The 57,671-nt window shown below is 65.2% G+C and carries 46 protein-coding genes, 2 rRNA genes and 1 pseudogene (1 of these 49 running past the window's edge); 27 read left to right on the forward strand and 22 right to left on the reverse strand.

Going from position 1 to position 57,671, the window contains the following annotated elements; translation table 11 throughout:
• The first annotated feature begins 186 nt into the window (after nucleotides 1–186).
• From rrf (ABD791_RS14445) to cuyB, 6 genes are all read left to right on the forward strand, one after another.
• A 5S ribosomal RNA gene (gene rrf / locus ABD791_RS14445) occupies nucleotides 187–303 on the forward strand.
• 271 nt (nucleotides 304–574) lie between these two features.
• Entirely contained in the window at nucleotides 575–2,158 is a 1,584-nt protein-coding gene (locus ABD791_RS14450; RefSeq protein WP_345067979.1) for an amidohydrolase, read from the forward strand.
• Nucleotides 2,159–2,225: 67 nt separating this feature from the next.
• Nucleotides 2,226–3,188, forward strand: a complete 963-nt coding sequence (locus ABD791_RS14455; protein ID WP_345067981.1) for an ABC transporter substrate-binding protein — start codon at nucleotides 2,226–2,228, stop codon at nucleotides 3,186–3,188.
• A 6-nt stretch (nucleotides 3,189–3,194) separates the two neighbouring features.
• Nucleotides 3,195–4,172 carry an amino acid ABC transporter permease gene (locus ABD791_RS14460; RefSeq protein ID WP_345067983.1) on the forward strand — a complete coding sequence of 326 codons (978 nt, stop codon included), beginning with the start codon at nucleotides 3,195–3,197 and terminating at the stop codon, nucleotides 4,170–4,172.
• Nucleotides 4,169–4,933: an amino acid ABC transporter ATP-binding protein gene (locus tag ABD791_RS14465; RefSeq protein WP_345067985.1), complete on the forward strand. Its 765-nt coding sequence runs from the start codon at nucleotides 4,169–4,171 to the stop codon at nucleotides 4,931–4,933. The genes ABD791_RS14460 and ABD791_RS14465 overlap by 4 nt, the downstream gene beginning before the upstream one ends.
• 5 nt (nucleotides 4,934–4,938) lie before the next feature.
• On the forward strand, nucleotides 4,939–5,724 hold the full coding sequence (cuyB, locus tag ABD791_RS14470) for a cysteate racemase (protein ID WP_345067987.1): 786 nt from the start codon (nucleotides 4,939–4,941) through the stop codon (nucleotides 5,722–5,724).
• A 73-nt stretch (nucleotides 5,725–5,797) separates the two neighbouring features.
• Here cuyB and ABD791_RS14475 read toward each other — a convergent pair whose 3' ends face one another.
• The 4 genes from ABD791_RS14475 to ABD791_RS14490 are packed head-to-tail and all read right to left on the reverse strand — an operon-like array spanning nucleotide 5,798 to nucleotide 9,418.
• Nucleotides 5,798–6,601, reverse strand: coding sequence for an ABC transporter ATP-binding protein (locus tag ABD791_RS14475; protein WP_345067989.1), 804 nt, complete (start codon nucleotides 6,599–6,601; stop codon nucleotides 5,798–5,800).
• Nucleotides 6,601–7,494, reverse strand: a complete 894-nt coding sequence (locus tag ABD791_RS14480) for an ABC transporter ATP-binding protein (protein WP_345067991.1) — start codon at nucleotides 7,492–7,494, stop codon at nucleotides 6,601–6,603. The genes ABD791_RS14475 and ABD791_RS14480 overlap by 1 nt, the downstream gene beginning before the upstream one ends.
• On the reverse strand, nucleotides 7,491–8,444 hold the full coding sequence (locus ABD791_RS14485; RefSeq protein ID WP_345067993.1) for an ABC transporter permease: 954 nt from the start codon (nucleotides 8,442–8,444) through the stop codon (nucleotides 7,491–7,493). The genes ABD791_RS14480 and ABD791_RS14485 overlap by 4 nt, the downstream gene beginning before the upstream one ends.
• Before the next feature lie 2 nt (nucleotides 8,445–8,446).
• Nucleotides 8,447–9,418, reverse strand: coding sequence for an ABC transporter permease (locus tag ABD791_RS14490; protein WP_345067995.1), 972 nt, complete (start codon nucleotides 9,416–9,418; stop codon nucleotides 8,447–8,449).
• Nucleotides 9,419–9,883: 465 nt separating this feature from the next.
• On the opposite strand from ABD791_RS14490, the gene ABD791_RS14495 reads away from it, so the two are divergent.
• Nucleotides 9,884–10,468, forward strand: coding sequence for a flavin reductase family protein (locus ABD791_RS14495; protein ID WP_345067997.1), 585 nt, complete (start codon nucleotides 9,884–9,886; stop codon nucleotides 10,466–10,468).
• Nucleotides 10,469–10,474: 6 nt separating this feature from the next.
• On the opposite strand, the gene ABD791_RS14500 is transcribed toward ABD791_RS14495, so the two are convergent.
• Nucleotides 10,475–10,915: an Lrp/AsnC family transcriptional regulator gene (locus tag ABD791_RS14500; protein WP_345067999.1), complete on the reverse strand. Its 441-nt coding sequence runs from the start codon at nucleotides 10,913–10,915 to the stop codon at nucleotides 10,475–10,477.
• 301 nt (nucleotides 10,916–11,216) lie between these two features.
• Here ABD791_RS14500 and ABD791_RS14505 point away from each other — a divergent pair, with 301 nt between their 5' ends.
• Complete coding sequence (locus ABD791_RS14505; RefSeq protein ID WP_345068000.1) at nucleotides 11,217–12,785, forward strand: ABC transporter substrate-binding protein; 1,569 nt, start codon at nucleotides 11,217–11,219, stop codon at nucleotides 12,783–12,785.
• 61 nt (nucleotides 12,786–12,846) lie between these two features.
• On the forward strand, nucleotides 12,847–14,172 hold the full coding sequence (locus ABD791_RS14510; protein ID WP_345068002.1) for an NtaA/DmoA family FMN-dependent monooxygenase: 1,326 nt from the start codon (nucleotides 12,847–12,849) through the stop codon (nucleotides 14,170–14,172).
• Nucleotides 14,173–14,417: 245 nt separating this feature from the next.
• Here ABD791_RS14510 and ABD791_RS14515 read toward each other — a convergent pair whose 3' ends face one another.
• Nucleotides 14,418–14,999, reverse strand: coding sequence for a hypothetical protein (locus tag ABD791_RS14515; protein WP_345068004.1), 582 nt, complete (start codon nucleotides 14,997–14,999; stop codon nucleotides 14,418–14,420).
• Between the two features lie 271 nt (nucleotides 15,000–15,270).
• On the opposite strand from ABD791_RS14515, the gene ABD791_RS14520 reads away from it, so the two are divergent.
• The 7 genes and pseudogenes from ABD791_RS14520 (at nucleotide 15,271) to ABD791_RS14550 (ending at nucleotide 21,507) form a co-directional block, all read left to right on the forward strand.
• Complete coding sequence (locus tag ABD791_RS14520; RefSeq protein ID WP_345068006.1) at nucleotides 15,271–17,115, forward strand: helix-turn-helix domain-containing protein; 1,845 nt, start codon at nucleotides 15,271–15,273, stop codon at nucleotides 17,113–17,115.
• 39 nt (nucleotides 17,116–17,154) lie between these two features.
• Nucleotides 17,155–17,271, forward strand: a 5S ribosomal RNA gene (rrf, locus tag ABD791_RS14525).
• A 181-nt stretch (nucleotides 17,272–17,452) separates the two neighbouring features.
• Nucleotides 17,453–18,217 carry an alpha/beta fold hydrolase gene (locus ABD791_RS14530; RefSeq protein ID WP_345068008.1) on the forward strand — a complete coding sequence of 255 codons (765 nt, stop codon included), beginning with the start codon at nucleotides 17,453–17,455 and terminating at the stop codon, nucleotides 18,215–18,217.
• Nucleotides 18,218–18,278: 61 nt separating this feature from the next.
• On the forward strand, nucleotides 18,279–18,932 hold the full coding sequence (locus ABD791_RS14535; protein ID WP_345068010.1) for a GNAT family N-acetyltransferase: 654 nt from the start codon (nucleotides 18,279–18,281) through the stop codon (nucleotides 18,930–18,932).
• A gap of 80 nt (nucleotides 18,933–19,012) precedes the next feature.
• A complete protein-coding gene (locus tag ABD791_RS14540) occupies nucleotides 19,013–19,966 on the forward strand; it encodes a DMT family transporter (protein ID WP_345068012.1) in 954 nt (317 codons plus the stop codon).
• 9 nt (nucleotides 19,967–19,975) lie between these two features.
• Nucleotides 19,976–20,269: pseudogene (locus ABD791_RS14545) on the forward strand (chorismate mutase); the annotation flags it as partial.
• Nucleotides 20,270–20,574: 305 nt separating this feature from the next.
• On the forward strand, nucleotides 20,575–21,507 hold the full coding sequence (locus tag ABD791_RS14550; protein WP_345068014.1) for an SDR family NAD(P)-dependent oxidoreductase: 933 nt from the start codon (nucleotides 20,575–20,577) through the stop codon (nucleotides 21,505–21,507).
• 198 nt (nucleotides 21,508–21,705) lie between these two features.
• Here ABD791_RS14550 and ABD791_RS14555 read toward each other — a convergent pair whose 3' ends face one another.
• From ABD791_RS14555 to ABD791_RS14570, 4 genes are all read right to left on the reverse strand, one after another.
• The gene (locus ABD791_RS14555) at nucleotides 21,706–22,692 is read right to left on the reverse strand and encodes a DUF559 domain-containing protein (RefSeq protein WP_345068016.1); all 987 of its coding nucleotides are present in this window, start codon (nucleotides 22,690–22,692) and stop codon (nucleotides 21,706–21,708) included.
• A 332-nt stretch (nucleotides 22,693–23,024) separates the two neighbouring features.
• Nucleotides 23,025–25,346, reverse strand: a complete 2,322-nt coding sequence (gene purL, locus ABD791_RS14560; protein WP_345068018.1) for a phosphoribosylformylglycinamidine synthase subunit PurL — start codon at nucleotides 25,344–25,346, stop codon at nucleotides 23,025–23,027.
• Between the two features lie 190 nt (nucleotides 25,347–25,536).
• Nucleotides 25,537–27,117 carry a deoxyguanosinetriphosphate triphosphohydrolase family protein gene (locus tag ABD791_RS14565; protein ID WP_345068020.1) on the reverse strand — a complete coding sequence of 527 codons (1,581 nt, stop codon included), beginning with the start codon at nucleotides 27,115–27,117 and terminating at the stop codon, nucleotides 25,537–25,539.
• Between the two features lie 286 nt (nucleotides 27,118–27,403).
• Complete coding sequence (locus tag ABD791_RS14570; protein ID WP_345068022.1) at nucleotides 27,404–28,174, reverse strand: enoyl-CoA hydratase/isomerase family protein; 771 nt, start codon at nucleotides 28,172–28,174, stop codon at nucleotides 27,404–27,406.
• A 922-nt stretch (nucleotides 28,175–29,096) separates the two neighbouring features.
• Here ABD791_RS14570 and ABD791_RS14575 point away from each other — a divergent pair.
• The 6 genes from ABD791_RS14575 (at nucleotide 29,097) to ABD791_RS14600 (ending at nucleotide 36,482) form a co-directional block, all read left to right on the forward strand.
• Nucleotides 29,097–30,035: a phosphate/phosphite/phosphonate ABC transporter substrate-binding protein gene (locus tag ABD791_RS14575; protein WP_345068024.1), complete on the forward strand. Its 939-nt coding sequence runs from the start codon at nucleotides 29,097–29,099 to the stop codon at nucleotides 30,033–30,035.
• 66 nt (nucleotides 30,036–30,101) lie between these two features.
• Nucleotides 30,102–31,079, forward strand: a complete 978-nt coding sequence (gene phnC / locus ABD791_RS14580) for a phosphonate ABC transporter ATP-binding protein (RefSeq protein ID WP_345068026.1) — start codon at nucleotides 30,102–30,104, stop codon at nucleotides 31,077–31,079.
• Nucleotides 31,076–32,869: a phosphonate ABC transporter, permease protein PhnE gene (gene phnE / locus ABD791_RS14585; RefSeq protein WP_345068028.1), complete on the forward strand. Its 1,794-nt coding sequence runs from the start codon at nucleotides 31,076–31,078 to the stop codon at nucleotides 32,867–32,869. The genes phnC and phnE overlap by 4 nt, the downstream gene beginning before the upstream one ends.
• Nucleotides 32,845–34,218: an FAD-dependent oxidoreductase gene (locus ABD791_RS14590; protein ID WP_345068030.1), complete on the forward strand. Its 1,374-nt coding sequence runs from the start codon at nucleotides 32,845–32,847 to the stop codon at nucleotides 34,216–34,218. The genes phnE and ABD791_RS14590 overlap by 25 nt, the downstream gene beginning before the upstream one ends.
• Nucleotides 34,219–34,228: 10 nt before the next feature.
• A complete protein-coding gene (locus tag ABD791_RS14595) occupies nucleotides 34,229–35,131 on the forward strand; it encodes a phosphonatase-like hydrolase (RefSeq protein WP_345068032.1) in 903 nt (300 codons plus the stop codon).
• A 169-nt stretch (nucleotides 35,132–35,300) separates the two neighbouring features.
• A complete protein-coding gene (locus tag ABD791_RS14600; protein ID WP_345068034.1) occupies nucleotides 35,301–36,482 on the forward strand; it encodes an alcohol dehydrogenase catalytic domain-containing protein in 1,182 nt (393 codons plus the stop codon).
• A gap of 68 nt (nucleotides 36,483–36,550) precedes the next feature.
• On the opposite strand, the gene ABD791_RS14605 is transcribed toward ABD791_RS14600, so the two are convergent.
• Both ABD791_RS14605 and ABD791_RS14610 read right to left on the reverse strand, forming a co-directional pair.
• A complete protein-coding gene (locus ABD791_RS14605; RefSeq protein ID WP_345068036.1) occupies nucleotides 36,551–37,012 on the reverse strand; it encodes a DUF3817 domain-containing protein in 462 nt (153 codons plus the stop codon).
• Nucleotides 37,013–37,190: 178 nt separating this feature from the next.
• The gene (locus ABD791_RS14610) at nucleotides 37,191–38,774 is read right to left on the reverse strand and encodes an AMP-binding protein (protein WP_345068038.1); all 1,584 of its coding nucleotides are present in this window, start codon (nucleotides 38,772–38,774) and stop codon (nucleotides 37,191–37,193) included.
• A gap of 167 nt (nucleotides 38,775–38,941) precedes the next feature.
• Here ABD791_RS14610 and ABD791_RS14615 point away from each other — a divergent pair, with 167 nt between their 5' ends.
• Both ABD791_RS14615 and ABD791_RS14620 read left to right on the forward strand, forming a co-directional pair.
• Nucleotides 38,942–39,658 carry a TetR/AcrR family transcriptional regulator gene (locus ABD791_RS14615; protein WP_345068040.1) on the forward strand — a complete coding sequence of 239 codons (717 nt, stop codon included), beginning with the start codon at nucleotides 38,942–38,944 and terminating at the stop codon, nucleotides 39,656–39,658.
• The gene (locus ABD791_RS14620; protein WP_345068041.1) at nucleotides 39,655–41,289 is read left to right on the forward strand and encodes an MDR family MFS transporter; all 1,635 of its coding nucleotides are present in this window, start codon (nucleotides 39,655–39,657) and stop codon (nucleotides 41,287–41,289) included. Before ABD791_RS14615 ends, ABD791_RS14620 begins: the two co-directional genes overlap by 4 nt.
• A 251-nt stretch (nucleotides 41,290–41,540) precedes the next feature.
• Here ABD791_RS14620 and ABD791_RS14625 read toward each other — a convergent pair whose 3' ends face one another.
• Nucleotides 41,541–43,844, reverse strand: coding sequence for an InlB B-repeat-containing protein (locus tag ABD791_RS14625; RefSeq protein ID WP_345068042.1), 2,304 nt, complete (start codon nucleotides 43,842–43,844; stop codon nucleotides 41,541–41,543).
• Nucleotides 43,845–44,273: 429 nt separating this feature from the next.
• On the opposite strand from ABD791_RS14625, the gene ABD791_RS14630 reads away from it, so the two are divergent.
• Nucleotides 44,274–45,665, forward strand: a complete 1,392-nt coding sequence (locus tag ABD791_RS14630; protein WP_345068044.1) for an RICIN domain-containing protein — start codon at nucleotides 44,274–44,276, stop codon at nucleotides 45,663–45,665.
• Nucleotides 45,666–45,931: 266 nt separating this feature from the next.
• Here the strand turns inward: ABD791_RS14630 and purQ are convergent, their stop codons facing one another.
• From purQ to kynA, 5 genes are all read right to left on the reverse strand, one after another.
• A complete protein-coding gene (gene purQ, locus ABD791_RS14635; RefSeq protein WP_345068046.1) occupies nucleotides 45,932–46,630 on the reverse strand; it encodes a phosphoribosylformylglycinamidine synthase subunit PurQ in 699 nt (232 codons plus the stop codon).
• Nucleotides 46,630–46,902, reverse strand: a complete 273-nt coding sequence (gene purS / locus ABD791_RS14640) for a phosphoribosylformylglycinamidine synthase subunit PurS (RefSeq protein ID WP_345068048.1) — start codon at nucleotides 46,900–46,902, stop codon at nucleotides 46,630–46,632. Before purS ends, purQ begins: the two co-directional genes overlap by 1 nt.
• A 170-nt stretch (nucleotides 46,903–47,072) precedes the next feature.
• Nucleotides 47,073–48,446: a kynureninase gene (locus ABD791_RS14645; RefSeq protein ID WP_345068050.1), complete on the reverse strand. Its 1,374-nt coding sequence runs from the start codon at nucleotides 48,444–48,446 to the stop codon at nucleotides 47,073–47,075.
• Complete coding sequence (locus tag ABD791_RS14650; protein WP_345068052.1) at nucleotides 48,443–49,495, reverse strand: amidohydrolase family protein; 1,053 nt, start codon at nucleotides 49,493–49,495, stop codon at nucleotides 48,443–48,445. The genes ABD791_RS14645 and ABD791_RS14650 overlap by 4 nt, the downstream gene beginning before the upstream one ends.
• Nucleotides 49,492–50,346 (reverse strand): tryptophan 2,3-dioxygenase, encoded by an 855-nt coding sequence (kynA, locus tag ABD791_RS14655; protein ID WP_345068054.1) that lies wholly within the window; start codon nucleotides 50,344–50,346, stop codon nucleotides 49,492–49,494. The genes ABD791_RS14650 and kynA overlap by 4 nt, the downstream gene beginning before the upstream one ends.
• Nucleotides 50,347–50,522: 176 nt before the next feature.
• Between kynA and ABD791_RS14660 the strand changes: the two genes are divergently transcribed.
• Nucleotides 50,523–51,224, forward strand: coding sequence for a TetR/AcrR family transcriptional regulator (locus tag ABD791_RS14660; protein ID WP_345068056.1), 702 nt, complete (start codon nucleotides 50,523–50,525; stop codon nucleotides 51,222–51,224).
• 477 nt (nucleotides 51,225–51,701) lie between these two features.
• Here the strand turns inward: ABD791_RS14660 and ABD791_RS14665 are convergent, their stop codons facing one another.
• From ABD791_RS14665 to ABD791_RS14675, 3 genes are all read right to left on the reverse strand, one after another.
• The gene (locus ABD791_RS14665; protein ID WP_345068058.1) at nucleotides 51,702–52,571 is read right to left on the reverse strand and encodes a VOC family protein; all 870 of its coding nucleotides are present in this window, start codon (nucleotides 52,569–52,571) and stop codon (nucleotides 51,702–51,704) included.
• A 166-nt stretch (nucleotides 52,572–52,737) separates the two neighbouring features.
• A complete protein-coding gene (locus ABD791_RS14670; RefSeq protein WP_345068060.1) occupies nucleotides 52,738–53,112 on the reverse strand; it encodes a VOC family protein in 375 nt (124 codons plus the stop codon).
• A gap of 177 nt (nucleotides 53,113–53,289) precedes the next feature.
• On the reverse strand, nucleotides 53,290–54,264 hold the full coding sequence (locus ABD791_RS14675) for a phosphoribosylaminoimidazolesuccinocarboxamide synthase (protein ID WP_345068062.1): 975 nt from the start codon (nucleotides 54,262–54,264) through the stop codon (nucleotides 53,290–53,292).
• A gap of 176 nt (nucleotides 54,265–54,440) precedes the next feature.
• Between ABD791_RS14675 and ABD791_RS14680 the strand changes: the two genes are divergently transcribed.
• Entirely contained in the window at nucleotides 54,441–56,000 is a 1,560-nt protein-coding gene (locus ABD791_RS14680; protein WP_345068064.1) for a DHA2 family efflux MFS transporter permease subunit, read from the forward strand.
• Between the two features lie 533 nt (nucleotides 56,001–56,533).
• Here ABD791_RS14680 and purD read toward each other — a convergent pair.
• Nucleotides 56,534–57,671 carry the 3' portion of a phosphoribosylamine--glycine ligase gene (purD, locus tag ABD791_RS14685; protein ID WP_345068066.1) on the reverse strand. 143 nt of this gene lie beyond the right edge of the window, so the window shows 1,138 of its 1,281 coding nt (coding positions 144–1,281); its start codon lies off the right edge, out of view; the stop codon is at nucleotides 56,534–56,536.

Genomic DNA, 57,671 nt, shown 5'->3' on the forward strand with positions numbered 1-57,671 from the left:
ATAACACTCAGTTTGAATAAGCTGTTCTGCGTCCACTATGTGGTTCTCGATGTACGGTCGAGAACAACGCCCTAACACGGCACAAACAACATAATTGAAGAGTTTGTCCAGAACCTTGGACGACGAAGCGATGATTGTTCGAAACGACTTGACAACCCTCCTCACGGAGAGTTGATCGAAAGATGTTTCGGCGGCCATAGCGAGAGGGAAACGCCCGGTCACATTCCGAACCCGGAAGCTAAGACTCTCAGCGCCGATGGTACTGCAGGGGGGACCCTGTGGGAGAGTAGGACACCGCCGGACTTAACTTAGCAACACCAAGAAAGCCACCCCACCGGGGTGGCTTTCTTGCGTTAACCCACCAAACCGCACAACCGCCACACACGCCGCTGGCCACCAGCACGACCACGCCACCCACCCGGGTGGCTTTCTGCGTTAACCCGTCGAATTACCATCAGAGTTGCTTGTGCTCAGCGCGGGAAGGTGTCGAGCCTAGGCTCTGTGTATTGCTCGGAGTTTCCCATAATCTTGCAGGACATTCGTTCACGCGTTCGCGCACACACAAGGAACACTGATGGTCTCCACGCTCTTTCGACATGCCACGATTCACACGATGGCCGGTGCTTCGACGCGCGTCGACGCGCTCCTCGTCGTTGACGGGATCATCGCGGCCATCGGGGAGCAGGCCACCGCCCGGGCCCAATCGGCCTCGAGCGTCGATGTCGTGAACCTCGACGGTGCGGCAGTCGTGCCCGGATTCATCGATGCCCACATTCACACCGGAGCATTCGCCCGTGAGCATGACGCACTGAACTTGCGCGGAACGAAGAGCCTGAGCGAGGCGCTCGAACGTGTGCGGAGCTATGTGGCGACGCGCGAACCCGGCGCCTTCATCATGGGGGGTCGATGGGACTCGAACGCCTGGGATGTTCCAGTGCAACCCGACCGCCACTCACTCGACACGGTGAGCGCCGGCCATCCCATCGCCCTGCCCAGCATCGACGGCCACACCGTCTGGGCCAACTCTCGTGCGCTCCAGGCGGTCGGATACTCCGCATCGACACCCGAGCCCGTCGGTGGAGAGATCGTGCGCGATGCGGCCGGTGAGCCAACGGGCATCCTGCGTGAGACGGCGGGCGACCCGCTGCGACAGCTGAGCTATTCGCCGCTTGCCGGCGATCTGCTGGCTCAGCTGACGGCGGCGCAGCACCGGCTGCTCTCGATCGGGCTGACAGGTGTGCACGACATTGACGGTGAAGACGTGCGTGAGGCCTACCGCGAGTTGAATTCCCGCGGCGAGCTGCAGCTTCGCGTGCACAAGTCGATTCCACTGGAGCACCTTGATGCGGCCATCGCTGAGGGCCGGTACACCGGTCAGGGTGACGACTGGTTGACGACTGGCCCCGTCAAGATCTTCTCCGATGGCGCTCTCGGTTCTCACACCTCGCACATGGGCGAGGACTTTGCGGGGCAGGCGGGCAACCGCGGCATCGAGGTCGTTCCGTACCCCGAACTTGTCGCACTCGTCGGCAAAGCAGCCGCAGCCGGAATCGCGGTCGCCACGCACGCCATCGGTGACGAAGCCAACCACCGAGTGCTGAACGCCTACCAGGAGAACCACGGGGTATCCCGGGCGCGTGGGCTGCGGCACCGCATCGAACACGCGCAGCACATCCGCTCCTCCGACATTTCGCGCTTTGCCGAACTCGGCGTGCTGCCCTCGCTGCAGCCCACCCACTGCACCTCCGACATCCCGATTGCGAAGACGCTGCTCAACGGGCGATCGCTTCGCAACTATGCCTGGCGGTCGCTGACGGATGCCTCTGCGCAGATCGTCTTCGGCTCCGATGCGCCGATCGAAGATCCGACTCCGATGCACGGGATTCATGCCGCGGTCACGCGTCAGAACGCACTCGGCGAACCGCTCGGAGGCTGGGAGCCCGGCGAAAGGCTCAGTGTGGGCGAGGCGATCACGGCCTATAGCTTCGGCGGTGCCTACGCGGCCGGCCAAGAGAACCGGGTCGGACGCCTTGCCGTCGGCCAGCTTGCCGACTTCGTCGTACTTGATGCCGATCCCTTCGCCGTCTCCCCGGAGGCGCTTCGCAGCATCTCCGTGCTCACCACCGTCGTCGGTGGAATCGTGCGCTACCAGCGCTAGCCGTCGGCCGAAGACCCACCAACCACCACAGCCCGGATCCGTCCGGACCAAGAAGAGGAGTCACACGATGCGTTTTCCCACCACCCCCGCCCGCGGTGCTTTCGCGCTCGTGCTGGGCGCAGTCCTACTCGGAACGACCGCGTGCGGCGCACAGAGTCTCACCGCTCCTGACACCGGCACAACCGCCGAGACCGCAGAAGCCACTCTCATCGATGTTCCCGCTGAGGACCTCGCGGCCAGCGTGATCGAGGGGATCGAACCTGATGGCTCCCTCACGGTTCCTGCCGCGCTGCGCAACGAGGGCCTCAAGGTCACCTCCTCAGTCGGTTACCCGCCGATGGAGATGTATGGGGCAGACGGCAAGGTCATTGTCGGCGTTGATGCGTCGCTGGCGCGCGCACTCGCCCGCACCCTGGGCGTCGACCTCGCCATTACCGACCAGGAGTTCAACGCGCAGATCCCCGGCGTGCTCACCGGCCGATTCGACATGGTCATGTCGTCGATGACTGACAATGCCGAGCGTCGGGAGACGATGACATTCGTCGACTACGTCAGTGCAGGCAACGGTTTTCTCGTGCAGACCGGCAACCCCAGTGGGGTGACAGTGCCCGCCGACCTCTGCGGCCAGATCGTATCGGTCGTCGACAACGGCTCTTCGGCGGAGCTTGCCGAAGAGTTCAACACGCAGTGCGCGGCCGACGCAAAGCCAGCCATCGACGTGCTCAAGTTCGAAGGTGACACCGAGGCGATTCTGGCGGTCAGGAGTGGTCGTGCCGCCGCCACGATCACTGACTATCCGGTTGCGGTCTACCGCGCCGATGAGCCTGATTCGGGGCTCGAGGCCATCGCCATCGAGGGCGGCGAGAGCCCCTGGGGAATCGCGATCGACAAGAAGAACACCGAACTGGTTGACGTGATGCAGAAGGCGTTGCAGTCGCTGATCGACTCCGGCGCCTACGGTGACATCCTCGGCGCCTGGGGCGTCGACCAAATGTCCGTCGACTCAGCCGTCGTCAACGACGGCCAGTAGCACGAGGTGACTGCATCGCACCGGCGTACCGCACCGATCCTCGGTGCGGACGGCTCCGCAACGCCCATCACCCCGCGCTGGCACGGGGGCCGCTGGCTCATCGGAGCGCTCGCAGTGGTCGTCGTCGGCTGGCTCGTGGCATCCGTGATCTTCAACGAGAACATCCGTTGGAACCGGGTTCTGGAATACCTCTTCTCCACAAGAATCCTTGACGGCGTCGTTGTCACGATCTGGATGAGCGTCATCGCGACGGTGATCGGCCTCAGTCTCGGGGTCGTTCTCGCGGTGATGAAGCTGTCGAAGAATCCCGTATTGCAGTGGATCGCCACCGGGTACATCTGGTTCTTCCGCGGTACGCCGGTGCTGGTGCAGCTCATTTTTTGGTACAACCTCGCCTTTCTCTTTCCGTTCCTCACCCTGCGCGTGCCGTTCACGCAGCTCGGTGTGCAGTGGGACACCAATCTGGTGATGACCGGTTTCACCGCCGCGCTGCTCGGACTCGGTCTGAATCTCTCGGCCTACTTTGCCGAGACCGTGCGTGCCGGAATTCAAGCCGTTGACCGCGGTCAGACTGAGGCGGCGCTGGCCGGTGGCATGACGCCGATGCAGTCCATGCGCATCATTGTGCTGCCTCAGGCGCTGCGCATCATCATCCCGCCGACCGGCAACGAGTTCATCTCGATGCTGAAGACAACATCGCTGGTTGTCGTCGTGGCCGGGAGCGACCTCATGACCAACGCCAGCCAGATCTACAAGCAGAACAACCTCATCATCGAGCTGCTGATCGTCGCGAGCCTCTGGTACATGGTGCTCACTGCCATCGCGACGTACTTTCAATCGAGGCTGGAGCGTCGATTCGGACAAGACGCCGTGCGCCTCGTACGTGGGCCGGGCTTCGCACAGCGATTCATGCGGCGCGGTCAGCAAGCTCAGACCTCAACGGAAGCACTGGCAACGATCACAGAGAAAGCGACGACCCGATGACCGATCCACTCGTCAGGGCGACCGGCGTGACCAAGAGCTTTGGCCGACATCAGGTGCTGAACGGCGTTGACTTCGAGGTGCGTGCCGGCGAGGTGAGCTGCATCATCGGCCCGTCCGGGTCAGGCAAGTCCACCTTTCTGCGCTGTATCAACGCGCTCGAAACGGTCGACGGCGGGGGACTCGAAGTCGCAGGGACTCAGGTCGGCTACAGCCTGGAGGGCGGCAGCTACCGCCCCTGGCGCGACCGCGACTTTGCGCGCTTCCGTTCGGGGATCGGCATGGTGTTCCAGCGGTTCAACCTCTATGGACACCTCGACGCGACCGAGAACGTGGCCACGAGTCTCATCAACGTTGCGAAGATGGACAAAGCAGCCGCAGTGCGGCGAGCCCGCGAAGAGCTCGACCGAGTGGGGCTCGGTGCCCATGCCGGCAAGCGCCCGCATCAGCTCTCGGGCGGGCAGCAGCAGCGCGTGGCCATTGCCAGGGCGCTTGCGATGGACCCGCAGCTCATGCTGTTCGACGAGCCGACCTCCGCGCTCGACCCCGAGCTTGTCGACGAAGTGCTCGAGTCCATGAAAGCTCTCGCCAACGGGGGCATGACGATGGTCGTCGTGACCCATGAGATCGGATTCGCCCGCGAGGTCGGCGATACGCTGAGCTTCTTCGATGCCGGAACGATCATCGAATCCGGCACGCCGGATCGAGTAATCTCCGATGCCTCGTCTCCACGCACGCGCGCCTTTCTCGCCAAGGTTCTCTGAGTCTCGTGGCGACGCGAATCCGGGATGCCGACAGCTCGGTCGACGTCGTGATCGACAGCTTGGTCGACGTTCCGGCGATCGGTCAGACCGGCGGGAGCATCGTCGGCATTCTGGGCGGAATGGGGCCGGCGGCAACGGCTGATTTCTACGCGAAACTGGTGCGAGCCACCCCGGCCCGCACCGACCAGGAGCACTTGCGCACGCTGATCTGGTCGGATCCGACGATTCCCGACCGCACCGGCGCACTCCTCCACGGCGGCATCGACCCCACACCGCTGCTTCTGGCCGGTGCCTTGCTGCTGCGCGCGGGCGGGGCCGCCGTAATCGCCGTGCCGTGTAACACCGCGCACGCGTTCATCCCTCGCATCACCCGTGAGGTGGGCGTTCCTTTCGTGCACATGATCGAAGAGACGGTGCTCAGCATCCGTTCACGCTTTCCGGATGCGACGCGCGTGGGACTGCTCTCGACCACGGGAACACAGGCGAGCCTGCTCTACGATGAGGCATTGCGGAGGCACGGGTTGGAGCCGCTGACCCCCTCGGCTGAAACTCAGGAGACGCGGGTGATGCCGGCGATCGCGCGCGTGAAGGCCGGCATCGTCGACGCGCGCACGACTGAACTGATCGCCGAGGCTGCTCGCGAGCTGGTGAGCCGGGGCGCCGAGCTCGTGATTGCCGGCTGCACTGAACTTCCGATTGCCCTCGACGGCGTTGTGTTGCAGGTTGAGGTCATCGACCCCACGCAGGTGCTCGCCGAAGCAGTGGTGCGGGTCGTGCGTCACGGCGTGTGAGACGGCATGCGCGAGACGACTTGACTAAGGCTGCACGGAGAAGCCCCCTCTGATGCAGAGGGGGCTTCGTGATTCAGGAAGTGGCCGAGGCTCCGGCGAGGGCCATGTCTAGGTCGGGCGCTGCGGCGAGAAGTGTCTTGGTATAGTCCGCTTGCGGATTCGCGAAGATCTGCTCCTTCGTTCCCTCTTCCACGATGGCACCGGACTTCATGACGTAGACGTAGCTCGCTACCTTCTTCACGACGGGGAGGTCATGAGTGATGAGTGCATAGCCGATACCCATCTCACGCCGGAGCTGGTTCATTAGATTCAAGACGCCGGCCTTGACGGAAGCGTCGAGGGCGCTCACCGCTTCATCGGCGATGATGATCTGCGGTCGCAAGACGATTGCTCGTGCGATGAGAACGCGTTGCCGCTGTCCGCCGCTGAGCTCGTGGGGATAGCGGTCGAGAAACATCGGTTCAGGCGTCAGATTGACATGGAAGAGCGCTTCGATGGCGGCGGCCTCGACGTCTGCTGAAGTCACCGCGATCTTATGCAGGCGGATCACCTCAGTGAGTGACTGCCGCACCGTCTTGCGGGGGTTGAGTGAGCCGGATGGGTCTTGCAGCACGCATTGGACGGCAGTCCGGAAACCACGCATTTCGGATTTGTTCAGGGAACTCAGCGCCGTGCCGTTGAAGGTGACAGAACCTGCATCCGGCTCTATCAGTCCGAGCAAGATGCGGGCGAGGGTGCTCTTCCCGCTGCCGCTCTCACCGACGATGGCGATGAAGTCACCCGGCGCGACACGAATACTGGCGTCATTCACCGCGCGCACCCCCTGCTGGCGCCGTGATCTCCCGAACGTCTTGAAGACATGTTCAGCGTGCAGCATCAGCCGATCCTTCCGGTTGTGGGACTGCTCAACCCGACGAGATCGTCGGAATCGTCGGTGAGGCTTCGCACGCTGCGGAGCAATCCGCGGGTGTAGTCCTCGGCAGGGTTGGTGAAAACATCTTTCGTCAGCCCGTGTTCTACGACGCGACCGGCGTACATGACGTACACGCGCTCACAGAGCTTGGCGACCACAGCGAGGTCGTGGGTGATCATAATAAGCGACGTTCCGAGTTCTGAGACGCTGCGATCCAACGTCTCGAGGACAAGCCTTTGCACGGTGACATCGAGAGCAGTGGTTGGCTCGTCCGCGATGATTATCTCCGGCTGCTTGGCGAGGGCGATCGCAATTAGCACCCGCTGCCGCATCCCACCGCTCAACTCGAACGGATACTTGCGCGCCACGGTCTCCACATCATTGAGGCCGGCGAGGGTCATGTAGTGGTAGACCTTCTCTGTTCCTCCTCGCGGTTCTCCGACAATCCTGCGGCAGCCTTCGCGAATCTGTCGGCCGACGCGCATAGTCGGGTTCAAGAAGCTCAAGGGGTCCTGGAAGATCATCGACACTCTGCTGCGCCGGATGGCGTCCCATGTGCGGGGCGGCGCCCCGATCATCTCGGTGCCGTCGAAGCGAATCGATCCGTCCACCTTGACTCGGGGGGACCCGGGCAAGAGCCCGGCGATTGCTCGGCCGGTCACCGATTTTCCAGAACCGGATTCGCCGACGATCCCCACTCGTTCCCCGACGGCGAGAGTTAGTCGCACGTCCTTTACCGCGTGTACAGAATCGCTCGGCCCTGTCGGCAGGGTCACGCTGAGCCCGCGAACGTCGAGCAGCGGTGGTCGGGTGGCGGTCATGTGGGTGGTGTCGTCGGTGTTCTGCACAAGAGTCATTTCACTCTCCCGATGGTCGGGTTCAACGTGTCATTCAAGTGGTCTCCGAGCACGTTCGTTGAAAGCACGACGAGGAAGATCGCAAGTCCGGGAAACAGCGTCAGCCACCAGGCCGTCTGCATGAAGGGTTGTGCGGCATTCAACAGGGCTCCCCAGCTAGGTGTGTTCGCATCACCCAGACCGAGGAATGCGAGTCCAGATTCCAAGAGGATCGCGCGGCCGATGGTCATGGTCGTTGCGACGAGAACCGGTGGGAACGCATTCGGCAGGACATCGCTCCGGAAGATTCGAAACGAACCGAAGCCAGCGGCCCGTGCCGACTCGATGTAGCCCAGCTCACTGATCCGGATGGCTTCGGCCCTCACAATACGAGCGACCTGCGGCCACATCGTGAGACTCAGGATGATCACGATGATTACCATGCTTGAGCCGAGCATGGCTGCTGCCACCAGAGCGAGGATCAGTCCGGGCACTACCTGGAAGAACTCGGAGACTTTCATCAGCAAGGCATCCGCAAAACCGCCGTGGTATCCGGCGAGGCCCCCAATCAGAACAGCGAGCGTGAGGCAGATGAGCGCGACGCTCACCCCGACGATGAGTGAGACTTGTCCGCCGGCCAGAACCCGTGAGAGAACGTCCCGTCCGAGTTGGTCGGTGCCCATCAGATGTTCGCCGCTGGGCGGCTGCAGCGTGGTGAAGTCGGCAGCGCTCGGAGCGGCAGTGAACAACGGGCCCACAAAGCACGCGAGCGTCGTGAAGAGGAGGAACGCGCTAAAGAAGGTCGCGATTGGCCGCTGGAAGAACCGACGCGTCACAGAGACGCGGCGGCGGACGGCGGCAGCCGGCTCCGGTGGAGCCGCCTGAATCGCCGTCGCACTTCTTCGTGGCAATCTAGCCGAATCGTCGGGAGCGCCGTCAGTGCGGTTGGCGCTGTTTTCGATGGTCGTCATGGTCACACTCCTACCGTTCTGCGAAATCGCGCGCGAATACGGGGGTCGACGAGTCCGTACACGATGTCCGTCAGGATATTGACGAGCACCACGGTGACGGTAATGATCAGCAAGATGCCCATCACGACCATGTTCTCGCTGCGTTGGATCGATTCGTAGAGCAGGAGCCCCATTCCGGGCCAGCCGAAGACCTTTTCGATGAGCACAGAACCGGCGATCGTGAAGCCGAGGCTGTATCCGATCACGCTCACCATCGGCAGCATCGAATTGAGCATGCCATGCCGCCAGAGAACGAGGTCAGACGAGAGGCCCTTTGAACGAGCGGTGTCGATGTAATCCTGTCCAAGTACCTCGATCATGCTCGCGCGCATGATTCGCAGCATGAAGGCCATTTCGGTGATCGCGAGTGCCAGGATCGGCAAAATCATGTGCGGTATCGAGAGTCCCGTCGAGGTATATGACGACATTCCCTGCGCTGGGAGCCAGCCTAGGTTGACGGAGAAAATGAGGATCAGCAGGAGACCGAGCCAGAAACTCGGTAGCGAGAACCCGCCGATCGCCGCATAGGAGAGGCCTCCATCGAGCCATTTCGACCGCGTTCGGGCGGCGATCGCACCGAGCAGGATGCCGCCGATCGACGCGATGACGAGCGATGGGAGCGTGATCAAGAGGGTGTTGCCGAGGCGGCCGATGATGAGCTCTCCCACCGGCTCTTGGTTTGCAAATGAAAAGCCGAGATTGCCCGTCGCGATATTCGCGATGTATGCCACGAAGCGCTCTGGCAGCGGTCGATCTAGGCCGTAGGCTGCGGTCATCTCCGCTCGGAAGGCGTCGCTGACCGGCACCTGTCCGACCAGCGACTGGACCGGATCACCTGGCGCAAGCTCGAGAAGCAGGAACATGATCATGATGACGACGAAGATCAGGATCAACGAGGAAACCACGACCTTGCCGTAGTAGGCAACCCACTTCATGAGTGCACCAGACCGAGAATCCGCGATCCCGGTAATGGGGAGAGGGAGGACGATTGAGTCGGGGAGGGTCGCATCGCCGCCTGAGCGCAGATGCCGGTTGCAGGGAGTCTCACGAACACTTTCCATACCTTCGTCGTTGAAAGGGGGTGGGCTCGACAATCGTTACTCACGAAGTCGCAGATTGAGCATCGTGTACACGTTGTGTAGACGTTTCGCTACTTTAGTGACTATTTCTTGGCCAAGTTGTTTTGTAATCGGTGCCAGCGGTGTATTTGTGCCCTGTCCTGACTCAGGCCAAGGCAGGGGTACGACACCGAGCGTGAAAAGCTTCGCCGGGAAGCTTTTCTGCCACTCGGTGCTGAGAACTTGAGCAATTCGTCTCAGAATCATGCTCTCCCGTAGTCATCTTGCCAGGGATGGGTGACTCTCGGAGTCACTTATTAGTTGTCACCAGGGAGGTCCAACGTGCCCACGAGCGCCACGAGTCCACATCCGTCGCTTCAGTCAATCGAGGAATTGGCAGCGGAAGAGCATCGGGCAACAGCGGATGAGTTCAAGGCCGCTTTTCGAAACCACCCGGCCGGCGTTGCCGTCATCACGGCAGATTCTGGCACCGGGCCGGTCGCCTTGACCGCGACGAGCGTCTTCTCGATCAGCGTTGACCCGCCGTTGTTGGTATTCTCACTGTCTGACCTCTCCTCGGCCGCCCCAGCGATACGCGCGGCAGAGACGGTTGTCGTCCACCTGCTCGGTGAGCCGCATCTGGCGCTGGCTCAGCTGTGTGCAACGAGTGGTGTCGACCGATTTGCCGATCCGGCGATGTGGACGAGGCTCGAGACCGGTGAACCCTGCTTCACAATGGCCAATAGCTGGATTCGTGGTCAGGTAGTGGAACGCTTGGCCGCTGGCAGCTCCACGGTTATCGTCGTTCGTGCGTTGCAGGTCGCGGCGCCCCAGCCGGACAGTCCCCTCGCAGCGGCAGAGGTGGCCAAGCCCCTCGTCTACCACAACCGCGTATGGCACAGCCTGGGCGATCACTCGGCGCTCTGACCCGGGCTAGCGGGTGTCTTCTTCTTCGAAGATGATCGACGTCTTCGTGTCACGAATGTGGGGGATCGACTGCAACTCGGTCAAGATGACCCGTCGAAGGTCGGCGTTGTCCGACGCCCTGATCAAGACGATCACGTCGAAATCACCCGCGACGAGTGCGACGTGCTTGACCTCGGGGATGCGCGTGACCCGATCGCGGACGATCTGCCACGAATCCTGTTCCGTACGGATCATGACGAACGCGGATGCGGTCATGCCTAACTTCGACGGATCAATCTGCGCCATGTAACCGGTGATGATTCCGGCATCGGTCATGCGGTTGATGCGGTTGTACGCATTTGCGCGGGAAACCCGGGCCGCAGTGGCCACTGCGCTCACGGACAGGCGCCCGTCCTTTTGCAGAATTGAGAGGATCCTGCGGTCAATGTCGTCGAGTGTGTCCAGCATGGTGTCTCCGATCAGTTCTGGTCGGCATGGACGGGATGCGTTCCAGAGCCGGTTCCGAGTGAAGCATGATCACAAAAAGATTTATACAGAATGTCACAGAATTCGCTCCAAATGACGCTTCGTATCAACTTCTGTCGACCTGGATGACAGTTCGTATAAGCGAGAATAGCCTTCGAATCTGATGAGGGACCGGAATCGCCTCGGATCGACGCGTCTCGGTGCGCGTCACGAGAGCATCGGCTGACTTCATCACGTCCTGCTACAGAGAGGTAGTCACATGGCCGAAAACACAAGGAGATGGGTGCCGGTTGTTGGAGCCGCCGCGGTCCTCATGCTCATTCTCACCGGATGCGCTGGAGGAACCAACGATCAGTCCAACAGCAACCCGTCGTCGGTATTCGTCGACGCAGTCGGCACGAATCCGCCGCATCTCAATCCGGAACTTACGACAGACATCACCACCTCGGTCGTCGGCGGGGCAGTGTTCGACACGCTCATCAGAATGGACTCCGACTTCAATTTGGTCCCAGGGCTCGCCGAGAGTTGGGATGCGAGTACCGATGCGATGACCTACACGTTCAATTTGCGAGAGGGCGTGAGCTGGCACGATGGCGAACCCTTCACCTCGGCAGACGTGAAATTCAACATCGAAAAGGTTCTTCCATTGCACCCTTTGGGACCTATCGTCTCCGACAAGATCGCCGCGGTCGAGGCTCCGGATGACCTCACCGTCGTCGTGAAGCTGACCGAGCCGTTCGCCGCGCTCCTCGAGGCGATGTCGTCGCACTACATGATTCCTGCGCACCTCTATGAGGGAACCGATATCGCGACGAACCCGGCCAATTCAAAGCCGGTGGGAACCGGGCCATACGTCCTTGATGAGTTCATCGCCGGAGATCGGATCGTCGTCAATCGAAACGACAAGTACTGGGGCGGTGCCGGCGGCATCGAGAAGATCGTCTTCAAGATCATGCCCGACAACAACGCGCGCGTCCTTGCGTTGCAGAGCGGCGAGGTCGACCGTATCGGCGGCTTCTTCCTTGACCAGTCTCAGATTGCCAACCTCGGCGACGCGACCTACTCCTTCACGACGAGGGGACAGCTTCCAAGCGTCATGACGGCATTTTTCAACGTCAGAGAAGGAAAGCTCGCTGATCCTGAGGTTCGTCGGGCTCTGTACCAGGCCATTGACCGTGACGCGATCGCTCAGAATGCTTTCAGTGGTGCGGCAACGCCAGCCCGTGGCCCCATCCCCACTGAAGTCGCCTGGGCCGCCGACCCCGAAATCAACTACGCGGACGAGCTTCCCTACGATCCAGAGGAAGCAGGTCGACTCCTCGACGATCTCGGCTACCCCATCGGCGGCGACGGACAGCGATTCAGCCTGAACCTCACCTATGCCGCCGGTCTGCCGACGTTCGCTGGTACGGCCGAGGTGATGAAGGCGAATCTCGAGAAGATCGGCGTCGGGGTCAACCTGGTTCAGCAGGACCTGCAGATCTACGTGGACAAGACGTTCACCGAGCACGACTTCGACCTGACCGTCATGAGTTTCGCGGTCTACCAAGACCCGAGCCTGGGCGTCGCGCGCCTCTACGTGTGCAACCCCGACAACCTGGCGTTTGTAAACCCGACGGGAATGTGCGATGAGCAAACCGATGCTGCGTTCGCTGCAGCGGCTGCCGTCGCCGACCGGGCGGAGCGTGCGACGCACTTCGCAGCTGCAGAGACGCGAGTGCTCGATCTGCTGCACACCGCTCCGTTGGTGACGGACCTGACCCAGATGGTGATCCGCAAGGACCGCTGGAGTGGGCTTGAGAAGTACAGCAGCCTGATCGGGTACGACTGGACGGCTCTGACCTCCAAATAATTCGTCGGGTCGGGTCGGGGAGTACACACCCCGCCCGGCCCCAGTAGAAAGGAACTCCCACGTGGCACACAAGCCTGAGAAGCACATGATTCTGACGGTTTTCATGCTCCCGCCCGGCTACTACAAGGACAGCTGGCGACTTCCGGGCAGTCGATCGGAGGAGCTCGGTTACCTCGACTTCGTCACTGACTTGACGTTGATGTGTGAGCGAGCGAAGCTCGACTCGGTGTTCTTTGGGGATGTCGTAACAGCATCGACAATCCTCGAGGGAAATATGATGACGACGGGACTGAACGAACCGATCACGACGCTGTCGGCGCTCGCCGGTCGCACGAGCAAGATCGGTCTTACCGGAACTGTCTCGACGTCGTTCTCCCTCCCCTTCGTCACAGCGCGGCAGCTGTCCGGGCTTGACTCGCTCAGCGGTGGCCGCGCTGGCTGGAACATCGTCACCTCGTGGATGGGGGGCGAGAACTTCGGTATCGATGAGCTCCCCGCGCCGGCGGAGCGGTATCGTCGGGCCACTGAGTTCGTGGATGTCGCAGTCAAACTCTGGGATAGCTGGAGCGACCAAGCCGTCATCAACGACCGGGCCAGCGGATGGTGGGCGGATCCTGCCAAGATCCAAGCGATCGACTATGACGGCGAGTTCTTCAAAGTTGCTGGGCCGCTGAATATGCGGCGCTCCCCGCAGGGACGCCCTGTCCTGTTTCAGGCGGGCTCGTCGGCTGACGGGATGGAACTGGGGGCGACGTTCGCGGACGTCACTTATACGGCGCAGCCGCGCAAGGACGGCGCGGCCGAATTCTACGCGAAGTACAAAGAACTTGTTCGCGCAAAGGGTCGTGATCCCCGATCGGTGAAGGTCCTCCCGGGGATTCTCCCGATAGTCGGGGAGACCGATGCGGAGGCCGAGGAGATCGCGAAGGATCTCGCCAATCACATTAACTTTGACTCGGGTCGAGTGCAGCTCGCGAAGAATCTGGAGATCGATATCGCGGATATCGACCTGGATGAGCGGATTCCCGCCGAGCGGTGGTCGGAGGATCCGAGCCGCGGAAGCCGATACCACATCTTCCGAAAGCTGACCCTTGACGACGGCTTGACGCTTCGCGATCTCGTGGTCGAGAGCTACCGATCCGGTGCGCACCTGTGGGCTGTCGGTTCCGCCTCAAAGATCGCCGATGTCATGGTCGATTGGTTCGAAGGGGGAGCAGCGGACGGCTTCAGTCTCAACCCGCCGCACATGCCTGACGGGCTTCGCCGGATCTGCGATTTGCTTGTGCCGGAGCTGCAGGAGCGCGGCTACTTCCGAACAGAATACGAGGGCGACACGCTGCGCGAACACCTGGGCCTGGACCGCCCGGGCGCCTGGGACACGCACTGACCATTTCGGATCGGACCCCGTGGTTCCGTAAGCGCGAATGGGCTGGCGGAACCACGGTCTCGCTCGAGGGCATCGGGCCGCCATGGGGAGTGCTCCAATAGGAGCGCCATTCGTCGGCTGAGCGATCGACGACGGAGGAATCGCCATCGCGCTCGCCGTCGAAGGCTCGGCCATTCTCGCCTCGTCGATCCGCGAGCTATCCAGCGGAACGTCCGCGGGGCTGTAGGTTGTGGGCTTCTGTCCGGTCAGCGGCGAGGGTCGCCGACCGGGCGAATCGCAAGACCGATATCGCGTCGCTGCGGGCTGATCATCAGCCCTTCATCCTCGATGTGAAGAGAATAGGCCGCGATCGGATGCCCGCTGAGGGTGCCGCTCCAATAGTTGGCTCTGCCGACGCGTGCATGGAGGTCGAGTCCGCTCCGAGATCCCGCCGCCGGCAGAAAGATGGAACGGCCAGAACGGCCGATAACCCGGTAGCCACGGATGCGGTCGACGGACCCTTCTTCCCAGCTGCACTCGGTGACGAGTTCCTCGAATTCGGTGAGCGTCGGCATCCGCCACGTGGCACCCCACCGTGTTCTGGCGAGGTCGAGCGGCGTGCCGGAGATCTCGGAGGGTGGGGTAGAGCTGGGGTAGTCGTCGACTTGCGTCGACACCTGTTCACCGCTCGGGTCGGCCCAGCCGTAGAGGCCACCGTATTCCTGAGGCAGGCGAGCGCCAAGGTTGTGGGCGGCCCAGTGCACGCTCAATCCCAGGTCAATCGCAACTGCGCCGGGGCTGTGCGGTGAGCGGGCGATGACTCGTTTCGGGGTTAGCAACGTAGTCATCGTTTCCTTCCTGAGCGTCGTAGTGGTCGATTCTCGCACCGAGTGCGGCGTCCGATTGCCTCTGTTCGGAGATACCGGCAAACACCGCAACTCGAACTCAGAATTCCCTCTAAACAGCGGAATGCCGATCGGTCGATGGCATGGTATTAGGAGAGCAAGAGCACCGTTGACGGAGACCTAGACTCAGAGAATGTCCGCCTCTTCACAAAGCCGGCGGAATGTTTCGCGGCTAAGCGAACTCAACGACTCAACAGAGGGTGAGGAATCAGCGGTGGGAAGAGCACTCGATCTCAATGTGTCGATGCTCGGGCGCCTCGAGCTGATCGCTGAAGAGGTGAATGCCGGCGGAGACGTTGAGCAGGTGCTACAGAACGTGGTCGAGGCTGTAGCGCGCTACGGCCCGTGGACTCAGTGCTGGGTTGGCCTTTTCGACGTCGATCCTTCTCGGTTAGTGCGCAGTTCCCAATTCGGCTACGACGACCTGCCTGAACACGAGAATTGGGAGTTGGAAGGCAGTCCGCCATTGGAAGCAATGCGCACCGGTAATCTGCTCATGATCGCCGATGTCGCGACCGCGATCGTCTATCCCTATCTGATGCGCGAAGGGCCACGCGCCGGCTTCCGCGCCATCATGTACATTCCCATCTCGGTCGGCGACAGCTCTGTCATCGTCAGTTTCTCCCGGCCGGAGCCAGGAGAATTCACCCTGGTCGAACGGTCGCTCGCGAAGATCATCGCGTCGTTCGCGGCAATCGCCTTCCGCAATGTCATATCGCGGGCAGGCGCCCTCGATATCGAACGGCAGACCAACGCCCAGCTGTCGGCCATGAACGATGTCATCATTCGCCAGAACGCCGCGCTTGAACGACTGTCGGTCGTACAAAGTCGGCTGTTGGATCTTCAAGCGCAGAGTGCCGGAATCCGCGTTCTCTGCGTAGCCATCGCCGAGCTGATCGAACACCCGATCGTGCTCGTCGACCGGTTCATGCAGGTGATCAGCACGGCAGGCATCGACGCGGAAACGGGTGCCACGCTTGCCGGAGGCATTCCGGCACAGCTGCTGAGAGACTTAGGCCCCGGCTCGGGGCCGGTCGAGGTCGACGTCGATGGGCGGACGCTGATCATCGGCCAGGCAGCAGAGGGGCGCCATCGACTCGCGCTGCTCATTGCGATTGTCGACAAGGCGGTGCCCGGCGGAGAGCTTGACCAGCCAATTCTCGAACTCGCCGGTGTGCACGTGACCCTGGAGATCCTTCGCGAGCGTGCCGCACTCGACGCACAGGTGCGTATTCAGGAGGATTTCGCCGACGCACTTCTGACAGACGATGGCTCGGGCATCGAGCTCTCGGCGCGGGCCGCCATGGTCGGTGTGAGACTCAACGTCGAGAACATCGTATTGCGCGTTCGGGTAACGGGCGGGGCCACTGACCTGGACCATCGCGATGCATACACGCTCGCCGCGCTCGTGCGTCGAGCGGTGGTTTCAGACGGTGCGGATGCAGTGGTTTCACCGATCGGCGCGACCGATTTTCTCGTCATTGCGGTTGCGGAGAGCCTGCCGCAGGCGGGCGTAGCGTCGCTCACCACGGGCATCCGTGCAACGCTGCGAACTGGTCTCGAGGTCGTCAACGGCTTCCGACCGTCGACGCTCGGCATCTCGATCGGCATCGGCACGGCGGGGATCGGCGTTGACGGTCTGCGCACCTCGCATTCGGAAGCGTCGAGGGCTCTGGACGTGATCGCCTCGACGACGGAGGGGGATCGTGACCTCGCCATTGTCGATGCAGGAAGCTACTCGCTCCTGACCGCGACGGATGCCCTTGAACGCCTGGTTTTCGTCGAGCGCTACCTCGGCGCCATCGAGGAGCATGACCAAGGTCATGGGAGCGACTACCTCGAGACGCTCAAGACCTACTTCGAATGCGTCGGAAGCGTGCAAGCGATCGCGGAACGCCGGTTCTTACATATCTCCACCGTTCGATATCGCCTGGCGAAGATCGAGCAGATCGCCGGTGTCTCGCTGCGCAGCGAGGAAGACCGACTCTGCCTGCAACTCGCGCTTAAGCTGGCAGGTATGGCGAGTAAGACGGCGACCGATCTGGTCGGGCGGGCCTGAGGGGCCCTGTAGGCTTATGGCATATCAACTATGTGCTGTTTCGGTGGCCATAGCGAGTGGGAAACGCCCGGTTACATTCCGAACCCGGAAGCTAAGACACTCAGCGCCGATGGTACTGCAGGGGGGACCCTGTGGGAGAGTAGGACACCGCCGGACTAACATTGTGAGAAAGCCGCCCTTCGGGGCGGCTTTCCTGCTTTAACTCTCCCGGTAGTTGGGAATGTGGGTTGTCGGGGGTTGTCGGCACAAGCGCGAGCCGGTGCGTGGACGTGACCTGCGTTCCGGGGTAGTCTCACCGGATCGCGACATGCTCGATCGATGACAAGGAGACAGTCAGATGGATCACGTCACGTCGACGGATGGCACCCGCATCGCTTTCGACCGAACGGGCACGGGCCCGGCGCTCGTGATGGTGGTCGGTGCGTTCTGCACTCGCCTCACGACGAAGACACTGACCGCAGTGCTGGCGGATGCCTACACGGTCTATGAGTACGACCGGCGCGGGCGTGGCGAGAGTGGCGACGCGGCCCTCTATTCGGTTGAGAGCGAGTTCGACGACCTGGCCGCGATCATCGCCCAGGCGGGCGGTTCTGCGTTCGTCTACGGACATTCCTCCGGCGCAGCGCTCGCGCTGGGCGCCGCTGCGCACGGAGTGCGGATGAGAAAGATTGCCGTCTATGAGCCACCGTTCTTTCCCGGCCAGCCGGCACCCGGAGCGTTCACCCAGGAGGTGTGCGAGCTGCTCGCCTCTGGCGATCGGGAAGAGGCGGCACTACGTTTCATCGTCAATACGGGCGCGCCCCGCGAAGCGGCCGAGAACCTGAAGAACGCGCCGTTCTGGCCAAACATGCTGGCCATCGCGCACACACTTCCCTACGACCTGACCCTGAGCGATCTGGGCGCTATCACTCTCGACTGGACCGCCGGCATCCCGGAACCGATCCTCGCTCTGTCGGGCGGAAAAAGCGCTGACTGGGCGCCGAACGCTGCGCGCCTGATCGCTGCAATGGCACCGGATGCGCGCGCGAGCGTGATCGAGGGGCAAGATCACGGTGTGTCCGACGAGGCGCTCGCACCCGTGCTGACGCAATTCTTCGTCTGACGCGAGGCGGACGACACCTCCCGGTTAGCGGCCGGACACGTTGGGCTGCGAGAATTTTCGTATGAACGCCCAACGCCCGGAGCCCACCACGTTGGTGGGTCGATACATCTCGCTCGAACCGCTTTCGCCTGAAGCGCTGCCTGAACTGCATCGCGCGATCGCGCAGCCGGCCGTCTTTGCCGCTGGGTTCGGTGGCGGACCTGCCGGGCTTCACCAGGAGCGGGATGATTTCATCGCGTGGGCCGGACGCTATTACCAGTGGTCGGGGCTCCCCTTCGGCATCCGTCTGATCGGGGGTGCCCACGACGGCGAGCTGGTCGGTTCGACGGCGCTCGGCGACCTTGATCTGTACAACGAATCGGCGCAGATCGGCTGGACGGCCTACGACCCGCGGGTCTGGGGAACCGCGGTGAATGTCGAAGCCAAGCTGATGCTGCTCGGCCTGGCATTCGACAATGGCTTCGGCCGGATCATGATTCAGGCGGATGCGGTCAACGAGCGTTCACGAGCGGCGATCGTCGGCATCGGCGCGAGCTTCGAAGGCGTGCTGCGGCGCCACCGCCAGCGACCGGACGGAAGCTGGCGTGACAGCGCCATCCACTCGGTGATCGGTGAGGACTGGCCGCGTGTGCGCGCCGGTTTGCTCGCGCGCCTTGACCGATTTGACTCTCAGCCGGTCGCCTACCGCAGCCGGGAGCGGGCGCGCACGGCCTGATTTGCGCCATTCTTCGGCTCATTCCAGACAGATCGCCAGCCCTCGAACACCGGCGGAGCGGCTCACGATACTGTCAGTTGGTGAGCGAGATTCCGGTACGACGCACGAGCACCATCACCCTGCAATTTCTGGGGATGGGGCTCATTTGGGGTTCAAGCTTTCTCTTCATGAAGGTCGCGCTCGAGGGCGTCTCCTTCGGCCAGGTCGCGTGGTCCCGACTGATCCTCGGCGGGCTGACACTGGGCCTGATCGTGCTGGCCACCCGCCCACGGGTGAACGGCGGGCCGGTGCTTCCGAGAGAACCGGTCGTCTGGCTGCATTTCGTGCTGATCGCGATCACCGGATGCGTCATCCCGCATCTGCTCTTCGCCTGGGCTGAGCAGTACGTGTCGTCGAGCCTCGCCAGCATCTACAACGCGGTGACTCCCATCACGACGGCGGTGCTCGCCACCCTCGCCTTCCGAGTCGAGAAGCTCGGCCGCAGCCAGATCACCGGCGTCTTCGTCGGCATTGTGGGAGTGATCGTGATCATCGCCCCGTGGCAGTACTCCTCGCTCACCGGCGACTTCTGGGGCCAGGTCGCCTGCCTCGGCGCCGCCGTCTCCTACGGGGTCACCTTCGGCTACACCCGCAAATTCTTGAGTGGACGCCCGATCGCCGGCACGACATTCGCTTTTCTCAACATCGGCTTGGCCGGCGCGATCATGCTTCTGCTGACCCCGGTGCTGGCGCTGAACCCGGTCAGCCTGACCTGGCCCATCGTGCTCGGCCTGCTGGCGCTCGGGGCGCTCGGCACCGGCATCGCCTACATCTGGAACATCAACGTGCTCCGGGCCTGGGGCCCGACCAACGCATCGATGGTCACCTACGTCACCCCCGTCGTCGGCGTCGTACTCGGGGTGCTGGTGCTGTCTGAAAGATTCTCCTGGCACGAACCGCTCGGTGCAGGCCTCGTGCTGGTCGGCATCCTGCTCACTCAACAGCGGCTGGGCATCCCGCGCGGCGCACGGCGAAGGGCCATAGCCGCGCGCTAGGGTCGAGGAATGGCACAGGACGAGCGTGAAGCGTTGGAACAACTGAACAGCATCAGGCAGAGCATCGACAACATTGATGCGGCGCTGATTCACCTGCTCGCTGAGCGGTTCAAATTCACTCAGCAGGTGGGTCGGCTGAAGGCAGTTCACGGACTTCCGCCGTCGGATCCCGAGCGCGAGCGCCGGCAGACGCAGCGTCTGCGCACCCTCGCCGAGGGAGCGCACCTCGATCCTGCCTTCGCCGAGAAATGGTTCAACTTCGTTGTCGCCGAGGTGATTCAGCACCACGAGGAGATCGCGGGCGGGGCCGCGAATGGCGCCGCAGGCGGTGCGCGGCCCACGCCCCCCAAGGCTGGGCCGGCTACTGCCTCCGCTCCGGGCGCTTCCGCTCCGGCTGCTTCCGCTCCGGCTGCTTCCGCTCCGGCTGCCGAGGCACCCGCCGTCGCCAGCGCTGAGCCGGGCACGCCCGCCGAGGCTGACCCGGCTGCTGAGACAGCAGCTGACCCGAGCGCTGACGCGGCCGCCGCCGCTCCGCGCCCGACGTCGCACCCCGTTCCGCACCCGGGCGTGCACCCCGTGCCGCATCCGTCGCCCTCGCGTCCGACGTCGTGACGTGGAACCCGACCGCGCTTCCCTCCGCTTCGGGTAAAACGTTCGTCGTCACGGGAGCCAACGCAGGGCTCGGCTATTTCACGGCCGAACAGCTCGCGCGAACCGGTGCGCAGGTCGTGCTGGCCTGCCGCAATCCGGTGAGAGCGGATGCTGCACTCGCGGCGATCCGTCGGCGGGTGCCGGGCGCAGTGGTCTCGACTGTGGCGCTCGACGTGTCGGATCTGGCCTCGGTGAACTCTGCCGCGACGGCACTGCAGCAGCTGCCGCGGATCGACGGATTGATCCTGAACGCGGGAATCGTGCATCCGCCGCGCAACCGCGAGCAGAGCGTCGACGGCCACGAGCTCGTCTTCGCGACCAACTTTCTGGGCCACTTCGCGCTCACCGCTGCGCTGCTGCCGCAGCTCGGGGCGACACAGGGCAGCCGGGTGATTGCGCTCGGCTCGATGATCACCCGGCTGATGGACTCGCGTCTCGACGACGTGCAGCTTGAGAGGGCCTACAACCCCTGGACGGCATACGCACAGTCAAAGATCGCCGCGCAGGTCTTCGGGTTCGAACTCGACCGCCGGCTGCGCGCTGCCGGGCAGGGCGGGGCGGCGGGGGTTCAAGCGCTGGTCGCACACCCCGGCTACTCGATCTCGGGGCTGACGCCGAGCATCCGTGGCGTCAACCAGCCCAACCGGGCTAAGCGATTTGTCGACAACCTGCAGGCCCCGATCACCCAGGGCAAGGACCGCGGGGCGTGGCCGATCGTGCGGGCGGTGCTCGATCCAGGCGCTTCCGGCGGCGAGTACTACGGGCCGCGTTTCGTGACCAAGGGCATCCCGACCCGGCAGCAACCGACCCGCACCTCGCTCGACCGCGAGGTGGCCTCCCGGCTGTTCGCGCGCTCGGAGGAGTTCGCCGGGGTCGACTTCCCGGTCTAGCGGCGTCGCGTCGCGTGGCGTGGCGTTGCGTTGCCTCGCGTTGCCTCGCTGAGGCCGACGAGTGCGCTCAAAGTGTCGGCTCGCGGTCGTGCCAGGCGACACTTTGAGCGCACGCGCGGCGGAGTCGGGCTGGGGAGTCGGCCGGCGGCGAGCGGCGTCGGGCGGGCGGCGGAGTGAGCTGAGCGAGCGGATGCGCTGTCAGCTCACGTCGGGACGCCATCCTGCGTCGAGCAGGGCCCGCCGAATTCGCGCGCCAGTGGCATGTGCGGCTTGGCCGAAGTGGGTCTTGTTCACCTTGATGACTCGCCAGCCCTCGGCCATCAGGGCTTCGAGCCGGTCGATGTCATGGTGGTACTGCGCCTCGTCGTCACGATGCTGGCCACCGTCGTACTCGATGAGTATCTTGAAGCGCCGGTAGGCCAGATCGCCGTAGGCCAGAAACTCGCCGAATCGGTTCGTCAGCGCCGGGTTCACCTCCGGCTCGGGAAGGCCGGCGCGCACGATCAGTAGCCGGAGCTGGGTTTCTCGCGCTGAGTCGGTGCGGGGCCGGACCAGCGAGAACGCCTCCCGGAGCCGCTGCGCGCCGGGATGCCCTGCGTGCCGCGAGACGGCATCCGCGAGTTCCGGCAACGTCGCAGCAGGCGCCTGGCGGCAAACGAGGGCGTCGCCGATCATCACAAGCTCATCGAGCGTGAGGGTGGTCGACAACTGAGTCCAAACGTCGACGGCGGATGCGACGGGGAGACCGTCAACGTGCGTCACCCGTTCGAGTCCCGAAGGGATGAGATGGCCGCGCACACCCCGCCCTTTCCTGCGCAGAGTCCGCGTACTCGTGCCGACGTGAACGTCGGTTTGCTCGAGCAAGCGCCGTGGCACCGGGAGGCCGTGGAGGAGCGCAGCCGTGACGTGGCTGAAGAACTGCCCCTGCGGCATCCGTACCGCGTACTCGTGAGCGCGTCGGCCTGATTCCGCGCGTAGCCGGCGCCAATACGGGTCGGAGCTGTCGGCGCTCTGGGTGAACTCCTGCACCGCAACGCTCGGGGCGTGAGCAACACGTATTCCGTGAAAGGGGCGCCGGAGATCGTGCCGGCGCAAGCGTTCTGCGCTCACGCCCCGCTTCTTCGCATGCGCCACATCGAAGGGAACTCCCTGCAGCTCGAGGGGGAGCGTCGTCGGCTTCGTCATCGCCCGATGGTGTCACCGTGGCGCACCGTCTCGCTCGCGTTGTCCACACCCCCTGCCTCGCGCTGCGACGCGTGCGCTCAAAGTGTCGCCTCCCCGGCGCCGGAGGCGACGTTTCAAGCGCACGCGTGAGCATCCACTCGCCGACGCCTCTCGCTTGCCGCGACCCGTGCGCTCAAAGTGTCGCCTCGTGGACTGGCGGGGCGACACTTTGGGCGCACGCGTGGGAAGAGGGGGAGGCAGCGAAGGCGAGCCCGACATCAGCCGGGCCCGCCTTCAGCGAGTCACGTGCGCGGAGCACCCAGAGAGAGTGCCGCGCGTCGAACGAAGAGGCGCTAGCCCCCGACGACCGGCCCGAAGTGCGCCGGCAGCGTGCCGCGGTGACGCGCCTGCAGGTCGGCCAGGCTCACCGTGAACTGGTCCTGGATCTCGAGGCCGGGCGCCGTGGCATCCGTCACGCCGATGCGCAGCACCGGGTAGTTGCGGCCTTCGCAGAGTCCGAGGAACTTCACGTCGTCTTCGCGCGGCACCGACACGATCACGCGACCGGTCGACTCCGAGAACAGGGCGACGGATGCGTCGATGCCGTCACGCTCGCAGATGTCACCGATCCAGACGCGGGCGCCCACACCGAAACGCAGCACGGCTTCGGCCAGGGCCTGAGCGAGCCCGCCCTCGCTGAGGTCGTGAGCGCTGTCGACGAGCGAACCCTGCGACGCGGCGTGCAGCAGGCCGGCGAGGTCGGCCTCACGGCCGAGGTCGACAGCCGGCGGGCGGCCGCCGAGGTGGTCGTGCACGACGCCGGCCCAGGCCGAACCGTCGAGTTCGACGGCCGTGGTGCCGAGCAGGTAGATGTTGTGTCCGTCGTCCTGCCAGCCGCTCGGAACGCGTCGGGCGACGTCATCGATCACGCCGAGCACGGCGATGACCGGCGTCGGGTGGATCGGCACATCGCCGGTCTGGTTGTAGAACGAGACGTTGCCGCCGGTGACCGGAATCTCGAGCTCGAGGCATCCGTCGGAGAGGCCCTCGACGGTCTTGACGAACTGCCACATGACCTCGGGGTTCTCCGGGGAGCCGAAGTTGAGGCAGTCGCTGATGCCGACCGGCACCGCGCCGGTTGTGGCGACGTTGCGGTAGGCCTCGGCCAGGGCCAGCTGGGCGCCCTGGTACGGGTCGAGCTGGCAGTAGCGGCCGTTGGCGTCGGTGGCCACGGCGAAGCCGAGTCCCGACTCCTCGTCGATGCGGATCATGCCGCCGTCGTCGGGGAACGACAGCGCCGTGTTGCCGAGAACGTACTTGTCGTACTGGTTGGTGATCCAGCTCGGGTCGGCCAGGTTCGGCGAGCCGAGCAGGTCGAGGAACTGGCCGCGCAGGGTCTCGGCGTCGAGGGCACGCGGCAAAACGGATGCCGTGTCAGCCTGCAGCGCGTCGAGCCAGGTCGGGTAGGCGACGGGGCGCTCGTAGACCGGGCCGTCGACGGCGACGGTGCGCGGGTCGACGTTGACGATCTCTTCGCCGTGCCAGTTGATGATCAGACGGCCGGAGTCGGTGACCTCACCGAGCACGCTGGTTTCGACATCCCACTTGCTCGTGACGGCAAGGAAACCCTCGAGCTTGCCCGGCTCGACGATCGCCATCATGCGCTCCTGGCTCTCCGACATCAGAATCTCTTCTGCGGTGAGGTTCGGGTCGCGCAGCAGCACCTTCTCGAGCTCGATGAACATGCCACCATCGCCGTTGGAGGCCAGCTCGCTCGTGGCGCAGGAGATGCCGGCGGCACCGAGGTCCTGGATGCCCTCGACAAGCTTCTCGCGGTAGAGCTCGAGGCAGCACTCGATGAGCACCTTCTCGGCGAACGGATCGCCGACCTGCACGGCCGGACGCTTGGTCGGGCCGCCCTCGCTGAAGGTGTCAGACGCCAGAATGGATGCGCCGCCGATGCCGTCGCCGCCGGTGCGGGCACCGAAGAGAACGACCTTGTTGCCGGGGCCGGTGGCGTTGGCGAGGTGCAGGTCTTCGTGGCGGAGCACGCCGACCGAGAGCGCGTTGACGAGCGGGTTGGCCTGGTAGACGGAGTCGAAGACCGTCTCGCCACCGATGTTCGGCAGTCCGAGGCAGTTGCCGTAGGCGGAGATGCCGGCGACGACACCGTGCACGACGCGGGCGGTGTCTGGGTCGTCGATGGCGCCGAAGCGCAGGGCATCCATCACGGCGACCGGGCGGGCGCCCATCGAGATGATGTCGCGCACGATTCCGCCGACGCCGGTTGCGGCGCCCTGGAACGGCTCAATGTAGGAGGGGTGGTTGTGGCTTTCGATCTTGAAGGTGACGGCCCAGCCCTCACCGACGTCGATGACGCCGGCGTTCTCGCCCATGCCGACCATGAGGTTCTTCTTCATGGCGGGGGAGACCTTCTCGCCGAACTGGCGCAGGTACATCTTCGAGCTCTTGTAGGAGCAGTGCTCGCTCCACATCACCGAGTACATGGCCAGCTCACCCGACGTGGGGCGGCGGCCGAGGATCTCGCGGATCTTGGCATACTCATCGGGCTTGAGGCCGAGCGCGTCGTACGGCTGCTCTTTCTCCGGCGTGGCGATGGCGTTGGTGACGGTGTCTGCGACACCACGGACGGAGGGATTGGAAACAACGGTCACGAGTGGCGAACTCCTCAGAGAAATCGGGTGCCTGACGCGGTCAAGTCTACCCGGCTGATCCGCTGGCTTTAAGGGCACGATGAGGCGGCGACATCCTGAGCGGATGCCGCGCTGCGGCCGGGCTGCTCGCCGTGCGGATGCTGCCCCGCGGATGCCCCACTCGCCGTGCGGATGCCGCGCTGCGGCCGCCCTACAGGCTGCGGCCGGACTCCCAGAGGTTGTCGGAGGTGCCGCTGATGAGGGCGGCGACCGAGATTGCCTGCGCGTCGGTGAATGAGGCGATGTAGTCAACAACCGCGCGCGAGCGACCGAAGCGGGCGATGTCGGCGTCGCTGCTTTCGAGGCCGACGGCCGAGTAGAACTCCGGCGCGTTCGCGCGCAGCTCGCGGTACTCAATGGTCGCCGCCTCGATGGAGTCGAGCAGCCGGCGCGGCGCGCGGGCGGAGTCATCCGGGTCATCCAGCCAGAGGTGCAAGCCCTCGGCGAGCGTTTCGATCACGCGGGCTTGGCCGCGCTGGTAGACGGCGAGATCGCTGCGGTCGAGAACGAAGCGGGTATGCACGAACTTGAGTACGACGACGTCGTGCCAGGCATGGCTGCTGAGCCGCACGTGGCCGCTGCGCACATTCGGCGTCGCCTCGACCCGGATGGAGGCCTTGAGCCGGTCGATCCAACGCCGGGTGAAGGCCGAAACCGCCCGGTCGGCCTCAAGCCCTCCGTCGTAGGGGATGGTGAGCAGCCCCTCGACGAGGTCGTCGATGACGCGTATGACCGACTGCCGGAATCGGTCGGGGTCGGCGATCCAGGCGTCTTTGGCCCGAGTGTGCCGCCAGGCCGCCTCCAGGGCGTAGCCGGGGCGGCGCAGCGCGACACCGGCCCGCAGTTCGGCGGCATCCAAGATGCCGAGGGCTCCCTGCGCGTTCATCCAGCCGTTCAATTCGGCCGACACCGCCGTGTACTGCAGCACCCCTGCGCGGTAGAAGTCGTCGAGATCGTGCACCGAGTAGGCGATGTCGTCGGCAATGTCCATCACCGAGCATTCGACCGTCTGCTGGTATTGCCCGATTGCGGGGAACGCCTCGAGCGCATCGGCCATCTCAAGGGCTTCGATCGAGTAGGCCGAGAATTTCTGCGCGCCGGATGCCGAGTCAGCACCGACCCCGCGCGGCAACAGCTCGGCCGACTGCGGAGGAAGCGCGCGCCACTCATTGCGGGTCCACGGGTATTTGAGCACGGCCGCCCGCACGGCCTTCGTGAGATTGAGGCCGCGCGGGGTGGCATCGCAGCTGTCGAGCGCGGTCAGGATGCGGAAGGTCTGCGCATTGCCCTCGAAGCCGTCGGGCAGGCCGAGCTTGGTGCGGGCGACCCGGTCGAGCACCTGCTCGCCGAGGTGGCCGAACGGCGGGTGGCCGAGGTCGTGCGCGGCCGCTGCGGCCTGCACGACCACGGGGTCGCAGCCGCCGAGCCGTTCGATGGTGGCGCGCACATCGTCGGGGGCATCCCTGAACCCGACGGCGATCGAGCGGGCGACCGCCGAGACCTTGAGCGAGTGGGTGAGCCTGTTGTGCACCGTGGTGCCGGAGCCGGCCTGCGGAATCACCTGGGTGACGGCGGAGAGCCGCGAAAAATAGGGAGAGAAACGGATGCGCTCGACGTCGACGCGAAACTCGTCTTCTCCAGCGGCGCCGGGCTCGTCTGTTGCGGATGCTGCTGTTTCGACGATTGCGCGCTCGCGCCCGCCGTCGGTGTGGGATCGCACAAAGCTCTGCATAGTGCGCTCAGCCTAGCCCGGGCCGGGCGTGGGCTAGGGCCGAGCGCGCCGGAGCTCGGAGCCCTGAGTCGGGGCCAGGAGCCCTGCGCCGGAGCCGGGAAACGGGAGTCCTGAGCCGGGGCCACGAGACCTGAGCTGGGGCCAGGAGTCCGGGCCCGGAGTGGGGAGCGCCGAGCTGGACCCGGAGCCGGGAGCCCTGACCCGGAGCCGGGAGCCCTGGCCTCCGTCGAGCCAGGGCCGGCCGCGCGTAGACGAGTGCGTGAGTGGCTTGGCGCGTGGGGGTGGCTCAGCGCGCAGAGAAGGCGGCGACGCGCGCGCGGGCATCCGCACTGTCGAATGCACGGCCGATCGTGACGGCCTCATCGTCGAGCGAGGCTTGGAACGAGCGGCCTGCTCCGGAGTGCAGAAGCCGCTTGGCATGTCCGAAAGCAGCCGTCGCTCCGTCCAGCCAGTGTGCCGCGATCTCGGCGGCACGTTCGGCGACCACCTCGGGGGCGACGACCTCGGTGACGAGCCCCCAGTCCAGTGCCTCCGCCGCGCTCAGCATGCGTGGGGTGAGCAGCAGTTCCGCCGCGCGCCGACGGCCGACCGCCTCGGGCAACAATGTGCTCACGCCGCAGTCGGGGGTCAGCGCGATGTCGGCGTACTTGCTCACGAAGCGCGCCTTCTCCGAGGCGACGATCACGTCGGCGACGAGCATGAAGCCGAGCCCTCCGCCCGCGACGGCGCCCTGCACCGCGGCGACGATCGGCGTGCTGCTCTCTCGGAGCAGCCGGTGCCCCTCGTGAATCAGATCGGCGAGCCGGCGCACGCCGTCGCCGGCGCTCGCCTCGGTCGTGCCCAGCTCCGACATCGCCTTGACATCGCCGCCCGCACAGAACGCGCGGCCCTGCGCGTCGAAGAGCATGGCGCCGATGTCATCGCGGCCCGCGATTTCGGCGGCGATGTCTCGCCACCGTTCTGCGGCTTCGCCATCGATCGCGTTGAGGCGGTCCGGACGGTTGAGGGTCACGTGGGCGAGCCCGTCGGTCACCGTGAAAAGAATGCTTTCGCTCATGGCAGAGCAGTCTACGGATATGGCGTCGGACTCACCCACTCCCGTGGTCTGCTCCGGTGGTCTGCTTCGTTGGTCGGGCTTGACGCCGTCAGATGATCGGTGAGTGCGACCCCGGTTCGGAGGTCGGCTCACGCGCTCCTCCACCACCGGACTGGCGCCGCGCGAGTTGACTGTGACGAGGGCTGAGCTCGGTAGGCGAGACGTTTTCCAACCCGCGTTCTGCAATCGGAGGGCATCCGACCCGCGTGGCGGCTATTGAACCGGTAGCCGCCACGAAATTGGGGTGCCGAAATCAGGAGCGGAGGCGTGTCGCGGCAGTGATTCACTGCTCTTTCGCCGGTTTGCCCCCGGGCGACACACCTCCACTCCTGATTTTGGTACCGGCCGGGGGCGGAACCTACCCGGCGGCGTCCGACCCCCGTGACGAATGTGCGACTGGGGCATAGACGGGGATGCGGGTTGCGCGTTGGGTGCCGCTGCGCGCGTTGGCGCCGGCCCGCGTGACGGCACCGGGCCCGCGCACGAACGCGCGGCTGGGCGCCGACCCGCGTAGCGGCACCGGGCCCGCGCCCGCGACCCGCGCGGCGGCGCCGGACCCGCGCGCCGGCTAGCGAACCGCGCGCCGCTCCGGAAGGGGGGTACCGAAATCAGGAGCGGAGGCGTGTCGCGGCAGTGATTCACTGCTATTTCGCCGGTTTGCCCCGGTCGACACACCTCCACTCCTTCGTTTGGTACCGGCCGGGTGGCGCGGCAGCTGAGCCGAGCCTCCGCGTCGCGTGCCCGGTGGCCCCCGAAGTAGTCACGTCGCTGGAGATTCACCTCCCGGTAACCCGCGGGTCGGGAGTCGTTAGGACCGCCTGCTTAGCGTTGGCCATCGAACACAGCATTGGTTCCCCTGTCATCGAAGCACGAAAGGCTTCCCATGAAACTCAGCATCAAGACCCTGCTCGCCGCCGGTGCAGTCACCCTGCTCGCCGCCGGGCTCAGCGCCTGTTCCGCCACGCCCGGCACCGGCGCGGCGCCCGGCGCCGGCACCGATGACGCCAGTACCGTCAGCTTCGCCGTCGACGAGAACACCCTCGTCTTCGGGGTCGTCCCCGACTCGGTCGACACCGAGACCAACTACCAGCCGCTGATGGACTACATCGCCAAGAAGACCGGCAAGACCGTCGAGTACCACGAGTCGACCGACTACGCCGCATTGATCGAAGCCTCGATCGCCGGCAAGATCGACGTCGCCTCCTTCTCGGGTTTCACCTACGTCACAGCCAAGAACAACGGCGCGAAGATCACCCCCGTCTCCTCGATCGTCACCGAAGAGGGCCAAGAACCCGGCTACTTCTCACAGGCCATCGTGCCGGTCGGCAGCGACATCAAGACCATCGCAGATATGAAGGGCAAGAAGGTCTGCTTCGTCGACCCGTCGTCGACCTCCGGCTACCTGTTTCCGAGCTACAACCTGCTCGAAGCAGGCATCGACCCGGAGAAGGACATCACCCCCGTCTTTGCCGGCAAGCACGATGTGAGCGTTCAGAAGGTCGGCGAGGGCAAGGAGTGCGACGCCGGATTCGCCGAGGACAGCGAAGTTGAGAAGAGCGACAAGGTAACGGTCATCGACGAGACCATGGTTCCCGGTGCTCCTGTCGTCATCTCAGACACGCTTCCGGCCGACCTGAAGACGCAGCTCACCGGCATCCTGGCGAAGGTCAGCATCGATGAGATCATCGCCGCCGGCATCACGAGTGCCGACTCTGATGCCTTCCGTAGCGTCTTCTTTGAGACCCAGCCGGTTGACGACTCGTACTACGACACCGTGCGCGACATCTGCACGAAGACCAAAGCGACTCAGTGCCAGGGCTAACCCCCTCGCGCTGACCCGCTGAATCGACTCCGCCCGAATCGGCTCTGGACTGAATTGAGAGTGACCATGAACAGCACCCCGATCATCGACGTGACAAACGTCACGAAGACCTTTGGCCAGACCACCGCGCTTGACGGGGTGTCTTTGCAGGTCAATCACGGCGAGATCGTGGTGCTGCTCGGTCTGTCTGGCTCGGGCAAGTCGACGCTGCTGCGGCACCTCGACGGGCTCGAGCTGCCGACCAGCGGAACCGTGAACGTGCTCGGCGAGGAGGTGTCGTCGCTCTCGGGGCGGCGCCTCCGCGCCCTGCGCGGCCGGGTCGGCTTTGTCTTTCAGCAGTTCGAACTGGTTCCGTCGCTGACCGTGCTCGAGAACGTGCTGACGGGTGCTCTCGGCACCCTGCGCGGGCCTCGATTCGGTCTCTGGAGCTACCCGCGGGCACACAAGCTGAAGGCGCTCGGTCATCTCGACCGGGTCGGCCTGCTGGCCCGTGCCTACCAACGCGCTGACACCCTCTCCGGGGGTCAGCAACAGCGCGTGGCCATCGCCCGCGCACTCATGCAAGACCCGCAGATTCTGCTGGCCGACGAACCCGTCGCCTCGCTCGACCCGGAGTCAAGCGATGCGGTGATGGCGCTCATCCGTCAAATCGCCACCGACCAGAACCTCACTGTGGTGTGCAGCCTGCACCAGGTGGATCTCGCGCTCTCATGGGGTGACCGTATCGTCGGCCTCCGACACGGGCAGGTCGTGCTCGACACACCGACCGCCGGCCTGTCGAAGAGTGAGGTGATGGAGATCTACGGACGCGTCGCCACGACGACTACCGAGCTTGAGGCGATCCAGACCGAGTTGGGCGTCGCGGACGAGCTGACCGACCTCGAAGCGGTCCTGACCGACCTGGGCGTCGCTGACGAACTCACCGAGGAACGCGCCGACGAGCTCACCCACGGTTCGGCTCACGATTCGGCTCACGAGCCGACTCACGAGCCCGCTCACGGCCACGCGGCCGAACGCACGTCGACCACGTTCTCACTCCGATGACGACGCTGAGCCCGTCACGCCTCAGCTCACGCGCACCGGCAGACCTGCTGGCTCGCGCTCCGCGCCGCCGGGTGTCGCCCGAACGCATCGCGGCCGGGCTGACCATCGTCGCCCTGCTCGTCGTCTCCGCGGTTGCGTTGGCCGGCATCGACATCTCGATTCCGAAGATGCTCGAAAGCGCTGCCAACGCCGGCAAATTCTTCGCCCGCGTCGGAACGATCAGTTTTCCCGAACCGGCCGAGCTTCTCTATCTCACCGCATTGACCGTCGGCCTCGTGCTCACCGGAACCCTGCTGGCCTCGGCCATCTCGATTCCGATCGCGTGGATCTCGGCCTCGAACACCACTCCCGGCCCACTCTGGCGTGCGGCTGGCCGCTTCGTCGGCGTGCTCACTCGAGCCGTTCCGGATGTCGTGCTCGCGATGGTGTTCGTGCTGATGTTCTCGCTCGGCTCGCTTCCGGGCATCCTGGCCATCGGCATCCACTCGGTCGGCATGATCTCGAAGATGTTCGCCGACGCGATCGAGCAGATCGACGAGGGGCCCCGCCTGGCGATCCGTGCGGCCGGAGGCACCCGATTTCAAGAGTTCTTCTCCGGCGTGCTGCCGCAGGTGCTGCCGTCGTGGGTAGCAACGGTGCTGCACCGCAACGACATCAATCTGCGCGGCTCGGTCATCCTCGGCTATGTCGGCGTGGTCGGGCTCGGCATGGAGATGTCGCACGCCTTCAAATCGCTCAACTATTCCCTCGGGCTCGGCGTCGCGCTGGTCATCTTCGGCTTGTGCGTGCTGATGGAGATCGTCTCCAGCGTGCTGCGCACCGCGATGCTCGGGATCGCACCCACCGGGCGCGGGCTCGGTGACCGGATGCTGCGCGCGGTGACGCGCAAGCGGCCCACGTCCGCGGCTCGCCCGGCCGCAGACATCCGTTCCGGTGCGTTGCCTGCCGATAATGTTCAGCTGCAGGCACACACACCCGCCCCACGGGAGGCGGATGCCCTCACCGCTGCACTTCACCGTCCTTGGGATGCCGTGCGCATCCGCAACACGGTCTGGGGATGGCTTGCGCTCGCCGTGGTCGTGGGCGGGGTGCTGATCTGCAATGTCCAGTGGGGCGACCTGCTCACGGTCTGGGGCTACATCCCGCAGATTGCCGCGTCGTTCTGGCCGCCCAGCTTCGGCAACTACGGGGCAGCCACCCTGTTCGCTGCGATGGGGCAGACTATCGCGATCGCCCTGGCTGCGACCCTGCTCACCCTGGTCTTCTCGCTGATGATCGGCTCGTTGGCGGCCCGCAACGTGGCACCGAACCGCACGGTTCACGCCTCGATGCGGCTGCTGCTGGTGATCATCCGCGGCATCCCCGAAATCATTCTCGCCATCGTGCTCATCGTCGTGACGGGGCTCGGAACCCAAGCCGGCACCATCGCACTGGCCTTCGGCGGCGTCGGCCTGCTCGGCAAGCTCATCGCCGATTCCTTCGAAGAGGTGAAGCCCGGCCCTGAGCGCGCGCTGCGGGCCACCGGGGCCTCCCGCAGTCAGGTCTATGCCGCTGCGACCCTGCCGCAGGGCATGAAAGCATTGATCGGGCACGGCTTCTACATGCTCGACACCAACATTCGTGCGGCGACGATCCTCGGAATCGTCGGCGGCGGTGGCGTCGGCTACTACCTGTTGAACGCCGGGCAGGGCTCGAAATACGACCTCGTCACGGCTATCGTGCTGATGATTCTGGTCACCGTTCTGGTTGTTGAAGGGCTTGCGATGTGGATGCGCCGGGTGTTCCGTTGAGTGGGGCAGCGTCGGGTTCGGCCGCGTCGGGTTCCGCCGCGTCGGGTTCCGCAACGTTGAAATCGGCAGCGTTGAGCTCGAGCGCGAGAGGCGGGGCGCCGCAGTTTGACGTGGTCGTGGTCGGCTCCGGAATCGTGGGCCTCGGCCACGCGCTCGCCGCGGTGCGCCGCGGACTCCGCGTCGTCGTGATCGACCGTTCCGCCGAGATCGGCGGCGCCTCCGTGCGCAACTTCGGTCATCTCTGCTTCACCCCGCAGGCCGGCCAAGCGCGCGAGTTCGCGCTGGCCTCCCGGGCGATCTGGCTCGATGTGGCGACGGATGCCGGCATCTGGCTGCGCGAGTCCGGCACCTTCGTGATCGCCCGACACGCTGACGAGCTGCAGGTATTGAGCGACCTGGCTGAGGTGCGCGGTGCTGAGGTGCGCGGTGCTGAGGTGCGCGGTGATGAGGTGCGCGGTGCTGACTCCCGCGCGGCAGCCGGTGGCGGCCCCGGCACTCGGGGTGCCGAAGCCGGTCCGCTCGGCGACCGCGCCGAGGTCGAACTCCTCAGTGCGGCCGACGCCGAGGCGCGCATCCCCGTCGCGCAGGGCACCGCGGTCGGCGGCGCATTTCTTCCCTACGATCTGCAGGCCGATCCGCGCCAGGCAGCCGCGGCGCTCGCCGGCTACCTCGCCAGCCGGGGCGTCGAGTTCCGTTACCGCACAGCGGTCACCGGGGTCAGCTCCGGCCGGGTCGAGACGACGCGGGGCGCGATCACCGCAGCGACCATCGTTGTGGCGGTCAACCACGACATCGACCAGCTCTATCCCGAGGTCGCCGAACGCCGAGGAATCCGTCGCTGCGGACTCGACATGCTCCGCGTCGATGCGGGCCTACGGATGCCCCTCGCCGCTCCGCTGCTGACCGGCTGGTCGCTGGTTCGCTACGGTGCCTTCGGCGGTACTCCGGCTGCCGCGGCACTGCGAGAACGACTGGGCCGCGAGCATCCCGAATTGGCCGCCCTCGATCTCAACCAGATGTACACGCAGCTGCCCGACGGCTCGCTGATCGTGGGGGATACCCACTATCGCGGTGAGGCGATCGCGCCCTTTCAGAGCGAGTATGCGTTCGAGGAGTTGCTGCGTCTGGCTGCGGAGCTGTTCGGCATCGCCCGCCCACGAGTGCTCGAGCGCTGGCAGGGCGTCTATGCGTCGGCGCCCGACGAGTTTCTGATCGAAGAACCCGAACCGGGCGTGCACCTGGTGGCCGCGACAACCGGCATCGGTATGACCTGCGGCCTCGGCCTCGCCGAACACGTGAGCGCTCTGGCATTCGATTCTTCTGTTTCTTCACCCCGATCCACCCTCTGAAAGGAACATCATGAGCACATTTGATGGAATCGTCCCCGCAACCGACCAGGCCGACCAGGCCGACCAGGCCGACCAGGCCGACCAGGCCGATCAGGCCGACGCGGCCGCTCGCCAGGCGAATGCGAAGCGAGACAGCGGGGTGTCGCCCTCTGGCGCGCTCGCTGTCGATGCTCTCGACATCGACACCCTCGTGCTCGCGGCATTCGAGGCTGCCGGCGGTGACGAAGACGGCGTGACCGTCGATGTCGAACTCGTCGTGTTCGACATGGCCGGCACGACGGTGCGCGACGACGGCCTGGTCGAGCGGGCATTCGTGCTCGCCGCGGATCGCACGGGCATCACGAGCAACGACGAGCAGCGTGAAGAGGCCCTCGACTACGTGCGCGAGACGATGGGGCAGTCGAAGATCGAGGTGTTTCGCGCGCTGACCGGCGACGAAGAAGCCGCGGTGCGCGGCAACGAGGCGTTTGAGGTCGCGTACTCCGAGCTCGTCGCATCCGTCGGTGTCGAAGCCATCCCTGGTGCGGAGGAGGTCATGCGCGAACTGCGCGAAGGCGGTGTCAAGGTGGCGCTCACGACCGGATTCTCGCGGGTCACCCTCGACGCCCTGCTCGACGCGCTCGGCTGGCACGATGTCGCAGACGTGACGCTCTCACCGGCCGATGCCGGGCGCGGCCGCCCGTTCCCCGACCTGCCCCTGACCGCCCTGCTCCGCACCGGAGCAACGAGCGTCAGCACAATGGTCGTCGTCGGCGACACCGCCAGCGACATGCTCTCCGGCGTGAACGCGGGCGCGGGTCTCGTAGTCGGCGTGCTGAGTGGCGCGCACGACGAGGACGCGCTCGAGGAGGCCGGAGCGGATGCCGTACTCACGAGCGTCGCCGACCTGCCTGACCTGCTCGGGTTGCGCTAAACGCGGTCCGCGGTGCACTCCGCGGTCGCGCACTCACCCTCCCGCACCTGTTCACCGTCCGCGAGAGGTCGCAGAACGCCCCTTCGATCGCGTTCAAGGGGCGATCTGCGACCTCTCGCGGGGACAACGCCGTCTACCGCTCCACCGAGAAACACAGAACGAGGACCAGATGCACCAGTCAACACTCACCGGCCGCAGCGTTGATGTTCTGCTGCGCCCCGCTCCGCACGCCATGGTGTGGTCGGGTGTCGGGCAGCCGCACGATCAGCTGGCGGTTCCCGGCGTCTCTCTGGCCCCCGGCGATGTGCTCGTCGAGATCGAACTGGCCACCGTTTGCGGCTCCGACCTGCACACCGTGCGCGGCGATCGCGGGGCCGCGACACCGCTCGTGCTCGGCCACGAACAGATCGGCCGGGTCGTCGCGCTCGGCGAGAACGCGCGCACCGCGGTGGGCGTGCCGCTGGCGCTCGGCGACCGGATCGTCTGGACGGTCACCGTCAGCTGCGGCCTCTGCGACCGCTGCCGTGCGGGTCTCACTCAGAAATGCCGCACCCTGGCGAAGTACGGGCACGACCGCGTGCACCGCGGCTGGGAGTTGAGCGGCGGCTTCGCCACCCACGTTCACGTGCTCGCCGGTTCACCGATCGTGATCGTTGACGACGCGATTCCGGCCGAGGTCGCGGCACCGGCCTCCTGCGCGACAGCCACCGTCGCTGCGGCGCTCGCGGCGGCATCCGCTGTGGTGCCGTTGAAGGGCGCCACGATTCTCGTGTCGGGTGCCGGACTGCTCGGGCTCACGGCGTGCGCGATGGCGACGGATGCGGGTGCCTCGGTCATCGTCACCGATCCAGATCCCGCGCGGCGTCGCAGGGCCCTCGCGTTCGGAGCTGCGGCAGTCGCCGACCCGCTCGCCGCATCGGCCTCACCGACGGGGCTCGCGGCGGTCAGCGGCGGGATGATTGCCGCCGGCGCCGACGAGGTTTCGATCGCGCTCGAGCTATCGGGAGCACCGGCCGCCGTGCGCACGACGATTGACACCGTGGGCGTCGGAGGAGTCGTGATTCTGGTGGGCAGCGTGTCGCCGGGTGCGAGCGTTCCCCTCGACCCGGAGTCGATCGTGCGCCGCCTCATCACAATTCGGGGCGTGCATAACTACACCGCCACCGATCTCGAGCGGGCCGTCACCTATCTGGCCGGGGCGTGGCGACGCCATCCGTTTGCCGAGCTGGTCGGCGAGCGGTTCGCGCTGCACGACCTGGATGCCGCGCTCGAGCGCGCGGCGAAAGGTCACGACGTGCGCGTGGGTATCGATCCGCGGCTGGCCGACTCGAACGGGAACCCGGCCGAGTAGCGACCCGAGCGCCCAGGAGAGGCCGGGCGGTTTCGCCCGGCTCGCGCCGTGGTGTGCTTCGATCTGGCCTACTTCGAGCCGCCGGGAGGGCCGACGATCAGCAGCGTGGTCATGATCACGGCGATGCCGACGACGAACAGTGCGACCAGAGTCTTCGGGTGGTTCAAGAACCAGCGCAGCAGTCGGGACACCCAGGTGTGGTCGCGCGGGTCATCGGTGGCCGTCTTGCGCCAGACGCCCTCGAGCTTGCGGTTGCGGTCGAGCCAGATGTCGAACGGGATCGTGGCGTAGGGAACGATCGCGGTGAATACGGCGAGCACGATGAGCTTGAGGCTCCAGCGCTGGTTGACGCCGACGAGCACGGCGGTCATACCGTAGGTGATGAAGACGAACCCGTGAATCGACCCGGCGATGAGCACAGGGAGACCGCCGGCATTGCCGACGTATTTGAGCAGCATTCCCGAGATCAGGAGCGTCCAGGTCACCGCCTCCGCGATAGCAACAGTGCGGTAGAACAAGCGTGGCGACACGGGGCATCACTCCAGAAAAGGGCAGAACAAGGGGAAGGGGACTCTTCATCCTCGCAGTCGGTCGATGTGAAAGCATCGAACGAAAGTTTGAGCCGCGCGAAAGGTCGCAATCCGCCCCATGGATCGAGTTCAAGGGGCGGATTGCGACCTTTCGCGAGTCTCGCAGGTCGCAGGAACGCTACACCGCGACCCGCACCCGCAAGTCCTTGCGCAGAATCTTGCCGGAGCTCGACTTCGGAATCACCTCGATGAACTCCACCCGGCGCACCTTCTTGTGCGGCGAGACGCGCTCCTCGACGTACGCCATCACATCCTCGCCCGTCAGCACCGCGCCGGCCACGATCACCACGAACGCCTTCGGAATCTCCTGGCCATCGTCATCCAGCACCCCGATCACGGCCGCGTCGGCGATCAGCGGATGCGTCAGCAGCAGCGCTTCAAGCTCGGCCGGCGCGATCTGGTAGCCCTTGTACTTGATCAGCTCCTTGCTGCGGTCGACGATACGCACGACTCCCTCTGAGCTGACCGTGGCGATATCGCCGGTGTGCAGAAAACCCTCGGAATCGATCGTCTCGTGGGTCGCCTCGTCGTTGTTCAGATAGCCGAGCATGACGTTCGGCCCGTGCACAAGCAGTTCGCCCGGCTCGCTCACGCCCTCGGTCGGCACTGCGATCTCGGCGTCGGTTTCAGTGGAGATCAGCCTGCAGACCACGTTGGGAATAGTGAAACCGACCGAGCCGGCCGGCAGCTCGAACGCGTTCTGCGGAATCAGATGCGTGACCGGGCTCGCCTCGGTCATTCCGTAGCCCTGCAGCATCCGGCAGCCGAGCCGCGTTCCGACCGCGTCAGACAGGGCGGCGTCGAGCGGCGCGGCGCCCGAAAGAATCGTGTGCACGCTCGAGAGGTCGTAGGAGGCGACGAGCGGATGCTTCGCCAGGGCCACCGCGATCGGCGGGGCGATGAACACATAGCTGCAGGCGTGGTCCTGAATGATGCGCAAGAACTCGGGCAGCTCGAATTTCGCCATCGTCACCAGGCGGGCGCGCTGCTTGAACGCGAGGTTCAGCAACACGGTCATGCCGTAGATGTGAAAGAACGGCAGCAGGGCGAGGAGACGGTCTTCCGCCACCACGGTGAGCAGGCCGCGGGCTTGTTCCACATTGGCGACCAGGTTGCGGTGGCTGAGCATGACGCCCTTGGGACGCCCGGTCGTGCCGGAGGAGTAGGGCAGCACCGCCACATGGGTGGCGGGGTCGAACGTGACGGCGGGAGCATCCGCGCCTTCACCGAGCAAATCTGCGAGCGACGGATGCCCCGGCACGCCGTCGATCACGATGAGATGCTCCGCGTCAAGCCCGACCGTCTCGGCTGCCGGTTCGGCGGAGGCCAGCAGTGGCGAGATGGTGATCAACCAGGTCGCGCCCGAATCGGTGAGCTGGTTTGCCACATCTGCAGGCGTGTAGAGCGAGTTGATGGTCGTGACGGTAGCGCCGGAGCGCAGAATGCCGTGGAACACGCTCGCAAAGGCCGGAATGTTCGGGCAGAGCAGGCCGACGACAGTGCCGGGTCCGACCCCTCGATTGGCGAGAGCGCCGGCCACGCGATTGATCTGCTCGATCAAGGAGCGGTAGGTCATGCTCGCCCCCGTCGCCCCATCGACGATCGCCACCCGGTCGAGATCGGCGCCGGCCACCTCATCGAAGAGGTAATCGTAGATGCTGAGTTCGGGAATCTCGACGTCGGGGTAGGGACTGGTGAACACGAGCAATCTCCTTTGATTGGGTGAGCACAGTATGCCCGTTGCGCCCGGCAAAGCGGAGAAACTGGTCGCAGGTTTCCCGAATCGTGCATCACTGCATGCTTGCAGTGATGTATTATTGCAGTCGTGCAGAAAGATTGATTGCACCGAACTGCCGAGGACACAGAAACATGACGCAAGACGAACACGTCGGACTCCGTGATCGCAAGCGCCGGGAGACCCGCGCCCGATTGGAGGATGCCGCCGTCACGCTCGTGCTGCGCGATGGGTTGGAGCACACGACGGTCGACGCGATCAGCGAAATGGCTGACGTCTCACCGCGCACCTTCTTCAACTATTTCGAGAGCAAAGACGCGGCAATTCTCGGGGTGCACCAGATTGATTTCACCGACGACATGGTCGCGGCCCACCTGGCGAAGCATTCAGATCTGGATCCCGTCGAATCGCTGGTGCATCTGTTTCTGAACCTGCTCGGAGTGCCACTGTCACGTTCGACGATTCAACGGGACCGCATGGAGATCGTGCGCCGATACCCGCAGCTGTTGACCGGGCAGTTCAGCCAGGTGACGCAGATGGCCGAGAACGCCAAGAAGGCCGTGCGAGAGGTTCTCGCGGGATATCCGCAGTTCGCCGGCGACAGTTCCGACGACAGTGCCGGCCACGCGGCCCGGGCCGAGATCATGTTCGCCCTGTGCAGCACGGGCATGCGCCTCGCCATGGAGGAATGGGCCGCAGCCACAGCGGCAGCCGGCACCGACACCGGCACCGACACCGGCACCGGCACCGACACCGACACTCGCGCCGTCACTGACGTCGACGCCGCCCGCGAAAACATTGAACAACGAGCGATCACGCTCGTCAGAGAGGTAATTGAGAGACTGAAATGACCGAGACCATACCGGCGCCGCTCCAGGCGTCACCCGAAACCAAACGCCACATTCTTCTCGTCTTCGCCGGGCTCATGGTCACCATGCTGCTCGCGTCGCTCGACCAGACCATCTTCAGCACCGCGCTGCCGACCATCGTCGGTGAGCTCAATGGTGTCGATCACATGCTCTGGGTCACGACCGCCTACATTCTGGCGTCGACCATCATGCTGCCCGTCTATGGCAAGCTCGGCGACCTGATCGGCCGCAAGGGCCTGTTCATCGGTGCCATCGCGCTGTTCATCGCCGGTTCCATCGTCGGCGGGCTCGCCCCCGACATGACCTGGCTGATCATCGGCCGGGCCATTCAGGGCCTCGGTGGCGGTGGCCTGATGATCCTCTCGCAGGCGATCATCGCGGATGTCGTTCCGGCGCGCGAGCGTGGAAAGTACATGGGCATCATGGGTGGCGTGTTCGCACTCTCCTCCGTGGCCGGCCCGCTGCTCGGCGGTTGGTTCACCGAAGGCATCGGCTGGCGCTGGGCGTTCTGGATGAACATTCCCCTCGGAATTCTCGCCATCGCATCCGCCGTCATCTTCTTGAAGCTGCCGAAGTATGAGCATGCCAAGCCGCGCATCGACGTGGCCGGCATGGGACTGCTGGCCATTGCATCCACCTGCCTGGTGCTCGTTACGACCTGGGGCGGCACGACCTACGACTGGGATTCGCTGACGATCATCGCCCTGATCGCCGGAACCGTCATTGCCGGTGTCGCGTTCGTTCTGGTTGAGCGTCGCGCCGCCGAGCCGATCATGCCGCTGCACCTGTTCAAGGACCGCAACTTCAACCTCACCACGATCGCCGGTCTGATCACCGGTATCGCGATGTTCGGCGCCATGGCCTACCTCCCGACCTACCTGCAGATGGTGACGGGGGCCAACGCCACCGAGGCCGGCTTCCTGATGATCCCGATGATGGCGGCCCTGCTGATCAGCTCGATCGGATCGGGCGCCCTCGTCAGTAAGACCGGTCGCTACAAGTGGCTGCCGATCGTCGGAACCGCGATCGTGGCGATCTCGCTCCTGCTGATGTCGACGATGACTCCCGACCTGGCCGTGTGGGTGCTCTGCGCCTACCTCGCCGTGATGGGTATCGGTCTCGGCATGAGCATGCAGATTCTCATCCTGATCGTGCAGAACTCGTTCCCCGTCGCCCAGGTCGGCACGGCCACCGCATCGAACAACTACTTCCGTCAGATCGGTGCCTCACTCGGCTCCGCCGTTGTCGGCAGCCTGTTCGTCGCCCGGCTCACCCAGTTGATGACCGAGCGGATGCCCGCCACGAGTGGCGCGGGAGACGGCGGCTTGAACTCGCTCACCCCCTCGGTCGTCAAGGAGCTGCCTGATTCCGTGCGCGAGATCATCATCGGTGGCTACAACGACGCTCTGACGCCGGTGTTCCTCTACATGGTGCCGTTGGTCGTCATCGCGGTCGTGCTGCTCTGCTTCGTCAAGGAGATTCCGCTGGCGACCTCGATCGATCGTGGCCCGGTGGCTGGGTCGGCTGACGCTGGCGAAGCGGATGCAGCGGCTGATGCTGCAGATATCGACAGCGCTGAGTCAGTTGCCGTCGGCTTGGGTAGAGAGAAGTAAACAATCTCGTTGGTCGAGGAGGCCGCCCGCGATCGGGTCGAGACCTCGTGAGCCGATGTTCGAACTCAACCCGAGTTCAAGGATTGGCTCGCGAGATCTCGAGACGCGTGCTCGCAAGCTCGCGCGCTCCTCGATCAACGAAGTGGTCATTTGCCTAATAGACACTCGCTGGCGCTCGCTCCTCGAGCGCCGGCACGGAACAACACGAAGGCCCGGCGCTCATGCGCCGGGCCTTCGTTTTAACGGATTCTTTACTTGGTCGCGGTCTTCTTCCAGCCCGCGTAGAGCACCTTGTTGGCGGTGATCTTTGTCGTGAATACGAAGGGCTTCTTCAGTGCGGAGTCGCTGAACCAGCCGGTGAAGGCATAGCCGGTCGCCTTCGGGTTGGCGGGTTTCTTGGCGACGGAGCCGACGGTGACGGTCTGCTTCGTGATCGCAGATCCGTGGCCCTTCATGCTGAAGGTGACAGCCACGGCCTTCTTCCAGCCGGCGTAGAGGGTGGTGTTCTTGGTGATCTTCGTGGAGAAGCTGAACTTCGTCGCGGTTGCGGCGGAGTCGGTGTACCAGCCGGTGAACACGTAGCCGGCGGCCTTCGGGTCGGTCGGCTTCGTGGCGATGGTGCTGAGGGCGACGGTCTGCTTGGTGATCGCGGCGCCGTGGCCCTTGAGGTTGAAAGTGACTGCCGCCTTCCAGCCAGCGTAGAGCGTGGTGTTTGCGGTGATCGTCGTCGTGAATACGAACGGCTTCTTCAAGGCGGAGTCGCTGAACCAGCCGCTGAAGACGAAGCCGGAAGCTGTCGGTTTGGTGGGGGTTTTAGCGAGGCCGCCGACGGTGACGGTCTGCTTCGTGGGAGCGGTGCCGTGTCCCTTGATAGTGAAGGTGACGGTTGCAGTGTTCAGCTTCCAACCGGCATAGAGCGTGGTGTTTTCGATGATCTTTGTGCTGAAGCTGAACTTCGTGGTGAGTGCGGCCTCTGCGAACCAGCCCGTGAACGCGTAGCCGGAACGGGTCGGCGCGGCCGGGGCGGTGACGGTGGTGTCGTAATCGGTGGTGACGGCCGTGACGGTGCTGCCGCCGTTGCTGTTGAAGGTGACGGTGTGGGTGTCGAGGGTCCAACGGGCTTCGAGGGTGATGCTCGTGGTGATTGTCGTCGTGACCGTGAACCGCGTCGTAGAGGCGGCATCCGTGAACCAGCCGGCGAAGGTGTAGTTGGCCCGGCTCGGAGTGGGCAGTTCGATCTGAGCCGCGGAGAGAGTGCTCGCGAAGACGCGTGTGCTGGTGGTCGCGGGCGCGCCGGTGTAGGACTCGTTAAATGTGAGCTGGTAGCTGCGTACGGTCACGAGTGACTCTGGGTTGATCCATCCGTTGTTCACGATGGCGCCTGTGTTGACGATGGCACCCGTGCCGGTGAGAGTTCCGGTGTTGTTGATGGTTCCGGTGTTGTTGAACGTTCCGGTGGTCTCGATTGCTCCTGGCACGTTCACCGTGCCGGTGTTGTCAACCGTGGTGGCCGCGGGGATGCGCAGAGTGCTCCCCTCCGCGATGGTCAGCGTGCCGGCGTTGCTGAGGGAGCCGAAGGCCAGGCCGCCGCTGCCGGCGCCGATCACGTAAAACTGCCATCCCGGATCCGACTTGACGGTGACGTTGGCGTCGACGCCGATTGTGACGGGTCCTCCTGATCCGGACGGACCACCCCCGATCGCTGCAGCGTTGAGGCCACCGGTGGCGGTCACGGTTCCGCCGGCGATGGAGAGATTTGCGCCGGCTCCTCGTGAGCCGCCGCCAATTCCCGCCCCATTCTCGCTGCCGGTAGCGGTGACGGTTCCGCCGCTGATCGAGACGGATCCGCCTGCCCCGTTCCAGCCGCCGCCGATCCCCGCTGCACCGCCAGTGCCTCCGGTGGCGGTGACTGTTCCGCCGCTGATGGAGATGGTGCCGCCGCCATAGCCATCGCCGCCGCCGAGCGCCGCAGCGTTGCTCCCCCCTGTGGCGGTGACGCTGCCGTCGGTGATCGTGAGGTTTCCGCCCACCGCACCAAACCCGCCGCCGATCGCCGCGCCGCCGCGGTCACCGCCGACGAGGGTGAGGTCTCCTCCGTTGATCTGCACGGTCCCGCTGCTGCCGGTGTAGCCGCCGCCGATGGCCGCGCCTCTGAAGCCGCCGGTGACGACGAGGTCCCCGTTACCGGCGCTGGAGTCAGCGACCGTCAGCGTCGCGCGGTCGGGTACCCCGATGCCGGCCTTGAGATCTTGTCCCGTCACCTGCAGAGTGTGCCCGTTGAGGTTGAGCGCGACGCTCTTGCCGGCGGTGACAGCGATCGGCCCTTCGGTGACTGCGACCACGACGTCTTTGTTGAGGGCGACTTCGCCGCCAGCGGTGAAGGCTGCGGCCAGCGATGCAGCATCGGTGACGAGGGTGGCGGCGGATGCCGATGCGACCGGTGAGACGGTGAAGCTCACCGCGATCAGCGCCGCCGTTGTGCTCACCGCCGCGATCATCCGTCGCAGCGAGGTGCGTGGGGGATCGATGGTCGTCGTCAAACGGGTAATCGTCACGGTGTCTCATCTCGTTCGGCGGGCAAGCCGCTTCCGAGGCTAACGGCGCGAGCATTTCGCAGACAATGGACCTAGCTCCCCAGAAGGCCTGGCCCTCCCACCCAGAACGGGGATGCGGGGTAGGTGCGCATATCGACTGCGAGACGGCGGCTGACACCCACTCGGCATCCGCCTTCAGGTGCACTGGTCGTCCCTCGCACTGGGGACATCCGCGAGGCATCCCCTCCAAGGTGGCCGGGATAAACTCAAATCTGGAAGCGGTGCGAAACCCCCTGTTGGGTCGCACGTGGCCAGGGCAGCGGAGGCCTTCGCGCTCCGCACGACTCAGGGATGAGACATCTGTTTCGCCCGACGTCATCTGTGCGCCGGCCTGGAGATGATGCTGTCAGCAACGTCAGCCCCTGCCCCCAATGCCGCCGAGGGACGATTATGAACAGATTCACCAAGATCGCCGTCGCCGTCGTCGGTGGTGCAGCTGCACTCGCCCTCGTGCTCGGCGGCGGAGAGACTTTGGCCTCGTGGACCTCGTCGTTACGCGCCGAATCCAACACCATCACATCGGGCTCCCTCACCACGACTGCGAGCGTGGCCGCGCCGCTGACCACGACCTTCTCGGGCAGCGCGCTCTCCGCGACGGGCAGCTTCACCATTGCCAACACCGGAACGGTCTCGGGCGACTACAGCACCGCGGTGACCCTGGGCAACGGCTCGTCCGCCCCACTGGCAGGCAATATTGCACTGGCCGCTTGGCCGGTGGCGAGCGACACGGCGTGCACCGCATCCGCCACCCCCACGGCTTCCGTCTCTGGAACGCTCGCCGCGGCGCCCACCCTGACCGGATCGCTGCCGGCCAAGGCCTCGGTCGTCTACTGCCTGCGCACCACGCTCACCTCGGCAAGCGGCGTGAGCAGCGGGAGCACGGTTTCGGCGACGATCACCGCGACGACAACGGTCGGCGGGTGGACGAGCGCCGCGAGCAGCTCATTCGTGCAGACCCTCGCCGACGCCACCGTGCCAACCGTGCCGATGCCCGTTGACACGGGCACCTGGTACCAGCTCGTGAACACGAAGAGCAAGGCCTGTGTCGCCGCGAGTCCGTCGAGCGCCGGCAACGGATCTGAGATCTTCCAAATTCCGAAGTGCGGTCAACTCGGCGCGGCCAACGAATCCTGGCTCTTCACCGCCGCGGTCACGAACGGCTACACCACCGTCTCGAATGGCCTCGCCTCCTCCTCGCTGGTCTGGGGGCCGAACGGCGCATCGACGGGCGCCGGCGCCCAGATTCAGATGCAGACGGCCGTCGGCTCCGCCGCTCAACAGTGGAAACCCGTCAAACTGGGCACTGGGCTCTACCAGCTCGTCACTCTCGCAAGTGGGCTGTGCCTCTCGACCGACGGGTCGTCCTCCTACGGGTCTGCCATGCAGCAACAGGCGTGCGACAGCGCCAACACTGCTCAGACGTTCTCGCTGAACTCGACCGGCGTGACCATGACGCAGGCGACCATCCCGCCCAACAACGCTGCGGCCCTGAGCTGCACCTCGGACGGCTGGAATGCGTACGTCTCGTTTGCGAAACCGACTGACCCTAGCAACTCGACGACCTATCAGGTGACGGCGAACGGCGTCACGATCGCGACCGGAGTGAGCGACTGGTACCCGACCGCGCAGATTGCCCGCGACAACCTGCCATCCGTCACGTTCTCGCCCGGCCGGTACACCATCGTGATCACCCGAGTGCAGGCCAACGGAACCTCGACCCTCGTCGGCTCCGGCACGGTGGCTGTGGGACTGCCGACGAATCGCACGTATAACTGCGGTTGAGCACGTCCGGCGGGTTCGGGCCCCTGGCGGTGTACGCGCGCGCGTCATGGGTTGCCCATTTTTGCTAGTTCTCGCGACGGTTTACTAGCAAAAATGGGCGACCCAAGAGCGGGAACGACGGCGATCTGCGGGAACGACGGCGATCTGCGGGAACGACGGCGATCTGCGGGAACGACGGCGATCTGCGGGAACGACGGCGGATGAGACGCACAACGAAGGGCCCGGCTCAACTGCGCCGGGCCCTTCGTCACTGCAATTCGTACGAGCTACGCGTTGACCAGGGTCTGCGTGATCACCGAGGTGAAGAACGCGAGGCCGTCCACACCGGAGCGCATGGCAACATCCGTGTCGGGGCCGAAGCCGGGCTCGACCGCGTGCTCGGGGTGCGGCATCAGGCCGACGACGTTGCCGCGGGCGTTCGAGACGCCGGCGATGTCATTGAGTGAGCCGTTCGGGTTCACGTCGAGGTAGCGGAAGACGACCTGGCCTTCGCCCTCGAGGCGGGCCAGGGTGTCGGCCGAAGCGATGAATCCGCCCTCGCCGTTCTTCAGCGGAATGGTGATCTCGGCGCCGGCTTCGAAGTCGCCGGTCCAGGCGGTGGTGTTGTTCTCGACGCGCAGCTTCTGGTCGCGGCAGATGAAGGAGCCGTGGTCGTTGCGGATCAGGCCGCCTTCGAGCAGGTGCGCCTCGGCCAGCATCTGAAAGCCATTGCAGATGCCGAGCACCGGCATCCCCTTGTTCGCTGCGTCGATGACCTCGGTCATGATCGGCGAGAGGCTCGCGATGGCGCCGCAACGCAGGTAATCGCCGTAGCTGAACCCGCCGGGAAGCACGAGTGCGTCGACGCCGTGCAGGTCGTGGTCGCCGTGCCAGAGGGCGACGGCTTCGGCCCCGGCCAGACGGATGGCGCGCTGGGCGTCACGGTCGTCGAGCGAACCGGGAAAAGTGACGACGCCGATGCGCATTAGTTGCTCGCGGCTGCAGCCGCTTCCTCTACGACGTGGATGCCGACGACATCTTCGATGACGGAGTTCGAGAGCACCGTGTCGGCGAGTTCCTGAACCTCGGCGAGCACAGCAGCATCCACTGCCCCGTCGACGGTGATCTCAAAACGCTTGCCGACGCGCACGCCGGAGAATGTGGTTTTGCCGAGGCGACCGAGGGCGCCGGCAACGGCCTTGCCCTGTGGGTCGAGCAGCTCGGCCTTGGGCATAACTTCAACAACGATGGTCGGCATGGCGCACTCCGCAGGGCTCGAGAATGGGATGCCTCGATTCTACAGGCCGCCTTCGCCGTCGGCGACGCGTCCCTCCCGCCCCTGTTTCGCCGCTGAGGTGCCAACTTTTGCTAGTGGGCGGGCGGCGCAACTAGCAAAACTTGGCACCTCACGGAGGGTGGGGTGGGGCGCTAGCGTGCCCCGTGCTGCGCGTCGGCGGCCAGGATTGCGAGCAGCGCATCGCGGATCGCTGCCACGCCGGCATAGGTCTCGACATAGCTGGTCGACAGCGGCGAGAGGCCGATGCGCAGCGCCTCAGGCCCGCGGAAGTCGGGAATGACATCCTGCTCCCAGAGCACCCGGGTGACCTCTTTCATCGCCGGGTGCTGAATCGTGACGTGCCCGCCGCGCCGCGCGGGGTCGCGCGGTGACGCCACGATGACGCCGAGCGGCACCAGCCAGTCATCGACCAGGCTCATCGCGAACTCCGTCAGCCCGACCGATTTCGTGCGCACCGCGCCGATTCCGGCGGTCTCGATCATCGCGATGGTGTCTTGCATCGCGAGCATCCCGACGATGGCCGGCGTGCCACTCATGAAGCGACGGATGCCGGTGGCCGGCACATAGCTCGGCCCCATTTCGAAGATCGCCTGCGTTCCCATCCAGCCCTGAATCGGCTGCGCGAGCTCGCCCTGCAGGTCGGCACGCACGTAGCCGAAGGCCGGAGAGCCCGGGCCGCCGTTCAGGTACTTGTAAGTGCAGCCGACGGCAATGTCGGCGCCTGACGCATCTAGATCCACGGGCACCGAGCCGACGGAGTGGCAGAGATCCCAGAGCACCAACGCCCCGGCGTCGTGAACGATTGCGCTGATGGCGGGCATGTCGGCGAGAAACCCTGAGCGGTAGGCGACGTGGCTGAGCAGCACCAGGGCCGTCTGCGGGCCGACGACGGCGCGCACCTGCTCGGCAGTGACACCGCCGAAGGGGTCTGGCTCGATCCAGCGCAGGGTGAGGCCGCGTTCGGCGGCGATGCCCTCGAGCAGGTAGCGGTCGGTCGGAAAGTTGTCGGTGTCGACGACGATCTCGGTGCGGCCGGGGTGAGCAGGGCCGCTTCGAGCATCGACAGCGGCGCGGGCGAGCTTGTAGAGCGTGACGGTGGTCGAATCGCCGATGAAAACCTGGCCGGCGGCAGCGCCGAGCGCGGCATGCCCGAGCGCGTCACCGATTTTCAAGGGAAGCTCCATCCACTCTTCATCCCAGCCGCGGATCAGCCGGCTACCCCAGGCGTTGCTGAGAAAGTCGGTGATGCGGTCGACGCTGGCGCGAGTCGGTCGACCGAGGGAGTTTCCGTCGAAGTAGACGATGGGCGGAGGAGCGGTGTCGGGGTCGGTGCCGTCATTTTCGATTCCGACGAACGTGCCGCGGTAGTGCGCGAGGCCGTCGATGCGGTCTTTGCGGCGCGCGAAGTCGAGGTGCGGGTCGCGTGGGCCGGGTTTCGGGGCATCCGTTGCGCCGTCGTGCCCGGCATCATGCGCTGCGGAGTGGCTGGCGGTGCTGGAAGTCATTGCAGGTCCTCGAGTTCGAGTCGACTGACGGCGCGTGCGGTGCAGAGCCAATCGACGAATGCTGACGGATCGCTCGGGCGAGCGCCGGGAATGAACGTGATGCGAGAAGGGTGGATGTCGGCCTGGTTCGGGATGTGAGCCGGTTGCTGAGTGTGAGCCGCGTTCTGTGCGAGCCCATGGCCGAGCCCACGGTCGGTGAGCGCGGCGAGCACCTCCTCGGGTGACAGCCCGACCGCAAGCAACGCTTCGACCTCGCGTCGGTTCAGCCCGGTCGGCAGCGGGCCGTTGCCGAGGTCGGTGCCGTAGAGCACGCGGCCGCCGGCCAGATGAAACCGACGCAGATTGTCGGACGCGACAGCGAACTCCTCAGTGGGATCGCCCCAGCCGTGAATGTCGAGAGTGCTGATCCAGGTCATCGAGACGGCCATTGCGGCAATCATTCCATCGGGCAGCCACTCGCTGAACGGAGTGTGCGCGAACACATCGACCCCGGCGGCAAACGCGCGCTCGGCCTGGCCGCGACCCTGAGCATGAGCGACAACCGGCAGGCCGAGCGCGTGCGCCCGGTCGACGATCGCGGCAAGAATCTCGTCGTCGACCACCGGACCGGTCTCGGAGTTGAGTGCGATCTTGACCACGGATGCGCCCGCCGCCCGTTGGGTGTCGACGGCCGCCGTCGCATCCGCCACCGTTGCGATCTCGGCGACACTGCCCGCCGGCGTCCACGCTTGGCGTGCCGGGTACCCGCCGGGTGCCGTCAGAAACTGGTGGGCGAAAGCGATCTCCGGCAGGGGTTGCTCTGCCGCGTCCGCCGGGTATGCATTCGCCGAGTTTGACACTTCCGGTCGACTTTCCCCGGCGTACCGGGGTGTCTCGACCGGAACGGTCAAACTCGGCGCGGGTGACGCGGGGGCGGAGGTTGCGGGGGCCAGCGGCCAGCCACCCAGGTCGAGAACCCGCGCAATGCCGCCCCGCACCAAGAGCGACGGGTCGATCAAGGCCAAATGAACATGAGCATCCAGAAAGCCGGGGAGAACGGTCGTCGTCATGACCCGATTTCAGTGCGCACGGCAAACAGCTCGGGAAAGAAGGTCAACTCGAGGGCCTTCTGCAAGAAGGCGGCGCCGCTCGATCCTCCGGTGCCGGTCTTCATGCCGATGATGCGCTGCACGGTCTTCAGGTGGCGAAAACGCCAGAGTTGAAAGTTGTCTTCCAGGTCGACGAGCTCCTCGCAGGCCTCGTAGGCGGCCCAGTTCTCGCTGGCATTCTCGTATATGCCCCGAAAGGTATGAACGAGTTCCGGCCGCAGCACCCAGGCCTCGGTGACGTCACGCTCGAGGATATCGGCGGGGATGTCGAAGCCGGAGCGGTGCAGGTAGCGCAGAAACTCGTCGTAGATGCTGGGAGCCTCGAGCACCTCGGTGAGCAGGGCGTGCGCATCCGGATCGCTTTCGAAAACGCTGAGCATGCGGCGGTTCTTGTTGCCGAGAATGAACTCGACGGCTCGGTACTGGTAGGACTGGAAGCCCGATGAGTTGCCGAGAAAGTTGCGAAACTCGGCGTACTCGGTGGGGGTCAAAGTGGCGAGCACCGACCACTGCTCGGTCAACGTGCGCTGAATGTGCTTGACCCTGGCAATGCTTTTCAGCGCGGGGGCCAGCTGGTCGGCACGCAGCCAGACGGCGGCGGCGCGCAGCTCGTGCAGCACGAGCTTGAGCCAGAGCTCGGTGGTCTGGTGCTGAATGATGAACAGAAGCTCGTCATGGTGGACAGGCACGCTGACCGGTCGTTGGGCGCTCAGGAGCGTGTCGAGATCGAGGTAGGAGCCGTAGCTCATCCGGTCATGAAAGTCTGTGACGATTTCTGGATCGAACTCGCGCGTGTTTTTCTCGACGCTCATCGGCGCTCCATTTCTGAACTGGGCATGATGCAACGGCGGCAGTGCCCAATTCGGTTCCCTGCATTCTTGGGGTTCCTGGCGAGGGCCGCAAGGCAGTGGCTCCAAAATCCTTCACTCGAGAGGCGGCGGAGGGATTCCTCCGAGCTTACGCAGGTAGGCGATCTAGAATTATCCTCATGACATCGTCTGCACGCGCCGCCCAGGATCCGGCCCAGCCCCGGCGCAAAGACGCACGGCTGAATCGTGAACGTTTGGTGACCGAGGCGCGAGCGCTGATCGCCGAGAACGGAGTGGATGCGTCGCTCGAGGAGATCGCCCGACGCGCCGATGTCGGAGTGGCCACCCTCTATCGCAACTTTCCGAGCCGCGACGACTTGGTGCGCGCGCTCTACGACATCGCCCTGGGCGAACTCGGCACCGTGCGCGAAGAAATTGTCGCCGCTCCCTCAGCATGGGACGGCGTGGTCGTCTATGCCGAACGCGTCGCTGAATGGCTGGTCGCCGATCCGTCTCTCCCGCCGATTCTGCGACGGATGTCGGTGATCGACCCGAGCTATCGGCCGGCGGTCGAGTTCGAAACCTTCTTGACCTCACTTGTTGCCCAGGCCAAGCGCGATGGCGATTTGCGCGGCGATGTCGCAGCTGTCGATGTGGGAATGATCGTGACGATGGTCGGGTCACTCGGAACCCTCGGCGAGGGGTACAGCGGTCAGTGGCGCCGACAGCTGTCGATCGCACTCGACGGGCTGCGCGGGGCGGGGCTCGATCGGCCGAAACTGCCGGGTCGTCCGCTCAACGCCAACGAGTTTCAGGCAACGGTGCACGGCTTGACGCGGGGCGCCAAGCGGCGCTCGACCCGCGGGGCGGCGCGCGACTAGCGGTCTGCGTCGAGTCGAGCACCAGGTTCGGCCCCGTTTCGTTGATCGAGGAGCGCGCGAGCTTGCGAGCACGCGTCTCGAGATCTCGCGAGCCAATCCTTGAACTCGAGTTGCGTTCAAACATTGGCTCACGAGGTCTCGAGACGGCCGAGGGCGGCCTCCTCGACCAACGAAGATGGTCAAATTCGTCCACCACCATGCCGCGCAGCGGCCTCACCGCTCGAGACCCGGTGAGCCGATCTCTTGACGTGGGTTGCGTTTGAACGTCGGCTCACGGGGTCTCGAGACACTCGCTGGCGCTCGCTCCTCGACCACCGGAATGGTGATATTCGTTCACAACTATGCCGCGCAGCGGCCCCACAGCTCGAGATCTCGCGAGCCAATCCTTGAAATCGGGTTGCGTTCAAACGTCGGCTCACGAGGTCTCGACCCGATCGAGGGCGGCCTCCTCGACCAACGAAGATGGTCGTTTGGCGGCTACGCCGTGCGCACCCGGATCAGGTTCGACCACGGGTCGTCAAAGCTGAGGGTCTGGCCGTCGTGACGGGTTCCGACGCCGTAGTGGGACATCCGCTCGCCCAGTGCGCCGAGGTCGTCGCTCGACGGCACGACGATGTCGACCTGGCCGAGCCCGAGGGCGAGGCGGCGCTTGCCGGCGCCGGAGCTATTCCAGGTGTTCATGGCCATGTGGTGGTGGTAGCCGCCGGCCGAGACGAAGAGCGCGGAGTTGCCCATCTCTGCGGTGCTTTCGAAGCCGAGCTGGTCGACGTAGAACGCGCGGGCGCTCGCCACATCGCCGACCGAGAGGTGAACGTGCCCGACGACGGCGTGGCCGAATGACGGGTCGGTCTGGCCCTGCTCGGTCAGGTGTTCGTTGATGAAAGCGTTCGGGTCGAGGTAGAGAGTGGCCATTTCGATGGAGCCGTGGGTCCAGCTCCACGCGGTGCGCTGGCGGTCCCAGTAGAGCTCGATGCCGTTGCCCTCCGGGTCGGTGAAGTAGAACGCCTCGCTGACGAGGTGGTCGGCGCTGCCGGTGAAGGTGCCCGGATGCTTCGTCGCGACCGAGTAGACGGCTGCGGCGAGCTGTGCCTGGGTGTCGAACAGAATGGCGGTGTGAAAGAGGCCGGCCGCGCGGGGCTCTGGCGAGGCCAACTCTGGTGCGTGCTGCAGGATCACGATCGGCGTCGTTCCGCGGCCGAGCACGGCGACCGAGCCCTCGTGGCTGAGCAAGGTCAGCGTCACGGCATCGCGGTAGTACGCGATCATCGCATCGAGATTTCCAACGCGCAGGGTGACCGCGCCCATGCCGGTGTCAGCAGCCAACAGTTCATTCGTAGATCGAGCCATGCCAAGTTCAACGGATGATGTGGGCCAGGTATTCCGGCCTGTCGGCTCGGACTGCGGTCGGCCGCCCTGCTGCGCCGAGTTTGACAGTTCCGGTCGAGACTCCCCGTTAGAGCAGGGAAAGTCGACCGGAACGGTCAAACTCGGCGGGTTCGGCGGGTGAGCGCGCTCAGTCTTGGTGGAGCTGGATCAGGTTTCCGCAGCCATCGTCGAAGATGGCGGTCGTGCCCGCGGCATCCGTTGACGGTTCTTGCGTGAACGGCACCCCGAGCGCGGTGAGGCGCTCGAACTCGGCCTGCACGTCGGCGGTTCCGAACACGATGGCCGGCACGCCGAGCTTGTGCAGGCCCTTCTTGTAGGCCTGGGCGACCGAGTTGTCGCTCGGTTCGAGCAGCAGCCCGACGAGCGGGTCGTCGGGAGATTTCACGACGTAGAGCTGGTACTCCGGCATCGTCATGAGCTTTTCGAAGCCGAGCTTTTCGGTGTAGAAGTCGTATGCGGTTGACGGATCGTCCACGTGGATGCTGCACATTTTGATTCGCATGTTCAGCAGACTACGCGCACCAACCGACAGGAATCCCGATGGTGTCGCCGCGTTGCGCTCGGAGCGTAAGGCTCGCCGAGCTTGACCGCTGCGGTCGACTTTCCCTGGTGTGCCGGGGTGTCTCGACCGAAAGGGTCACACTCGGCGACGGAGCTGCGCCGCGGTCAGGCGAACCGATCAGGCCGAGGTCAGGCGCTCCAGCAGCTCGCGATAGCGCGCGGCCGTCTGCTCAACGATGTGGGCGGGCAGCAGCGGCGGGGTGCCGGTCTGGTCCCAGTTGGCGGCGAGCCAGTCGCGCACGATCTGCTTGTCGAAGCTCGCCATCCGCTCGGTCGGAGTCGTGCCGTTCTGCCACGCTGCGGCATCCCAGTAGCGGCTCGAATCGCTGGTGAGCACCTCGTCGCCGAGAGTGATCACACCTGTTTCGGGGTCGACACCGAACTCGAACTTGGTGTCGGCCAGAATCACGCCGGCCTTCTCTGCGATGGTTGAGGCCGTGTTGAAGATCGACAGGGAGGCATCGCGGAGCGCGGCAGCGGCATCCGCCCCGACGAGTTCGACGGTGCGCTCGAACGAGATGTTCTCGTCGTGCTCGCCCATCGGCGCCTTCCAAGCGGGGGTGTAAATAGGCTCGGGCAGGCGATCGCCGTTCTGCAGGCCGGCGGGCAGCGGGATGCCGCACACCGTCTGCGAGGCCTGGTATTCTTTCCAGCCGGAGCCGGTCAGGTAGCCGCGCACGACGCATTCGATCGGGAACATGTCGAGGGTCTTGCAGAGCATCGCGCGCCCGGCGACGGCCTCGGGGATGAGGCTCGCCGCGGTTCCATTGGCGATCGCATGGTCGGGAACGAGGTGATTGGGCACATCGACGAGCTGGTCGAACCACCACAGGCTGAGCGTGGTGAGCAGCTCGCCCTTGCCGGGGATGCCGGGTTCGAGCACGTGGTCGAAGGCGCTGACGCGATCGCTGGCGACCACCAGAATGCGGTTGCTCGGCGCGGACTGCACTGCGGCATCCGTGTCGCTGACCACGTTATCGGCCGTGCTCGGGGCGTCCGGAAGATAGAGGTCGCGCACCTTGCCGGAGTAGCTATGGCGCCACCCGGGCAGGTCGACGGCGACGGATGCGGGAGGCTGGTTCTCGATAGTCACGTCTCCATTGTCGCGCAACTGCGCGTACGCTACTGAAGGCCCCTTCCGCGGAGGGGATGCTCCGCTCGCAGGAGGGCCCCATGTCGGTGGCGCACGCGAGACTGGCAGCCGGCCCATCGTCGCCCGGCACCTGCCGGCATTCGCCCGGCATCACGCTCTTCAGCAAGGACTTTTCAATGCAAAACGTCGTCAGACCCTGGCCGGCCCTGTGGGCGCTCGTGATCGGGTTCTTCATGATCCTCGTCGACACCACCATCGTGTCGGTGGCGACGCCGGCGATCATCAGCGGCCTCAATACCGACATGAACTCGGTGATCTGGGTGATGAGTGCCTACCTGCTCGCCTACGCGGTGCCGCTGCTGATCACCGGGCGCCTCGGCGATCGATTCGGCCCGAAGAATATCTACTTGATCGGTCTCGTGGTCTTCACCGCGGCATCCGTCTGGTGCGGTCTGTCGGGATCAATCGAGATGCTCATCGCCGCCCGGGTGCTGCAGGGCTTCGGCGCGGCAATGATGACCCCGCAGACGATGGCCGTGATCACGCGCATCTTTGCGCCGGATCGTCGCGGTCAGGCGATGGGCCTCTGGGGAGCCGTTGCCGGTATCGCAACCCTGGCCGGGCCGATTTTGGGCGGAGTGATCGTCGACAGTATCGGCTGGGAGTGGATCTTCTTCATCAACCTTCCCGTCGGCATCGCCGCGTTCGTGATGGCCTGGCGCCTGGTTCCGACGCTGCCGACGCAGAAGCACCGGTTCGACATTCTCGGTGTGGTGCTGAGTGCGATCGGACTCTTTCTCGTCGTGTTCGGCATCCAGGAAGGTGAGAGCTACGACTGGGGCACGATTGTCGGCCCGATCACCGTCTGGAGCGTGATTGGCGCGGGAATCATCGTGCTGGCCCTGTTCGTCTACTGGCAGTCGGTGAACAAGGGCGAGCCGCTGCTGCCGCTCAAGCTGTTTAGAGAGCGCAACTTCTCGCTGGCGAACATCGCGATCTCAACCGTCGGTTTCGCCATCACCGGCATGGCCCTGCCGCTGATGATCTTCGCCCAGACCGTGCGCGGACTCACACCGACTCAGTCGGCGCTTTTGATGGTGCCGATGGCGGTGCTGGCCGGCGCGCTCGCCCCGGTCACGGGCAAACTCGTCGACAGGATCAACCCCAAGTGGGTTGCCCTGGTCGGACTGCTCTGCTTGGCCGGCGGCTTGTTCTGGCTCGGCGCGATTCTCTCGGCGGATGTTCCGCTCTGGTTGCTGCTGCTGCCGATGGCTCTGATCGGTGTGGCCAATGCCGGCATCTGGGCGCCGCTGTCGACCACGGCGACGCGCAACCTGTCGCCGGCCGATGCCGGAGCCGGTTCGGGCGTCTACAACACGACCCGTCAGATGGGAGGTGTGCTCGGTAGCGCCGGAATCGCGGCGATCATGCAGGCGCGGCTGCTGGCCGAGCTGCCGGCTGCGTCGAGTGACGCATCGGGTGCCGGTGCCGGTGCCGGTTCCGGTGCGGGCGCATCCGGTGCCCTGCCGGAGTTCCTGCACGCCGGATACAGCGCGGCCATGGGCCAGTCGCTGTTTCTGCCGGCGGCCGTCGCGCTGATCGGTGCGGTGGCGGTGCTGTTCTTCGTGAAGCCGAAGCCGGTGGCCTGGGGGCCGGGGGCAACTGGTGATGCTGCGGCCGCTGGTGGCGACATGCGGGCGGATGCCCCGGTGTCGGAATCGGTGCCCGCCAGCTAGCTCTCGCGGGCGGCCCCTCGTTGGTCGAGGAGCGCCCGGCGGAGTCGGCCGCGTCTAATTAGGTATATGGCCGTTTCGTTGATCGAGGAGCGCGCGAGCTTGCGAGCACGCGTCTCGAGATCTCGCGAGCCAATCCTTGAACTCGGGTTGCGTTTGAACGTCGGCTCGCGAGGTCTCGAGACACTCGCTGGCGCTCGCTCCTCGACCACCGGAATGGTGATATTCGTCCACCACCATGCCGCGCAGCGGCCTCACGTCTCGAGACCCCGCGGGCGAATAATCAGACGCGACCAGCGTTCAGAGGCCGGCTCGCGTGGTCTCGCCAGGCTCCCGCAGTCTCGGCAGGCTCGACCACCAGCGAGAGAGGGTGCCCAATTTCGCTTCTGAACTTCAGACTCATATGACTCTGAAGTTCAGAAGCGAAAACGCGCACCCAGATCGGGTCCGAGGCACGGCCAGCGTGGTCATGACCGCCGGTGCCTCGTTGATCGACCCTGTCGAGATCTGGACCGCGGCCACTCGGCCCGCCGAACTCAGTTCGCGACGCGCGCCGCGATGTCGGTGCGGAACTGACCGCCCTCAAGGCTGATCTGCCCGAGAGCGTCGTAGGCACGAGCGCGCGCATCGGTGAAGTCGCTTCCGACCGCGACGACGCTCAGCACGCGGCCGCCCGTCGCGACGAACGTGTCGCCGTCGAGTCTGGTCGCGGCGTGCGCGATCGTGACGCCGGGCACGGCGGATGCCGCATCGAGTCCGGCGATCGGGCGCCCAACGAGCGGCGTCTCCGGGTAGTTTTCGCTCGCCAAAACCACGGTCACCGCGACATCCGTTGAAAACTCGGGGCGGGCGACCGTGCCGAGCTCGCCGAGCGCGGCGGCCAGCAGCAGGCCGGACAGCGGCGTGATCAAACGCGGCAGCACGACCTGGGTCTCTGGGTCACCGAAGCGTGCGTTGAATTCGATGACGCGGATGCCGGCATCCGTCAAGATGAGCCCGCAGTAGAGCAAGCCGATGAACGGGGTGTCTTCGGCGGCCAGCTGGCGCACGGTGGGCAGGGCGACGGTTTCGATGATTTCGTCGACGAAGGCCTGCTCACTGCCGAACTGGGTGTCGAGCCAGGGCAGCGGGGAGTAGGCGCCCATGCCGCCGGTGTTCGGGCCGGCGTCGCCGTCGCTGAGGCGCTTGAAGTCCTGGGCGGGGGAGAGCGGCAGCACGTTGTGGCCGTCGCTGAGCAGAAAGAGGGAGACTTCTTGGCCGTCGAGGAACTCCTCGATCAGCACGCTGCCGTGCTGCAACCAATAGGTCGAGTGGGCGAGCGCAGCGTCGCGGTCGGAGGTGACGAGCACGCCCTTGCCGGCGGCGAGGCCGTCGGCCTTGACGACGTAGGGGGCACCGAACTCGTCGAGGGCCGATTCGGCCTCGGCGAGGGTGCCGGCGCGCACAGCGCGACCGGTCGGAACGCCGGCCTCATCCATGATGCGCTTGGCGAATGTCTTGCTGCCCTCGAGGGCGGCGGCGGCCTTGCCCGGCCCGAAGACGGGGATGCCGCGGGTGCGGAGCGCGTCGGCGACACCGGCGACGAGCGGGGCTTCCGGCCCGATCACGACGAGTTCGATGCTGTGCGCGATCGCGTAGTTGGTGACGGCATCCGGGTCGTTCGCGTCGAGCGCG

Origin of the sequence: Glaciibacter kafniensis (assembly GCF_039538945.1) — a bacterium.
Classification (GTDB): Bacteria; Actinomycetota; Actinomycetes; order Actinomycetales; family Microbacteriaceae; genus Cryobacterium; species Cryobacterium kafniensis.

Excerpts from the sequence above, each read along its gene's own strand:
- ABD791_RS14450 (WP_345067979.1), top strand. The coding sequence starts at position 575 with ATGGTCTCCACGCTCTTTCGACATGCCACGATTCACACGATGGCCGGT.
- ABD791_RS14455 (WP_345067981.1), top strand. The coding sequence starts at position 2,226 with ATGCGTTTTCCCACCACCCCCGCCCGCGGTGCTTTCGCGCTCGTGCTG.
- ABD791_RS14465 (WP_345067985.1), top strand. The coding sequence starts at position 4,169 with ATGACCGATCCACTCGTCAGGGCGACCGGCGTGACCAAGAGCTTTGGC.
- ABD791_RS14475 (WP_345067989.1), bottom strand. The coding sequence starts at position 6,601 with ATGCTGCACGCTGAACATGTCTTCAAGACGTTCGGGAGATCACGGCGC.
- ABD791_RS14480 (WP_345067991.1), bottom strand. The coding sequence starts at position 7,494 with ATGACTCTTGTGCAGAACACCGACGACACCACCCACATGACCGCCACC.
- ABD791_RS14485 (WP_345067993.1), bottom strand. The coding sequence starts at position 8,444 with ATGACGACCATCGAAAACAGCGCCAACCGCACTGACGGCGCTCCCGAC.
- ABD791_RS14490 (WP_345067995.1), bottom strand. The coding sequence starts at position 9,418 with ATGAAGTGGGTTGCCTACTACGGCAAGGTCGTGGTTTCCTCGTTGATC.
- ABD791_RS14500 (WP_345067999.1), bottom strand. The coding sequence starts at position 10,915 with ATGCTGGACACACTCGACGACATTGACCGCAGGATCCTCTCAATTCTG.
- ABD791_RS14515 (WP_345068004.1), bottom strand. The coding sequence starts at position 14,999 with ATGACTACGTTGCTAACCCCGAAACGAGTCATCGCCCGCTCACCGCAC.
- ABD791_RS14530 (WP_345068008.1), top strand. The coding sequence starts at position 17,453 with ATGGATCACGTCACGTCGACGGATGGCACCCGCATCGCTTTCGACCGA.
- ABD791_RS14535 (WP_345068010.1), top strand. The coding sequence starts at position 18,279 with ATGAACGCCCAACGCCCGGAGCCCACCACGTTGGTGGGTCGATACATC.
- ABD791_RS14555 (WP_345068016.1), bottom strand. The coding sequence starts at position 22,692 with ATGACGAAGCCGACGACGCTCCCCCTCGAGCTGCAGGGAGTTCCCTTC.
- ABD791_RS14565 (WP_345068020.1), bottom strand. The coding sequence starts at position 27,117 with ATGCAGAGCTTTGTGCGATCCCACACCGACGGCGGGCGCGAGCGCGCA.
- ABD791_RS14570 (WP_345068022.1), bottom strand. The coding sequence starts at position 28,174 with ATGAGCGAAAGCATTCTTTTCACGGTGACCGACGGGCTCGCCCACGTG.
- ABD791_RS14575 (WP_345068024.1), top strand. The coding sequence starts at position 29,097 with ATGAAACTCAGCATCAAGACCCTGCTCGCCGCCGGTGCAGTCACCCTG.
- phnC (WP_345068026.1), top strand. The coding sequence starts at position 30,102 with ATGAACAGCACCCCGATCATCGACGTGACAAACGTCACGAAGACCTTT.
- phnE (WP_345068028.1), top strand. The coding sequence starts at position 31,076 with ATGACGACGCTGAGCCCGTCACGCCTCAGCTCACGCGCACCGGCAGAC.
- ABD791_RS14595 (WP_345068032.1), top strand. The coding sequence starts at position 34,229 with ATGAGCACATTTGATGGAATCGTCCCCGCAACCGACCAGGCCGACCAG.
- ABD791_RS14600 (WP_345068034.1), top strand. The coding sequence starts at position 35,301 with ATGCACCAGTCAACACTCACCGGCCGCAGCGTTGATGTTCTGCTGCGC.
- ABD791_RS14615 (WP_345068040.1), top strand. The coding sequence starts at position 38,942 with ATGACGCAAGACGAACACGTCGGACTCCGTGATCGCAAGCGCCGGGAG.
- ABD791_RS14620 (WP_345068041.1), top strand. The coding sequence starts at position 39,655 with ATGACCGAGACCATACCGGCGCCGCTCCAGGCGTCACCCGAAACCAAA.
- ABD791_RS14630 (WP_345068044.1), top strand. The coding sequence starts at position 44,274 with ATGAACAGATTCACCAAGATCGCCGTCGCCGTCGTCGGTGGTGCAGCT.
- purQ (WP_345068046.1), bottom strand. The coding sequence starts at position 46,630 with ATGCGCATCGGCGTCGTCACTTTTCCCGGTTCGCTCGACGACCGTGAC.
- purS (WP_345068048.1), bottom strand. The coding sequence starts at position 46,902 with ATGCCGACCATCGTTGTTGAAGTTATGCCCAAGGCCGAGCTGCTCGAC.
- ABD791_RS14645 (WP_345068050.1), bottom strand. The coding sequence starts at position 48,446 with ATGACTTCCAGCACCGCCAGCCACTCCGCAGCGCATGATGCCGGGCAC.
- ABD791_RS14650 (WP_345068052.1), bottom strand. The coding sequence starts at position 49,495 with ATGACGACGACCGTTCTCCCCGGCTTTCTGGATGCTCATGTTCATTTG.
- kynA (WP_345068054.1), bottom strand. The coding sequence starts at position 50,346 with ATGAGCGTCGAGAAAAACACGCGCGAGTTCGATCCAGAAATCGTCACA.
- ABD791_RS14660 (WP_345068056.1), top strand. The coding sequence starts at position 50,523 with ATGACATCGTCTGCACGCGCCGCCCAGGATCCGGCCCAGCCCCGGCGC.
- ABD791_RS14665 (WP_345068058.1), bottom strand. The coding sequence starts at position 52,571 with ATGGCTCGATCTACGAATGAACTGTTGGCTGCTGACACCGGCATGGGC.
- ABD791_RS14670 (WP_345068060.1), bottom strand. The coding sequence starts at position 53,112 with ATGCGAATCAAAATGTGCAGCATCCACGTGGACGATCCGTCAACCGCA.
- ABD791_RS14680 (WP_345068064.1), top strand. The coding sequence starts at position 54,441 with ATGCAAAACGTCGTCAGACCCTGGCCGGCCCTGTGGGCGCTCGTGATC.